Below are 57,671 nucleotides of genomic sequence, written 5' to 3'. Positions count from 1 at the left end.
CTCCAGCACCGGCCATCTGATCCTCGCCGGCTCCCTGCTCGATTTCACCGGCGACACCGTCAAGGTGTTCGAAATCGCCATCCAGACGGGCGCCATGATCGCGGTGGTGTGGGAGTACCGCCAACGCCTGAAAGACACCTTCTCGGGCCTCACCACCAACCCGGTCTCCAAGCGATTCGCGATCAATGTGGTCGTGGCTTTCATTCCAGCAGCGATTGCCGGGCTCCTGTTCAACAAGGCGATCAAGGCGCATCTGTTTCACCCGGTGCCGGTGGCCGTGGCGTTCATCGTGGGCGGGCTGATCATCCTGTGGGTGGAGCGCAGGCATCGCCGCCTGTACGGGGACCGTGACCTCGAAGGCGGTCGGCGTGCGCGCGTCGAAACGGTCGACGACATGACGCCGCTCGATGCGCTGAAGGTCGGCCTGCTGCAGTGCCTGGCGCTGATCCCGGGCACCAGCCGTTCGGGCGCCACCATCATCGGCTCGCTGATGCTCGGCTTCTCGCGCAAGGCCGCGACCGAGTTCAGCTTTTTCCTTGGTATCCCCACGCTCACGGCCGCGGGTGCCTACTCGGTGTGGAAGTCGCGCGACCTGCTTCAGTGGCAGGACTTGCCGGTGTTCCTGATCGGCACGGTGTTCGCGTTCGCCAGTGCCTTGCTGTGCATCCGCTGGCTGATCCGCTACGTGTCGACGCACGACTTCACCATGTTCGCCTGGTACCGCATCGCCTTTGGCCTGATCGTTCTAGGCACCGCGTACAGCGGGCTGGTCACGTGGTCGGCTTGATGGCGACCACCCGCCGCGGCGTACCGCGGTGAGCCCCCGAGGGGTTGAGATCAGCGCTTGGTGAACACCAGATCCCACACCCCGTGGCCGAGTTTGAGGCCACGGTTCTCGAACTTGGTGAGCGGGCGGTAGTCGGGCTTCGGCGCGTAGCCTTCGGCGGTGTTGCGCAGGCCCGGCTCGGCTGAGAGCACCTCCAGCATCTGCTCGGCGTAGGGCTGCCAATCGGTGGCGCAATGCAGGTAGCCGCCGGGTTGGATGCGCGTGATCAGACTGGCCACGAAAGGGGCCTGGATCAGTCGTCGCTTGTTGTGCTTCTTCTTGTGCCAGGGGTCAGGGAAGAAGATGTGCACGCCGGCCAGCGAGTCGGGCGCGATCATGTGCTCGAGCACTTCCACCGCGTCGTGCTGCACGATGCGGATGTTGCCGATGTCTTTCTCACCGATGTGCTTGAGCAGGGCGCCCACGCCCGGCGTATGCACTTCGACGCCGAGGAAGTTGATGTGCGGCAGCGTCTGCGCGATCTGCGCCGTGGCGTCGCCCATGCCGAAACCGATCTCCAGCACGAGGGGTGCGGCGCGGCCGAATGCCGTGGCGGCGTCGAGCGTTTGCGCGGCATAGGGCAGCACGAAGCGAGGCCCCAGTGTTTCGATCGCGCGCACCTGGCCCGTGCCCATGCGCCCGGCGCGCACCACGAAGCTGCGGATGCTGCGATGGTGCTTCGGGGCAGCGGGGTCGGGGGCGGTGGAAGCGGGGGCTTGCTCGTCGGTCATGGCGGGGGCCGCATGAGGCGGGCCGGTATTGTGCCGCGGCCGCACGGTGTGCGATCAGACCCAACGAGAAGGGGCCCCGAAGGGCCCCTGCGTTCACGTGCGAGTTCAGGCGTTCAGCGGCCACCCTCCCACAACTTCAGGTCGGGCGCGTAGTTGCCGGCCGCGTAGGCTGAGCAGAACGCGGCGTTGTTGCCGCGGTATGTAGGGTCCAGCGCCACCACGGCCGGGCGGATCGCCTGCCAGAAGCGGCCCGGCTCCTCACCCGATTGGCCGCCGGAGCCCTTCACCACGATCACCATGTCGAGCCCGCGGTGGACGATGATGTACTGGCCGCCCAGGCCCGCAGCGAAGAAGACGCCTACGTCATGCTGCTGCGTCGGGCAGCCACCGGGTCGGCCGCAGCTGGGGGCGCCGGAGACCGGGCCGTGCGGGTAGCTGCGGTACTGCGCCTTCGGGGCGCAGGTGTCGGCCTCGTCGAGCCAGGTCAGGTAGCCGTAGCGGGTGTTGGCGTCCTCGAACGAGGTGTGCGACAGGTTGTAGAGGTAGTTCAGGTCGACCAGGCGCTGGCCTCCCCAGACGCCGCCGTTGTTCATCAGAAGGCCCAGGCGTGCCATGTCGCGCACGGTGGTCTGCCAGCTCGTCGCGAAATTCTTGCTGCTCGACGAGTTGCCCCAAGTGGAGTTCTCGAAGCCAAGTGGCTGCGCGAGGTAGCGCGTCCAGAATGCACCGATGTTGCTGCCCAGGCGGCTGCTGTCTTGTGCGACCACCGTGTTGATGACGTCGCTCAGGCGGTTGATCGCATCGCTGCCGACCGTGTCGTACACGAACTCGCGGTTCGGGTAGTTGAGGTTGGACGAGGCCTCGCTCACCATGCCGAGCACGTGCGCCGTGGTCGCGTCGCGGTGGAAGGTGAAGCTGTCGAGCCAATGATCGACGCGTTGGAACTCGCCCAGCGGGCCGCGTTTGCGGGTGCTGGTGGGGGCGATGTTGCGCGTCTGGTGAATCAAGGCGCCGACCGTGAGGGCGCCCATGGTCTTGGTGGTGGAGTAGACCTGGCTGGCGGAGTCGCGACCGCTCGGGTAGTACTCATGGCACAGCTTGCCGTAGCGCACGATTGCGTACGACAGGCCCAGCGTGCGGTTGGCCTGTTGCAGCGCGCTCGGATCGAGCTTGCACTCGTTGGCCACGTTCGAGGCGGAGACGAGCGTCCACGGGCCGGTGCCCGGGTCGGTCACGGCACCGGTGGGCGGCGGATTGCCGGTGCGCGTGCCTTCCACGCGCGCGTGCGTGACGGTGTACGACTCGGCGCTGCTGTTGGCGTTGACGCGAAAGCGGATGTAGAGCGTGCCTTGGCCTGCCGCCGTGCTGGGCAGGGCGAATGTCGTCGTGCCAGAGGCCGAGTTGCTCGACTCGAGCACGGTGTAGCTGCTGCCGTTGGTCGAGAACTCGACGATGCCCGCCTCGCCACTGTCCAGGCCGGTCGAGCTGCGCCCGAAGTTCAGCGTGATGTTGGTGAAGCCCGACGTGTTGATGGCGGCCGAGCGGATATTGCCGTCGGTGCTCAGCAAGGCCGCGGTCATGCGCGCACCGTAGCTGCCCGTGCTGACGCTGCCACCGGAGCTGAAGGCTCCGAGGCCGGCGCTGAAGGTCTGGTCGAGCAGCACGTCGGCCTGCGCGCTGGCGGCCGCGGACAAGGCGGCCGCGGCCAGCGCAGCCCGCGCCAATCGGCGCCGGACGGGGGAGGAAGAATGGTGAAGCCTGATCATGGGTTGTCTCCTGTTGTGTGCCTCTCGGGAGGCCTCTGTGGGAAGGACGAACCAGTCATCGGAGGGCGATGCTGGTCCGCACCCGAAATAGTGAACGATCATGCAATTTGGGCGATTGCCGATTCCCCTGAAGACAGGAGTTCAGTTTCGGTTTAGGGGGCGCGCACAGACCAGGCCCGATTCGATGCCGGCGAACCCGTCGGTGGGTGACACGGTTGCAGTGAGCGGCGTGGGTGCCGGTGGATGGAAGCTGGCGCAGAACGCAGGCCAATCCATCCGCACAACAGGCCTGAGTGGCTCGCCAGTGGTCGGCACATTCGCCCCGACCGCCGCATCCCAGCAGGACTGGTGGTCCCTTTCCACCTCGTCGGACGGGCGCAAGATCGTCGCAGGCATCAACGGCGCGACGAATGGCTTCGGTACTCGTACCTGGATTTCGATGGACTTCGGCGCCACGTGGTCCGACGTGTCCCCGACCCACGATTTCAGTGAGTCCTACGTCGCGATGTCTTCCGACGGCACTCATCTCGTGAATGCCGTGCGCAACGGCCAGGTCTGGACCTCTTCGGACAGCGGCGCGAACTGGAGCCATTACGCGTTGTCGAGCGGATGGACTGCGGCCGCGATATCGGGCAACGGCGATGTCGTGCTCGCGGCGGATGCCTCGGGCGGCGTCTACCTGAGCCCAGACGCGGGTCTCAATTGGGGCTTGTCGACCACGCTCCCGCAAGGCGCGACCGGCGCCGCGGTCTCGAGCGACGGCAGCACGCTCGCCGTGACCCACCGCCGGTGGCAACATCTGGGTGTCGACGAATGGCGGCACGAACTGGTCCGCGCAGGCGAGCGCACAGTGGTGGTCGTCTCTGGCCATGTCGAGCGACGGCAGCCACCTTGCCGCGACACTCAGCGGCGGCCAGATCTACACCTCTTCGGACAGCGGCAGCACGTGGACGCTGCAGGCCGGCAGCCCGACGACAACCTGGATGGGCATCGCATCCTCGGCATCCGGCGCACGCCTGGCGGCGGGCAATGGCGCTCACGTGTTCGAGTCGACCGACTGGGGCGTGACGTGGGCGCAGGTGGGCAGCACCAACGCCAAGAGCGTTGCACTGTCGGCAAATGGCCAGCGTGCCTACACGTCGACGTACAACGGGCTCATCTGGTCGGCCGCGGCGAACCAGACGACGATAGGCACCGGCGGATCGCTCAGCGGTTCGCAGGGCGATGCGGTCACCCTTCAGTACATGGGAGGCGGCGTCTTCATCGTGCTGAGCGCCACCAACAACTCGGGCACGTTCACCGTCGAGTGACGCCAGCGGCAAGACCGAGGCTGCCGCCGCACAGGCGCCACGCTAGAATCCGCACACCATCGCGGGTGTAGTTCAATGGTAGAACGGCAGCTTCCCAAGCTTCATACAGGGGTTCGATTCCCCTCACCCGCTCCAACAACGTTCCGGGCCGCGCATGCGGCCCTTGTTGTAAGCGCAGCAAGCGTGTTCAAGGGGGATGCATGAGCGACAGGCTGTTGCGCGTTGTCTGGGTCGATGTACCCGAATCGTCCCCCCTCGAGTTGCCCGAACGCTCCGCCTGGGGCCCGTTCACGAGCAGCCGGGTGAGCGGTCTCGACGCGCTGACGTCTGGCCATGCCCCCATGGCCTGTGACGTGGTGATCCTCGGGTTGCCTGGCGGTGCGCAGGCGGCGCCGATCCCATGGGGCGCGTTGTCTACCTTGTGCCCGGAAGCGGCCGTGCTGGTACTCACCGATTCGATGGACGCTGCCACCCAGCAGCGCCTGCTCGGCACCGGCATTCAAGACGTGGTGCTGAAGGCCGATGCCGAGTCGCTCGCCCAGCGCGTGCGCCTGGCAGCGCAGCGGCGCTTGTTGCTGTCTGAAGAACGCCGTTCATTTGCCACCGATCTGGGCACCGGCCTGCCCAACCGCCAGCAACTCATCGAGCACATGAGCCAGATCCTGGCGCTGCGTGAACGCGAGCCCAAGCCGGTGAGCGTGCTGGTGTTCCGGGTGGATGGTTTGCAGGGCGCCGAGGCGGCGCACGGCCATGAGTCGGCCAATGTGGTGCGGCGCAAGGTGGCGGTCAGGCTGCGCGCCGGCGTGCGTTCGAGTGATGTGGTGGCCTCGCTCGGCTCCGACGTCTTTGCCGTGCTGCTGCCTTCGACCGAGGCATCGACCGACGCGCAACGCGTGATCGTGAAACTGATGCACGCGCTGCGCGAGCCCTTCATGATCGCCGGTACCACGGTGCCGATCTCGGCCCATGTGGGTCTTGCCCAGTTCCCGCAGGACGGCAAGCAACCCGACGAGCTGCTGCGCCACGCGTCATCGAACGCGCTGCTCGGCGCCTACGGCATGCAGGGCTCGGCGAACGAGTGAGCTGAGACCGCAAGTCGCCTCACTCCTGCCCGCGAAGGGCGTCGCCCGGCTTGGGACGGCCCGGCGCCCGGCACGTCGCTACTTGGTGATGTCGCCCAGGCAGAGGTACTTGATCTCCAGGTAGTCCTCGATGCCGTGGCGCGAGCCTTCGCGGCCCAGGCCCGACTGCTTGACCCCGCCGAACGGCACCTCGGCCGTCGAGATCAGCCCGGTGTTCACGCCCACCATGCCCGATTCCAGGCCTTCACCCACGCGGAAGATGCGGCCGACATCGCGGCTGTAGAAGTAGGCGGCCAGGCCGAACTCGGTGGCGTTGGCCATCTCGATGGCCTCGGCCTCGGTCTTGAAGCGGAACACCGGCGCCACCGGGCCAAAGGTTTCTTCGCGGGCGCACAGCATGTCGCTGGTGGTGTCGGTGAGCACGGTCGGCTCGAAGAAGCGGTCGCCGACGCGCTTGCCGCCGGTCAGCACCTTGGCGCCCTTGCTCACCGCGTCGGCCACGTGGCGCTCGATCTTGGCGATGGCGTTGTCGTCGATCATCGGCCCTTGCGTCACACCGGCCTCGAAGCCGTTGCCCACCTGGATCGCCTTGGCCTTGGCGGCGAGCTTCTGCACGAACTCGTCGTAGATGCTGTCTTGCGCGTAGAGGCGGTTGGCGCACACGCAGGTCTGGCCCGCGTTGCGGTACTTGCTGGCGAGCGCACCCTCGACGGCGGAGTCGATGTCGGCATCGTCGAACACGATGAAGGGGGCGTTGCCGCCGAGTTCGAGCGAGAGCTTCTTGATGGTCGGCGCACACTGGGCGGCCAGCAGGCGGCCGACCTCGGTGGAGCCGGTGAACGACAGGTGGCGGATCACGTCGCTCTCGCACAGCAGCTTGCCGATCTCGGCCGACTTCTCGGCCGTGATGATGTTCAGCACGCCCGCCGGCAGGCCGGCCCGCTGGCCCAGCTCGGCAATCGCCAGGGCGGACAGCGGCGTCTGCCCCGCGGGCTTGACGATCACCGGGCAGCCTGCGGCCAGCGCCGGGCCCACCTTGCGAGTGATCATCGCAATCGGGAAGTTCCACGGCGTGATGGCCGCGCACACGCCCATCGGCTGCTTGATGACGAGATAGCGCTTGTTGTTGTCGGTGGTCGGGATGGTCTCGCCGTAGACGCGGCGGCCTTCCTCGGCAAACCACTCGATGAAGCTCGCGCCGTAGGCCACCTCGCCCTTGGCTTCGGCCAGCGGCTTGCCCTGCTCGGCAGTCATGATGCGCGCCAGGTCGTCGGCGTGCTGCTGCATGAGGTGGAACCACTTCATCAGGATCGCACCGCGCTCCTTGGCCGTCTTGCTGCGCCATGCCGGCCACGCCTTGTGGGCGGCCTCCAGCGCGGCGCGGGTCTCGATCACACCCAGGTCGGCCACGTCGCACAGCTTCTGGCTGGTGGCCGGGTCGATCACGTCGAAGCGGCCGCTGCCGCCCACCCATTCGCCGTTGATAAGGGCGTTGGTCTTGAGCAGGCTGGCGTCGTTGAGCGAGGCAAGGGGTGATGCAAGGGGCGTGGCAAGGGGCGTGGCGCGTGGGTCCATGGCGGTGTCTCCGGGTGTGCCGAAGATCATAAGTCGCGGGTTTCACGCATGTGAGCGTGCGGGCTTGGAACTGGGGTCGACACCTATAATCAAAAGCTTCGATAAATCAAGCAGTTAGCCTCGCATGAAAGCTTCTGAAATCCGCTCGCAGTTCTTGAAGTTCTTCGAGGCCAAGGGCCACACGATCGTGGCATCGAGCCCCGTCGTGCCTGGCGACGACCCGACGCTGCTGTTCACCAACGCGGGCATGAATCAGTTCAAGGATGTGTTCCTTGGCTTCGACAAGCGCCCCTACACCCGCGCCACCACTGCGCAGAAGTGCATCCGCGCCGGCGGCAAGCACAACGACCTCGAGAACGTGGGCTACACCGCGCGCCACCACACCTTCTTCGAGATGCTGGGCAACTTCTCGTTCGGCGACTACTTCAAGACCGACGCGATCAAGTACGCCTGGGAGCTGCTGACCGAGGTCTACAAGTTGCCCAAAGAGAAGCTCTGGGTCACGGTGTATGCCGAAGACGATGAGGCCTATGAGATCTGGAACAAGACGGTCGGCGTGCAGGCCGAGCGCATCGTGCGCATCGGCGACAACAAGGGCGCGCGCTACGCCTCCGACAACTTCTGGATGATGGGCGACACCGGCCCGTGCGGCCCGTGCACCGAGATCTTCTACGACCACGGCCCCGAGATCCCCGGCGGCCCGCCCGGCTCGCCCGACGAAGACGGCGACCGCTACATCGAGATCTGGAACAACGTGTTCATGCAGTTCAATCGCGACGAAGCGGGCGTGATGCACAAGCTCCCGAAGCCGAGCGTGGACACCGGCATGGGCCTGGAGCGGCTCACTGCCGTGCTGCAGCACGTGCACAGCAACTACGAGATCGACACCTTCGTCAATCTGCTTGCCGCAGCAAAGAAGGCGGTGGACCTTGCGGGTGGCGGTGACTGCGACAAGGAATCGCCCTCGCTCAAGGTGATCGCCGACCACATCCGTGCCTGCACCTTCACGGTGGTCGACGGCGTGATCCCGAGCAACGCCGGCCGCGGCTACGTGCTGCGCCGCATCGCCCGCCGCGCCATCCGCCACGGCTACAAGCTGGGCGCGCGCAAGCCGTTCTTCTACACGCTGGTCGATGCGCTTGCCGCCGAGATGGGCGACGCGTACCCCGAGTTGCGCAAGAGCCAGCAGCGAGTGACCGAGGTGTTGAAGCAGGAAGAAGAGGGATTCTTCCGCACCATCGCCAACGGCATGGAGATCCTCGAGGCGGCCCTGGTCGGTGGCGCCAAGACCATCGACGGCGACCTCGCTTTCAAGCTGCACGACACCTACGGCTTTCCGCTCGACCTCACGGCCGACGTGTGCCGCGAGCGCGGTGTGACGGTGGACGAAGCCGGCTTCAACGCCGCCATGAACCGCCAGCGCGAGCAGGCCCGTGCGGCCGGCAAGTTCAAGATGGCGCAGGGCCTGGAGTACACCGGCGCCGACACCGCCTTCCACGGCTACGAGCACCTCACGCACGAAGGCGCCAAGGTCACGGCGATCTACATCGACGGATCGCCGGCCACCAGCGCGAAGGCGGGTGACGACGCCGTGCTCGTGCTCGATCAGACGCCGTTCTACGCCGAGAGCGGCGGCCAGGTGGGCGACACCGGCGAGCTGCGCAACGCGACCTCACGCTTCCTGGTCGAAGACACGATCAAGGTGCAGGCGGCGGTGTTCGGCCACCACGGTCGCGTCGTCGAGGGTGAGGTGAAGGTGGGCGACGTGCTCAATGCCCGTGTCGACACCGAGCGCCGCGCCAAGACCGTGCGCAACCACTCGGCCACCCACCTGATGCACAAGGCACTGCGCGAAGTGCTGGGCGGCCACGTGCAGCAGAAGGGCTCGCTGGTCAACGCCGATCGCACGCGCTTCGACTTTGCGCACAACCAGCCGATGACGGACGCCGAGATCGCCAAGGTCGAAGCACTCGTCAACGCCGAGATCCTCGCCAACGCCGCCACGCAGGCCCGCGTGCTGCCGATCGAAGAGGCCCAGAAGACGGGCGCCATGATGCTGTTCGGCGAGAAGTACGGCGACGAAGTGCGTGTGCTTGACATCGGCAGCAGCCGCGAGCTGTGCGGCGGCACGCACGTTGCGCGCACGGGCGACATCGGCCTCTTCAAGATCGTCTCTGAGTCGGGCATTCAGGCCGGCGTGCGACGTGTGGAGGCTGTCACCGGCGACAACGCGCTGAGCTATCTGCAGTCGCTCGAAGCCACGGTGCATCAGCTGGCCAGCACGCTGAAGGCTGCACCGGCCGAGGTGCCCGGCCGCCTGAGCCAGGTACTGGAGCAGGTGCGCGCACTTGAGAAGGAACTCGCTGCCGTGAAGGGCAAGCTGGCTTCGTCGCAGGGCGATGAGTTGCTCGCGCAGGCCATCGACGTGAAGGGCCTCAAGGTGCTGGCGGCCGTGCTCGACGGCGCTGACGCCAAGGGCCTGCGCGAGACCATGGACAAGCTGAAGGACAAGCTGAAGACGGCGGCCATCGTGCTGGCAGCGGTCGACGGCGGCAAGGTTCAGCTGGCCGCTGGCGTGACCCACGACAGCATCTCCAAGGTGAAGGCGGGCGAGCTCGTCAACTTCGTCGCCCAGCAAGTGGGCGGCAAAGGCGGCGGCAAGCCCGACATGGCCATGGCCGGCGGGACTGACGCCACGAACCTCAGCGCCGCCCTGGCGTCGGTTCAGGCCTGGGTAGCCGAGCGGGTCTGACCCGCCGGTGCCCTAACCCAGCGCCACGGCAGCCTGCCTGAGCGCCCCCGAGGCGGCGATCAGGCGGGCCACGTCCAGCAGGATCAGCATCTGCCGGTTCGCACCCTGGCCACGCAGCAGGCGTTCGCCGTCGCTGGCGCCGTGCTGAACCACTTGCAGCTCGCTCTCCGGCACGTCGAAGACGGGGCCCAGCGCATCCACGCGCAGTGCGAATCGCTGGCCGTTGGGGCCTTGCGCGACGATCGTCGGCGCATCGATGTCGGCCGATGCGCGCCCGCTGCGCAGCCTCGCGAGGTCGATCACCGGGATCATCTGCCCCTCGAACATGGTCATGCCCAGCACGTGGGCGGGTGCATTGGCGATGGTGGCCAGACGGGGGCGTTGCAGTGCCTGCAGTGCGGCGCTGCCCGGGATGCCGAGCCACTGACCGGCGCACGCGAAGCTCGCCACCGAGACGACGCCCGTGGCCGCCCCGCGCGTGGCGGCCCTGGCGGGTTCGAAGGCCGGCAGCGCGGGGGCGGGCGCTTCCATGTGCTGGCCCAGGCGCAACAGCACGACGCCGGCCACATCGTTCGCGGATTGTTCTGGCACGCTGCCGTACTCGCGGTAGCCGCCGGCCATGGCATACCCCGCCACGTAGGCCGTGTTGCCGATGTCGACGACGGCGGTGGTGGCCTCTCCCCGCGCCAGGGTTTGCAGGCCGGGGAGTGCGGGGGCAGCATCGCCGGCTGACCAGCGCGGGTCGCTGCTCGAGACCACCTGCCCGCTGCGGGTGACGAGCAGGCCGGCCGCGGCCCCAGCGGCTTGCGCTTGGTGGCCCTGTGGCAAGGAGTCCGTCAGCATGGCTTCGAACTGCGGCGCACCGTCGAACACGATGGCGATGCCGCCGACCACGCGCTCTTGCGGGTCGGGGCTGCGCACGGAGGCGGCGAACACGTAGGTCGCGCGATCGCCATAGAGCGGCGTGGCGCCGTGGGCCGAGCGCGCAAAGCTTTGCGCGTCTCGCAGGTTGAGCGTTTCGCGCACCCAGGGGGCATCGAGCGTGCGGCCCACCCATTCGCTCGCGGCAGGGTCGGAGACGGCCACCACCTCGCCCTGCATGTCGAAGAGCACCAGCAGCGCGTACACGGTGTACAGGCCGTTGATGCGCGCCAGCACGCCGGCGGCCGCACGCGCGTCGCGCTGTGCACGCGGCTGCGCGAGCACCTGGCGCAGCACGCCGTCGAGCGCCCACCAGCGGCAATCGTTGGCGCGCTCGTAGAGGTTGCGGTCCATGATGTCGATCGCCAGCCGCGCATGGTGCCGCGCTTGTTCGAACACGGCCGACAAGGTGGACTCGTGCAATTGATGTGTGGCCTGATCGAACACCTGCCGGATGCGCTCGCCCGTGAGCCCCACTTCACGCAGCAAGGTCGCAGCAAAGGCGGACGACGAACCGTCGGCCGCAGGTTGCAGCTTGCCGTTCCACAGCACGCGTGAGAGGTCGCGCTGGATGCGCAAGGCCTCGGGCGGGATGCTGCGCAGCTCTTCACTGAAAATGCCTTCGGTGTCGACCCGCTCGAGCACGTCTTGCGTGGCGCTGCCTGAGTCGTGCGCCTCGTTGCGCAGCTCGAACGCCTGGTCGATCGGCACCATCACACGCACCGACCAGCCCGGGCCGTGGTAGCCCTCGTACGGGTTGGCCGTGGCAGCCACGGACAGGTACTCGCGCCCGGCAAAGCGCACATGCTCGTGGCCCGTGCGGGATTGGCTCGCTCCAAGCTGTGCGCCCGGCGACACCTGCCACCGGTCTGACGATGCGAGCACGACGCCGTGGTGATCGACGAGCGTGATCACCGCCGGGTCGTCCGGCGGCAGCAGTGCTTCGAAGATGCCGCGCATCTCGTCGGTGATCCGGAAGGACAGGCACATCACGCCCAAGGTGGTCGCGCCCTGGTGGATGGCTGCCGCGTAGAGCAGGGCAGGGCGCCCGCCCATGGTGGACGAGTGGCCGTAGTGCTCGACGTAGGGCGCGCCTGCGAGCGCCTCGGCGAGCCAGGGTTCATCGCAGCGCGTGGCGTCGATGCGGCGGTCCAGGCGAGCGCGTACGCGGCCGTCTGGCGAGAGCAGCACGATGTCGTCGTAGACGCTGTACTTGGCCACGTAGTCGGCAAAGCGGGCTTCGAGCTGCCGGCGCTGGGCATCGCCGGACGAGTCGCCTGATGCGTCGCCTTGCATGAACTCCCGTACGGCCGTGTCGGTGGACAGGAAGCCGATGTCGGCGGTGCGCTCGAAGAGGTTGCGCACCAGGATGTCGATCGCGACCTGGCCCTGGTTGCGCATGCCCTGCACCACGTTCGACAGCAGGCAGCGGCCCAGGTTGTCGAGCAGGGTTTCGGTGAGCGCCTGGAAGGCGCTGCGGGTGGCGGCGATGTCGGGGAGCGCACCGCTCATCTGGCCCAGCATCGACAGGCTGTCCCACACGCCCTGCAGGCGCAGCAGCGATTCGCGGTACTCGTCGACCGTGGGCATGCGTGACACCAACGGCGCCACTTCGGGCGAGAACGGAATCCCCCGGCGTGTGATCTTTTTCGCGCTCATCTTGTTGTTCACCTCGAAGTTGCTCGGCGTTCTGTCACCCACGATCGGGCAAGTTAGCCTACGAGCGATGGCCCGCCGAGCTCCGCGAGAAAAATGGGTGGATCGGCCCGCAATTCGACAGAGCACTGGTGCAGCGGCCCCCGCACCCGACCTCGCGCTGACGGCGCACAGGGCCGCCGCCATAATCGCGCCCTGGCCTCCCGCGGGCTCCACCCATGCAAATCGGCTTTTCCATCAACGAGATCCTGTGTCTGCTGACGCTTGCCAGCGGCGCATGCTGGTGGGTGCTGCGGCGGCGTCACCGCAGCGAGCCGCAGTCGGACCGCCGGCAGGCCGGGCTCGGCGTGGCGGCCAACCTGTTCGCCGTGATCGGCCTGATGTTCACCTGCCGCGTGGCACTGGCCGACTGGCCGAAGGTGCCCACCAGCTCGATGGAGCCCACGCTGAGGGCGGGCGACTACCTGCTCGTGAACCACCTGGCCTACGGGCCACGCCTGCCTTTCACCAACACGGCCATTGCGCTGGGCGAGCCGCAGCGCGGCGATGTGGTGGTGTTCCGCCACCCATTGAACGTGTCGCGCTTCTACGTCAAGCGATTGATCGGGCTGCCCGGTGACGTGGTCCGTTTCGAAGAAGGCGTGGCGCGTGTGAACAGCGAAGCTGCCGCCGGCAGCCCCGTGGCGGCCAGCGCCGCGGACAGCGGCTCGTGGCTGGTGCGTGAGAGCTTCGGCCAGCGTAGCCACACGATCAAGCTCAACCCTTTCGTGCGCGGCAGCTTGCCGCTCAATGGCGACCAGCCCGCGCTGGCCGCTCAGTGCGAGACCGAGGCGCCGGGGCGCTGGCTTTGCCGCGTGCCGGCGGGGCACTACCTCATGCTCGGCGACAACCGCGACGACTCTGATGACTCGCGCACCTGGGGCTTCTTGCCGCAGGAACAGGTGTACGGCAAGGCGGTGCGCGTGCTTGTCAACTTCTCCGATCTGTCGCGCAGCTGGACTGCGCTCTAACCCACGGCATTGAACCCATGACCGAACGACTCGATTTGCAAGGGCGACACATCGTTCTCGGCCTCAGCGGCGGCATCGCCTGCTACAAGTCTGCCGAGCTGGTGCGCGGGCTGGTGAAGGCGGGTGCCACGGTTCAGGTGGTGATGAGCGAGGCGGCCGAGCAGTTCATCACCGCGGTGACGATGCAGGCGCTGTCCAACCGAAGCGTCTACACGAGCCAGTGGGATGCGCGCGAACCCAACGCCATGGCGCACATCAACCTCACCCGCGAGGCCGATGCCGTGTTGATCGCGCCTGCGAGCGCCGACCTGTTGGCCAAGTTGGCGCAAGGCCGCGCCGATGACCTGTTGAGCCTGATGTGCCTGGCGCGCCCGGCCGAGCGCTGCCCGCTGCTCGTGGCGCCCGCGATGAACCGCGAGATGTGGGCGCACCCGGCCACGCAGCGCAACCTCGCACTGCTGCGCCAGGACGGCACGCTGATCCTCGGGCCCGGCAACGGCGACCAGGCCTGCGGCGAAATCGGCGATGGGCGCATGCTCGAACCCGACGAGGTGCTGCAAGACCTCGTCGCGGCACTCACGCCCAAGCTGCTCGCAGGGCAGCGCATGCTCGTGACGGCGGGCCCGACCTTCGAGCCCATCGACCCGGTGCGCGGCATCACCAACCACAGCAGCGGCAAGATGGGCTTCGCCATAGCGCGTGCCGCCCAGGAGGCCGGTGCCGATGTGACGCTGGTGACGGGGCCTGTGCACCTGCCCACGCCACGCGGGGTGAAGCGAATCGACGTGCAGACCGCCCAGCAGATGTACGACACCGTGGTGCCGAGCGCGCCTCAGTTCTCCGTTTTCGTGGCAACTGCGGCCGTGGCCGACTGGCGGCCGGCCACACTCTCGGAGCACAAGATCAAGAAGAACGGCAACAAGGTGGCGCCCACCTTCGAGCTGAGCGAGAACCCCGACATCCTGGCCGCCGTGGCCAAGCTGCCCCAGAGGCCGTACTGCGTGGGCTTCGCGGCCGAGAGCCACGACCTGCTCAAGCACGCGCGCGAAAAGCTCGCCCGCAAGAATGTCCCGCTCATCGTGGGCAACCTGGGGCCCGCCACCTTCGGGCGCGACGACAACTCTCTGGTGCTCGTCGACGCCCAAGGCCACCGCGAGATCGCACAGGCCGACAAGCTCACGCTCGCGCGTGCGCTGGTGGCGGAGATCGCACAACGTCTCACTTCCAACCCGACCACATGACCCCGATCGATCTGAAAGTGCTCGACCCGCGCATGGCCGAACAGCTACCCGCCTACGCAACCCCCGGAAGCGCCGGCCTCGACCTGCGTGCCTGCCTCGATGCGCCACTGGTGCTGGAGCCCGGGCAGACGCAGCTCATTCCGACCGGCCTCGCCATCCACGTGGCCGACCCCAGCCTGGCCGCGTTGATCCTGCCGCGCTCGGGTCTTGGCCACAAGCACGGCATCGTGCTCGGGAACCTCGTCGGCCTGATTGACTCCGACTATCAAGGCCAGCTCATGGTGAGCTGCTGGAACCGCGGGCAGGCGAGCTTCACTGTGCAGCCGATGGAGCGCATCGCGCAGCTCGTCATCGTGCCGGTGGTTCAGGCGCAGTTTCGCTTGGTCGACGAATTCGGAGCCTCAGACCGGGGTGCTAGCGGCTTTGGCTCCACAGGCAAGCACTGAGTAAAGAAGCGTGAAGGAGGGCGCCCTTGTGCCCTCTTGCACCGACTCATGCAGTGCGCGATGGCATGCTCGCGAGAGAGCCATGAGTGAGAACTGGATGAACAAGAAGTCGGTGCGTTGGTGGGCTGTGGTTGCAGCGGCCGTGGGTGTGGGTGTTGCCTTGGGAGGCTGCGGCAAGACAGCCGGCAAGGGTGAGCCGGTGGCGGCCGCGCCGGTCAGCGTGAGCCTGGTGCAGGCGGTGCAGCGCGATGTGGAGGTCACGCTCGAAGCCACGGGCACCGTGAGTGCCCTCAATAGCGTCGAGGTGCGCCCGCAGGTGGCGAGCACCGTCACCCAGGTGCACATTCGCGAAGGACAGTTCGTGAAGGCCGGCGCGCTCTTGTTCACGCTCGATGGGCGTGCCGATCAGGTCAAGGTCACACAGGCCCGGGCTCAACTCGCCAAGGACATGGCAACGCTGGCCGATGCCAAGCGGCAGTTCGAACGCAGCCGCGAGCTCTTCGAGCAGAACTTCATCTCGCAGGGTGCCGTCGATACCAACCGTACCCTGGTCGAATCGGCCAACGCTGTCGTGGCGTCCGATCGCGCGGCCGTCGAGGCGGCGCTGGTGAGCCTGGGCTTCAGCCGGATCGTGGCCACCACAGCCGGGCGAGCCGGCGCGATCAACGTGTTTGCTGGCAGCTACGTGCAGCCGGGCGGTGCGCCCCTTGTCACCATCACCCAGATCGACCCCATGGCCGTGAGCTTCAGTCTGCCGCAACGCAACCTCGACGATGCCTTGCAGACCCTGCGTGCCGGTGGTGGCCGCGTGACCGCGCTGCTGCCCGAAGGCCGCGGCTCGCTTGTAGGAAAGCTGCAGTTCGTCGACAACCTGGTCGATGCGGGCTCAGGGACGGTCAAAGTGAAAGCCGTTTTCGACAACCGCGACGAGAAACTCTGGCCCGGCGCGTACGTCAATGTCTCGATGGCGGTGCGCACGCTCAAGGGGGCGATCACCGTACCTCAGGCAGCCATCATTCAGGGCTCGCGTGGCAAGACGGTCTATGTGGTGGGTGGAGACAGCAAAGCCGCGACGCGCGCGGTCGAGGTGCTGGAGACCGTGGGCAATGACGTCGTGGTCACCGGGCTGCGGGCGGGCGAGCGCATCGTGCTCGACGGCCGCGAAAACGTGCGCCCGGGTGGCAATGTCATTGAACGTGGCGCTCCGTCTGCTTCGGTCGCGGCATCGGTGGCCTCGCGATGAATCTCTCCGAGCTGTTCATTCGCCGCCCGGTGATGACCGTGCTGCTCAACGCCGCCATCGTGGTGGCCGGGGTGATCGCCTACAGCCGCATCCCGGTGGCAGCGCTTCCCAGCTACAACACGCCGGTGATCAACGTCTCGGCCAGCCTGCCCGGGGCCAGCCCCGACACCATGGCGACCTCGGTGGCGTTGCCGCTGGAGAAGCAGTTCTCCACCATCCCCGGCCTCAAGGTCATCAGCTCCAGCAGCACGCTTGGCTCGACCTCGCTGACGCTCGAGTTCGACGAAGCGCGCGACATCGACGTGGCCGCCGTCGATGTGCAGGCCGCCTTGCTGCGCGCCACGCGTGCGCTGCCGCAGGACATGACTTCGCCGCCCTCGTATCGCAAGGTCAACCCGGCCGATGCGCCTGTTCTGCTGATGTCGCTGACCTCGCCGTCGCTGGGCCTGTCAGACCTCAACGATTTCGCCGAGCACCTGATCTCGCCCAGCCTCTCCACGCTCGAAGGCGTGGCCCAGGTCAACATCTATGGCCAGAAGCGCTACGCCGTGCGCGTGCAGGTGCGGCCCGAGTCGCTCGCCGCGCGCAATATCAGCCTCGACGAGCTGACCAGTGCCTTGAGCGCGGCCAACGCCAACACGCCGGTCGGCACGCTGGAAGGCGCGCGCCAGACGCTCACGCTCCAGGCCAACCGGCAGCTGCGCAACGCGGCCGAGTTTGCCGACCTGATCGTCAGCAACAGAGGCGGCAACCCGGTGCGGCTGCGGGATGTGGCGCAGGTCGAGGACAGCTTCGAGACCGTCAAGACATCGGCCAACTTCAACGGCGAGAGCTCGATCACGCTGGCCGTGCAGCGCCAGCCCGACGCCAATACCGTGAAGGTGGTCGATGCGGTGCGCAACGCATTGCCGGGGTTTCAGTCTCAGCTGCCGCAGTCGGTCAAGGTGTCGCTGCTTAACGACCGCTCGTCGTCCATTCGCGAGGCCCTGCACGACGTGAACCTCACGCTGATGGGCACGATCGTGCTGGTGGTGCTGGTGATCTTTCTGTTCTTGCGGCGCTTTGTGGCGACGGTGATTCCCACTTTGTCGTTGCCGGTGTCGCTGATCGGCGCGGTGGCCTTGCTGTGGGGCTTCGGCTACACCATCGACAACATCTCGCTGCTCGGCCTCACGCTGGCAGTGGGGCTGGTGGTCGACGACGCGATCGTGATGCTGGAGAACATCATGCGCCACGTCGAAGACGGCATGCCGCCCTTCCAGGCCGCCCTGCGCGGCTCGCGCGAGGTGGGCTTCACCATCATCTCGATCTCGACTTCGCTGGTGGCGGTGTTCATACCGATCTTCTTCATGCCGGGCGTGATCGGCCTGCTGTTCCATGAGTTTGCGGTGATCGTGTCGCTGGCCATCGTGGTCTCGGCCTTCGTCTCCCTGACCTTGGTGCCGATGCTGGCCAGCCGCTTCTTGACCGACGACGCCCACAAGAAGCCGCCCGGCGCACTGGTGCGGTCCTTCGAGCGCGGCTTCGACGCCGTGCTGCGCGGCTACACACGCTCACTCGACGTGGCGCTGCGCCATCGCTTCGCGGTGCTGATGGTGGCCCTGCTCACCTTCGTGGCCACGGCCGTGCTGTTCGTGGCCATCCCCAAGGGGTTTTTCCCTGAAGAAGACATCGGGCAGTTGCGCGTGACGACCGAGGCCGCCGAAGACACCTCGTTCCCGGCGATGGTGAAGCTGCAGGATCGCGTGGCCGCCATCGTGCTCGCCGACCCCAATGTGGCTACGGTCAACTCCATCAACGGCGGCAGCGGCGCGCAGAACACCGGGCGCATGTTCGTCAACCTGAAACCCCGCGGCGAGCGCGCGCCGATGAAGCAGGTGGTCGAAGGGCTGCGCAAGAAGATGCGCGAGGTGCCGGGCATCACGGTCTTCTTGAGCCCCGTGCAGAACTTGCAGCTGGGCGGGCGGCCGAGCAAGAGCCAGTACCAATACATCTTGCAAAGCGTGAAGGCCGACGAGCTGAGCGACTGGGCCGCCAAGGTGCAAGAGAAGCTGCGCGTCGACCCCTTGTTCCGCGATGTGACCAGCGATTCGCAACTGCGCGGATTGCAGGCCAGCCTCAAGATCGACCGCGACCGCGCCAACACGCTGGGCGTGTCGATCGAAGCCGTACGCTCCGCCTTGTTCAGCGCCTTCGGAGAGCGGCAGGTCTCGACCATCTACACGCCGGTCGACAGCTACCAGGTGATCATGGAAGTCGCGCCCGAGGCCAAGCAGGACGAGCGCGCCTTCGGCAGCATCTACGTGCGATCGAATACGGGTGCGCTGGTGCCGCTCATCAGCTTCGCGACCGTCGAGCGCAGCGTCGGGCCGACATCGGTGAACCATGTGGGTCAACTGCAGGCGGTGACGGTGTCGTTCAACCTCGCACCTGGCGCTGCGTTGGGTGACGCCACGGCTCGCATCGAGAAGGTGCGTGAAGAGATCAGCCTGCCCAGCTCGGTGATCACCACGTACGGCGGCGATGCAGCCGTCTTCAAAAGCTCACAGGGCAGCCAAGTGGTGTTGATCATCGCCGCGCTGCTGGTGATCTACGTGCTGCTGGGCGTGCTCTACGAGAGCTACATCCACCCGATCACCATTCTGGCGGGTTTGCCTTCGGCGGCGGTGGGCGCCTTGCTGATGCTCAAGCTCTTCAACCAGGATCTCACGCTGATCGCCACCATCGGCATCTTGCTTCTGATCGGCATCGTGAAGAAGAACGCGATCATGATGATCGACTTTGCGCTCGACACCCAGCGCAGCCACGGCACCGCGCCTGCAGAGGCCATTCGCGAGGCCTGCGTGCTGCGCTTCCGGCCCATCATGATGACCACGCTGGCCGCGCTGATGGGTGCGCTGCCGATCGCGCTAGGTTTGGGTGCCGGCGCCGAGTTGCGCCAGCCGCTGGGCCTGGCGGTGGTGGGCGGCCTGCTGTTCTCGCAGGCCATCACGCTCTACATCACGCCGGTGATCTACCTCTACCTCGACCGCTTCAGTGGCAAGGGGCCGGTGACAACGCCAGAAACGCTGCGCCCGGCTCAGTGAAGTTGTGAGCTGCCGGGGGCAGTGCTCATCACGCTGATGCCGGCGTCGCTCACGCTGCCGGCTTCGATCTCGGCCTCGGTGGCTTCGCGCACATCGCGCACCTTCACGTCGAGCCGCAACGCGATGCCGGCCAGCGGATGGTTGCCATCGAGTACCACGTGCTCGGGGTAGACCTCGGTGACGGTATAGATCACGTCGGGAGAAAGGCCGGTGGTGGTGGCGCCGTCAGGCGGGCCATCGAACTGCATGCCCGGTTCCACCTGTTCGCCGAAGATGGATCGCGCCTCGAAGAAGACCATGGCGGGGTCGTACTCCCCGAAGGCGTGCTCGGGTTCCAGGTGCAGCTTGGTTTCGAAGCCGGCTTCTTGCCCGTCGAGCGCCTCTTCGACCTTGGCGAGCAGGTCGTTCCCACCAAAGAAAAACTCGACGGGTGCGTCGAGTTCGTCGATGAGTTCGCCTTGGGCGTCTTCGAGTCGCCAGGTGAGGCTGACGACGCAGGGAGATGAAATCAACATCGAACAATGATCGCACAATCACCCCATGACGATCACTTCGCCGACACCGCTGCTGGGTGGCTTGAGCCCACAGCAATTCATGCGCCGTCATTGGCAAAAGCGACCTCTGCTGATCCGCCAGGCGCTGCCTGTTGCCGCGCCACTGGCGAGCCGTGCCCAGTTGTTCGAGCTCGCTTCGCGCGAAGAAGTCGAGTCGCGTCTCGTGGTGCGACAGAACAAGACCTGGACACTGCGCCAAGGCCCGCTCGCCCGGCGAGCGTTGCCACCCGTGGCACAACGCAATTGGACCTTGCTGGTGCAGGGGCTCGACACGCACCTCGATGCCGCGCACGAGTTGTTGTCGCGGTTTCGCTTCGTGCCAGACGCCAGGCTCGATGACCTGATGGTCTCGTGGGCCAGCGATGGCGGCGGCGTCGGCCCGCACGTCGACTCTTACGACGTCTTCTTGCTGCAGTTGCAGGGCAAGCGGCGTTGGCGCATCGCGGCACCCGGCGACACCGAGTTCTTGCCCGGTGTCCCGCTGAAGATCTTGCGGCACTTCGAGCCCGAGCAGGAGTGGCTTCTCGAACCCGGCGACATGCTGTACTTGCCGCCGGGCTGGGCGCACGACGGGGTGGCTGAGGGCGAATGCATGACGGCGTCGATCGGCTTTCGTGCGGCGGGGCGCGGCGAGATGCGCAATGAGGTGCTGCAGCGCATGCTCGACGCAACCGATCTGCCTGACCCGGACCCCTTGTACCGCGATCCGAAGCAGGATGCGACCGAAGAGCCCGGCCGCATCCCCGATGCGCTTCACGCTTTCGTCAGCAAAGAGGTGGCGCGTTGGATGGCCGAGCCGGACGCGCTGGCCTGCGCGCTCGGCGAGGCGCTCAGCGACCCCAAGCCGCAGGTCTGGTTCGATGCTGGCCAATCGCTCGTTGTCGGGCAAGGTGTGCGCCTGGACCGGCGCACCCGCATGCTCTACGACGACCGGCATGTGTTCATCAACGGCGAGTCCTTTCGGGCCGCAGGCCGCGATGCGCGATTGATGAGGCACCTTGCCGACGAGCGCGCGATGACCGCGGCGCAGTTTGCCAAGGTCAGTCAAGGTGCTCGAGAATTAATCGATCAATGGGCGCAAGCCGGCTGGCTCCACGCCTGTGATCCATGAGCTGACGGAGCGAGCCCATGAGCAGTGAGTTTCCCGAGCCTCGCATCATCACTTCGCGCAGCGAGTTTCAGGATGCAGTGCGCGAGGCCTTTGCGCGCATCACGGAGTGGGGTTGTCGCGAGGTTTTCATTGCCGATCCGAGCTTTGCTGATTGGCCTCTGGGTGAGCGTGCCGTGATCGAGAACCTGTCGACCTGGGCGTATGCGCATCGCAAGCTGGTGGTGCTGGCGCAAGGCTTCGAAGAGTTCCCGCGGCTCCATGTGCGCTGGGTCGAGTGGCGTCGCCATTGGGCCCATGTCGTGGAGTGCCGCGCGCTCGCTGATGACGACGCAGGCAAACTGAGAGGCATGTTTCTTGTGCCAGAGCGCATGAGTTTGCGCGTGCTCGATGCGGAGCATTTCCGTGCCACGCTCTCCTACGACCCTGCCGATGCGATCAGGATTCGCGACGATATCGACGCCCTGTTGCAACGCTCGGAAGAATCCTTCCCGGTGACCACCTTGGGGCTCTAGGGAGTACCCTAGGCCTCTGGCTATAATCGCGGGCTAGGCGCAGGAGATGCTCGAGCTCTCCGCGTCTTGAATCGATGGGGATCTGCCAGGACGGAGGGTTCCCACAATTGCCGGTAATTGTCTGAACCTTTCACTGAGGAAAAATATGAACAAGTCGCTTCTGTTGGCATCCCTGGTCGCTACCGTTGCTCTGGCCGCTTGCGGCAAGAAGCCGGAAGAGGCTGCTCCTGCTCCTGCACCCACCGCTGCAGTTGAAGCCGCTGCTGCTTCGGCCGTCGCTCCGGTTGCTGATGCCGCTGCCTCGGCCACCGCAGCTGCCGCTTCGGGCGCTGAAGCTGCTGCTTCGGCTGTGGACGCTGCTGCTTCGGCCGTTGCCGCTGCTGCTTCCAAGTAATCGGATTCACTCCGATTCGAAAAGCCGCCTTCGGGCGGTTTTTTCATGGGCGCATCTCAGGTGCGTCGTGGTCCCGAGCTAGCGAACGTCCAGCCAGCCGAAGCCCACGCGCGGATCGGCCACCAGTACATCGTCTGAACCGCAGCCCATGGCGCCTGCAAGTGCGGCCTGCGCCAGGTGCGGACGGTTGTTCGATTCGCTGAGGTGGGCGGCGACCAGATGCCTGAGCCCGCCGTGCCGGCATGCGGCAAGGATCTCGGCTGCAGTGTCGTTGGCCAGGTGGCCAAGCCGACCACCGATGCGCGCCTTCAGCGACGCCGGGTAGGACGATGTCGCGAGCATTTGCCGATCATGGTTGCACTCCAGCAGCAGGGCGTCGCAAGCTTGCAGGTGCGCCAGCAGGTGAGGCGTGATCGAGCCGGCGTCGGTGAGTACGCCCAGGCGGGAGGCGCCGTCAGCGACGCACAGCTGCAAAGGCTCGTTGGCATCGTGTGGCACCGTATAGGGCATCAGGGTGACGTCGCCGACCGTGATCTCCTCCACGTCGCGCGCAAAGTGAAGCACGCCTTCGGGCAGATCGGGCTCGCCGATGGCCCGCCACGTGCCGCGGCTGGTCCACAGCCTGACGTGGTGGCGTCGGGCCAGCGTGAGGGCACACCCGACGTGATCGCCATGCTCGTGGGTCACGAACAGGGCATCGATGTCGGTGCATGCCAATCCGATGCGCGCCAGCCGGCGATCGAGTTCCCGCAAGGAAAAGCCGCAGTCGACGAGCACGCGGGTGACTGTGCTGTCGCTGCGCGCCTCGATGAGCGTGGCGTTGCCCGTGCTGCCACTGCCCAGGCTACAGAAGCGCATCATGGGGTGATGCGCTCCGACGTCATTTCAGATCGTCAACGAGGATCTGGACGATGCGCTTGCCGGCGTCACCGTTCTCGGGGTTGCCCTGGGCATCGTAGACAGACGCCGTGCTGGCGTTGCCGTCACCCTTGACCGCCACACGGTACTTGATCGGGCCGGCGAGCTTCTTGCCGGAGCCGAACGTGCGGCTCCAGAACCCGGGCTCTTCCTTGCCCGCCTCGGCCGGGTCGACGTAGCGCACGTAGTACAGGCCCTGTGCGCGGTCGCGGTCTTCGACGGTGAACCCGCTGCGGTCGAGCGCGAGGCCGATGCGGCGCCAGGCGCGATCGAAGCTTTCGTCGAGCTGGAGCGTGGCCGCGGCCTGGCCCTGGACGACGCGCGCTCTGGCCGGTGCGATGGTGGCTGCCGTGGTTCCCGGGGCAGCCGTGGTAGATGCGGCCACTGCCGCGCGCGCGGCTTCATCCTTGACGCCGAGCTTGATCATCAGGCGCGCGAGCATTTCGCCTTCGAGCGACGGGTCGCTCGGGCGTGCCTTCCAGGTGGTGTTGTCCTTGAGTTGGCTCGTGTAGACCTCTTCGAGGCCGCGGTGCGCGATATAGATGTCGGTCCCGCGGTCGCTGCGTTCGACGCGGGTGCGGTACTTGTCGCGCTCGCCAGTCGAGTAGAGGGAATCGAAGACCTTGCCCAACGTGCGGCGGATGACGTCTTCAGGCAGCTTGACGCGGTTCTCGGCCCATTCCGTTTCCATGACGCCCAGCTCTGGCTGATCCACGGAGAGCGTCAGCCCGCGTTCCTTCCAGAACGCTTCGAGTTGCGGCCACAGTTGTTCGGCGCTGAGCGGCGTGCTGAGGTAGCGCAGACCGCCTTGCGAAACGATGCGCACTTCGCCCACGGACGTAGGTGCGACGGAGCTCGAGCTCGTCGGCGAAGCGGCGACTGTGGTCGGCGCTATCGGGGCGACGGCGGCCGTGGCGGTGGGCGCGGCCACGGGTGCCGCGCCTGCGCTGGGTACACCGGAGGCCTGAAGCGCTGCGGCGCTGATGACACCGGCTTGCGGTGCGTAGCGCGGGTCCACGGCCAGCTGCGACAGGTCAGGCGGAACGTCCAGCGGCGTGGGCTTGGTCTTGGCGGCGCGGTAATCGACCTTGCCACCAGAGGCGATATCGTCGACTGTCGAGCAGGCGACTAGCGATGCCAGCGCGATGACGGCCGCGCTCGCGTTGAGGGTGAACCGAAGAGGGGGGCGAGTCACGTTTGAAAGTCTCCGTAGGGGGCAGCCCCGAGAGGCTGCCTGGCGGGCGGGGTGCAGAGGGGAGGCACCAGGCCAATGCGGGCCGGCGCCACTGACTCACAGCAGACCCGACTCCCGCAGCGCTTGTTCCACGACCTGCTGGCCGGAAGAGGTGAGAGGGAGGATCGGCAGGCGCACGGTGGCGCCGCACAGACTCAGGCGCGACATCGCCCATTTGGTGGGCGTGGGGCTGGATTCGACGAACAGGTTCTTGTGCAGGGGCAGCAGCTTCAGGTGGATCTCGGCGGCTTCCTTCGATTTGCCTGCGATTGCCGCCTTGCACAGCTGGTGCATGGCGCGCGGCGCGACGTTCGCGGTGACGCTCACGTTGCCGTGCCCGCCAAGCAGCATCAGGGCCACGGCGGTCGGGTCGTCTCCCGAATAGATCGAGAAGCCCTTGGGGGCGTTCTTGATCAGCGTGCATGCGCGCTCGATGTTGCCCGTGGCTTCCTTGACACCGATCACACCCGGGACGCTGGCCAGTCGCAGGGTGGTCTCGGGCAGCATGTCGGCCACGGTACGGCCGGGCACGTTGTACAGGACCATCGGCACGTCGACGGCCTCGGCGATCGCCTTGAAGTGCGCGTAGATGCCTTCTTGCGACGGCTTGTTGTAGTACGGCACGACCGACAGCGTGCAATCGGCGCCGACCTTCTTGGCGTAGGCCGAGAGTTCGATGGCTTCGCGGGTCGAGTTGCCGCCCGTGCCGGCCATGATGGGCACGCGGCCGGCGGCCTGCTCGACGGCAATGCGAATGATCTCGCAGTGCTCTTCGACCGACACTGTGGGCGACTCGCCCGTCGTGCCGACCACGCCGATGCAGTCGGTGCCCTCGGCGATGTGCCAGTCGATCAGGCGGCGCAGCGCGTCATAGTCGACGCTGCCGTCTTCGTGCATCGGCGTGATCAGCGCAACGATGCTGCCAACAATGGGTTTCATGCGGGTTCCTCGGAATCGGCGGATTTTAGCCGCCCCGATGGGCCTGACCTCGGGGCCAGCGCGTGTCTAGGCGCGGAAGTCTCTGCCCCTTTCGGACGGACCGCCACGAGGCGCTGGACGAAGCGTTCCGGGGCGTCCAGAAAACCGTCCTCATAGGCCACGACCCTCAGTCCGTCGGCCAGGTGCAACAGTTCCCCGTTTTGGAGCAAAAAGTCGGGATTCGAGGGCTTGCCGACAGTCTGGTTGCCGCTGGCAAAGGTTTCGTAGACCAGCACGCCGCCGTCGTTCAGGCTGGCAAGCAGGTTCGGGAAGAGGGCGCGCCAAAGATAGTTGGTCACGATGACCGCATCGAAGCGCCGGCCGGCAAGCGGCCAGGGGCCGCCCTCGATGTCGGCCAGGATGATCTCGGCCGTGCCGTGCAGAGGCTCGGTGGCTGCTGCGTCACGGTCGACGCCCGTGACGCGGTGCCCGCGCCCTGCGAACCATCGCACGTGTCGACCCGACCCACAGGCGACGTCGAGCACCGAGCCGCCTTCGGGCACGAGATGCGACCAGCGCCGAACCCACTCCGATGCCGGCAGGCTCATTGCGGTCGGGCGTGCTGGTTGAGGGCCTTGAGTGCCAGCTTGTCGACCAGCCCCGGCGCGATCAGCTTGATCCAGCGGCCGAGCTTGCCCTGCGCCGTCATGACGATGTCCCGCCTTCGGGCCTCGGTGCCGTCGATGATGAGACGCGCACAGGTTTCGACACTCATGGCCCCTCGCTCGTCGAGGCCGCTGCGCCCGGCTGCTTGGCCTTGTGCGTTGTAGCCACGGTAGCGAATGTCGGTGGCCACCACGCCAGGGTAGGCCAGGGTGACGCTCACGCCGGCCGATGCGAGCTCCACCCGCAAGGCCTCGAAAAAGCCCGTCATGGCGAACTTGGTGCCGCTGTAGGCCGTGCGGCCCGGCACGCCCACCAGCCCAGCCAGGCTGCTGACGCCCACGAGGCGCCCGCGCGATGCCTTCAGGTGAGGCAGCGCGGCATGGGTGCACCACACGCTGCCCCAGTGGTTGATTCGCATCAGGGTCTCGTACCAGGCGAGGTCGGACACTTCGCTGAACAACGCTTGCGCCGACATGCCCGCGTTGTTGACGAGTGTGTCGATGCGGCCGAACGCTTCAACGGCGGCGCCGATCAGCGCGATGCAATCGGCCTGCACGCCCACGTCGCATCGCTGAACCAGGACCTGGCTGCCAAACGCGCGGCATTCCGTCGCGACGGCTTCGAGCCGCTCCACGTTGCGTGCTGCAAGGACCAGCGCCGTGCCAGCCTTGCCGCGTGCCGCCCACTGGCGAGCCATCTCCGCGCCGATGCCTTCCGAGGCGCCGGTGATCACGATCGAATTCATCTCAGAAGCAGTTCCAGAGCTGGTTGGCGAGGGTGAAGGCCAGGTCGGGCCTCAGGTACGCGGCGAATACTGCCAGCAACACTGCTGTGCAGGCCACCCAGGCAAACACCCGCCGGCGCATGGTTCAGGCCGCCTGGGTGCCTGGCCGCACGATGGCGGCCTCGCGTACAGGCAGGTTGACGATGGCGGCGAACACCCCCAGCGCCACGGCGATCCACCAGACGACGTCGTAGCTGCCGGTGGCGTCATACAACTTGCCGCCGAGCCACACGCCCAGGAAGGACCCGACCTGGTGGCTCAGGAACACGAAGCCGCCGAGCATCGACATGTAGCGCACACCGAAGATCTGTGCGATCACCGCGTTGGTGGGTGGCACGGTCGAGAGCCAGAGAAAGCCCATGACCGACGCGAAGATATAGACGCTCCATGGCGTGAGCGGCACGCTGAGAAAGACCACGATCGCCACGGATCGCAGCGCGTAGATGGTCGACAGGATGTAGCGCTTGGGCATGCGCTCGCCTAATGTGCCGGCCACGTAGGTGCCGAACACGTTGAACAGCCCGATGAGCGCCAGCGCGGTGGTGGCCGCGTTCGGCGTGAGCCCGTGGTCCTTCAGGTAGCTGGGCATGTGAACGCCGATGAACACGACCTGAAAACCGCACACGAAGTAGCCGGCCATCAGCAACTGGAAGCTCGGGTAGCCGAAGGCTTCGCGCAGGGCGCTGCCGATGCTCTGCTGCGCGGCGCTCGTTGATTGGTTCGCGCTGGGCTCCTTCATGCCCCACGCGAGCGGCGCGATGGCAAGGGCCAGGCAGCCCAGCAGGAAGAGGGCGTTCTGCCATCCAAAGCTGCCGATGAGCCAGTTCTCCACCGGCACCATCAGGAACTGGCCGAACGAGCCGGCGGCCGCCGCCACGCCCATCGCCCAGCTTCGCTTCTCGGCAGGCACGTTGCGGCCGATGACGCCGTAGACGATGGCGTAGGTGGTTCCCGATTGCGCCAGACCCAGCACCAGCCCGGCGCTGCCGGTGAACGCGAGGCCCGAGGTCGACAGCGCCATCAGCACCAGCCCGCCGGCGTAGAGCAGGCTGCCGACCACGAGTACGCGGAAGGCGCCGAAGCGATCGGCCAGCATGCCGGCGAAGGGCCCGGCCAGACCCCAGGCAAGGTTTTGCACCGCGAGCGCAAACGCAAAGGTCTCGCGCGACCAGCCGCGGTCCATGGTGATCGGTTGCAACCACAGGCCGAAGCCGTGGCGGATGCCCATCGACAGCGTAACGATCATGGCGCCGCACAACAGCACCTGTTTCATCGAAAGGGGGGCGTGGGCGGGCGCGGCGTTCATCGCGCGCAATCTAGCGGATCGCCCCGCGCCGTGCTCAGTCAGGGGCATGTGGCATGCCTGGAGACTTGTGCACTGGTGTCTTATCTCGCCGAGGGGTGTGAAGGATGTCACGAGAGGTGATGTGCCTAGAATTCCCCGCCTATGGCCACCAAACCCAGCAACTCCTACGGCGAGTCGTCGATCCGCGTTCTCAAGGGGCTCGAGCCCGTGAAACAACGGCCGGGCATGTACACCCGCACCGACAACCCGCTGCACATTATTCAGGAAGTCATCGACAACGCGGCCGACGAGGCGCTGGCGGGTCACGGCAAGCGAATCGACGTCACCCTGCACAACGACGGCTCGGTGAGCGTTCAGGACGATGGTCGAGGCATCCCGTTCGGCCTGCACCCGGAAGAGAAGGTGCCGGTGATCGAGATCGTCTACACGCGGCTGCACGCGGGAGGCAAGTTCGACAAGGGTTCGGGCGGTGCCTACAGCTTCTCGGGCGGGCTTCACGGCGTGGGCGTGAGCGTGACCAACGCGCTGGCCAAGCGCCTCGAAGTGACGGTGTGGCGCGAGGGCCAGGTGGCCGCCATCGTGTTCTCGGGCGGCGACGTGATCGAGCCCTTGAAGGTGCGCAAGGCGACGAACGCCGATCGCAAGTCGGGCACCTCGGTACGCGCTTGGCCCGATGCCAAGTACTTCGAGAGCGCCGATTTCCCCAAGGCCGAGCTGGTTCATCTGCTACGAAGCAAGGCGGTGCTGATGCCCGGGGTGAGTGTCACGCTCACGACCGAGAAGAACGGCGAAGTCCTGAGCTGGGTCTACAAGGGGGGCCTGCGCGACTACCTCATGCAGACCATCACGGCCGACCCCGTGATCCCGCTCTTCGAGGGCGAGCACTACGCCGATGGCGCGGAGACCGAGAACTTCGCCGAGGGCGAGGGTGCCGCTTGGTGCGTGGCGTTTACCGAGGAAGGCTCGCCGATGCGCGAGAGCTACGTGAACCTGATACCCACCGTGAACGGCGGCACGCACGAGTCGGGCCTGAAGGACGGGCTATTCGGTGCAGTCAAGGGCTTCATCGAGTTGCACAGCCTGTTGCCCAAGGGCGTGAAGCTGATGCCAGAAGACGTGTTCTCGCGGGCGAGCTTCGTGCTGAGTGCCAAGGTGCTCGACCCACAGTTCCAGGGCCAGATCAAGGAGCGGTTGAACAGCCGCGATGCGTTGCGCCTGGTCTCGACCTACGTGAAGCCCTCGCTCGAACTCTGGCTGAACCAGCATGTCGACCTCGGCAAGAAGCTGGCCGAGCTGGTGATCAAGCAGGCGCAGACGCGTCAACGTGCGAGCCAGAAGGTCGAGAAGCGCAAGGGCTCGGGCGTGGCCGTGCTGCCTGGCAAGCTGACCGACTGCGAGAGCCGCGACCTCGGGTTGAATGAATTGTTTCTCGTCGAGGGTGACTCGGCAGGCGGCAGCGCCAAGATGGGGCGCAACAAGGAGACCCAGGCCATCCTGCCGCTGCGCGGCAAGGTGCTCAACGCCTGGGAGGTCGAACGCGACCGGCTCTTCGCCAACAACGAAATCCACGACATCTCGGTGGCGATCGGCGTCGATCCGCACGGCCCGAACGATGAGGTCGACCTCACGGGCTTGCGCTACGGCAAGATCTGCATCCTGTCGGATGCCGACGTCGACGGTTCGCACATCCAGGTGCTGTTGCTGACGCTCTTCTTCCGGCACTTCCCGAAACTGGTGGAGCGCGGAAACATCTACATCGCCAAGCCGCCCCTGTTCCGCGTGGACGCGCCAGCGCGCGGCAAGAAGCCCGCCGCCAAGATCTACGCGCTGGACGAAGGCGAGCTTGCCGCCACGCTCGACAAGTTGAGCAAGGAAGGCGCGCGCGACAACTCGTGGTCCATCAGCCGATTCAAGGGGCTGGGCGAGATGAACGCCGAGCAGCTGTGGGACACCACGCTCAACCCTGACACGCGCCGTCTGCTGCAGGTCGCGTTCGGCCTGCTCGACTTCGGTGCGACGACCGACTCGCTCACCAAGCTGATGGGCAAGGGCGAAGCCCAGGCGCGCCGCGATCTGATGGAGCTGCACGGCAACGACATCGAGGTCGACGTGTGAGGGCTCGCGCGGCGCAGACCCTCGCGTGGGTTCTTCGGCTGGCACTCCTTGCAGCCCCTGTGGCCGCACATGCGGAACTCTGGGGCTACGTGGATGGCAGCGGAGTGGCCCACGTGGCCCAGAGACAGCTCGATTCGCGCTACCGCCTGGTGCTGGGCAGCGCGAGTGGTGAGGCACGGGTGCCGGGCAAGACCGATGGTGCAAGAGGCCTGCTGACCTGGCTGGAGTTCGCGCCCGAGGTCAAGTCGCTGCAGGCTGTCCTGCGCGACGCGGCTCGGCAGCACGGTGTCGACATCGAGTTGCTCAAGGCCATCATCGCGGTCGAATCGGGCTTCGTGCCGGGTGCCGTGTCGCCCCGCGGAGCGGTCGGTTTGATGCAGATCATGCCGCTGGGCGACACACGCGAAGCGCGTGCCGAGCACGCCCGGCGCTTGCATGACCCGCGCACGAACATCCTGACGGGCGCACGGATGCTCTCGCAGCTGATCCGGCGCTTCGGCCGCACCGATGTGGCGCTGGCCGCCTGGAATGCGGGTGCGGGCACGGTGATGAAGCACGGCGGGGGCATGCCGCCCATCGCCGAGACTCAGGCGCACGTGCAACTCGTGCTCGAGTTGTATTGGGCCCAGATGCAGAACAACCTGGCCCAGGGCGCCAAACAGCTGCAGATGCATGGCGCCGTGGACGCGGCGCTCACGCCTTGAATAGATTGAATCCTTGAATGACGATGACCACTGAGACTGAAGACAGCGGCGACGCGATCACCCTCGCGCACTATGCCGAGCGCGCGTACCTGGAGTACGCGCTGAGCGTGGTGAAGGGCCGCGCCTTGCCCGATGTGTGCGACGGCCAGAAGCCGGTGCAGCGGCGGATCCTGTTTGCAATGGAGCGGCTGGGTCTGAGCTTCACCGGCGCGTCGGGCGCCAAGCCCATGAAGAGCGCGCGAGTCGTCGGTGACGTGCTGGGGCGCTTTCACCCCCACAGCGACCAGGCCGCCTATGACGCCCTGGTGCGCATGGCGCAAGACTTCTCGCAGCGCTACCCCCTCATCGACGGGCAGGGCAACTTCGGCTCGCGTGACGGCGATGGCGCAGCAGCCATGCGCTACACCGAGGCGCGCCTCGCACCGATCTCCCGATTGCTGCTCGACGAGCTCGATGAAGGCACGGTCGACTTCGTCCCCAACTACGACGGTTCGACCGAAGAGCCACGGCAACTGCCGGCACGGTTGCCCTTCGTCCTGCTCAATGGCGCAAGCGGCATTGCCGTGGGCCTGGCGACGGAGGTGCCCTCGCACAACTTGCGCGAGGTGGCGGCCGCGGCCGTTGCCTTGATCCGCAACGACAAGCTCACCGACGATGAACTGCTCACGCTCATCCCCGGCCCGGACTTCGCGGGCGGTGGGCAGATCATCAGCGACGCAGCCGACATCCGCTCTGCCTATGCAACCGGCCGCGGAAGCCTGAAGCTGCGCGCCCGCTGGAAGATCGAAGACCTCGCGCGCGGCCAGTGGCAGTTGGTGGTGAACGAGCTCCCGCCCGGCACGAGCGCGCAGAAAGTGCTCGAAGAGATCGAGGAGCTGACCAACCCGAAGGTCAAGGCTGGCAAGAAGGCCCTCGCTGCCGAGCAGGTGCAGCTCAAGAACACCGTTCTTTCCGTGCTCGATGCGGTACGGGACGAATCGAGCAAGGACGCGCCCGTGCGGCTCGTCTTCGAGCCCAAGACCAGCCGCATCGAGCAGCAGGAACTCATCACCACGCTGCTTGCGCACACGAGCCTCGAAAACTCGGTGTCGATCAACCTGACCATGATCGGAGCCGACGGCCGGCCGACGCAAAAGAGCCTGCGCCAGATGCTCACCGAGTGGGTGGCCTTCCGCGCCGAGACGGTTCAGCGCCGTTCGCAATACCGTCTCGACAAGGTGCTGGCGCGCATCCACATCCTCGAGGGGCGGCAACTGGTGCTGCTCAACATCGATGAGGTGATCCGCATCATCCGGCACTCGGACGAGCCGAAGCAGGCGCTGATCGACCGCTTCAAGCTCACGAACATCCAGGCCGAAGACATCCTCGAGATCCGCCTGCGCCAACTGGCGCGGCTGGAGGCGATCAAGATCGAGCAGGAGTTGTCGAACCTTCGCGACGAACAGGCCAAGCTGGAGGACATTCTCAACAGCCCCGCCACGCTGCGCCGCACGATCATCAAGGAGATCGAAGCCGATGCGAAGCAGCACGGTGACGACCGCCGCACGCTCATCCAGGCCGAGAAGAAAGCGGTTGCCGAGATCAAGGTCGTCGACGAACCCGTCACTGTGGTGGTGAGCCTGAAAGGTTGGGTGAGGGCGCTCAAGGGCCACGAGATCGAAGCGGGCGCGCTGGCATTCAAGGCAGGCGATGGCCTCTACGGTGTGTTCCCTTGTCGCACGGTCGATGCCCTGCTCGTGTTCGGCACCAACGGCCGGGTTTACTCGACCACCGTGGCGCAACTGCCGGGCGGGCGTGGCGATGGTCAGCCCATCACTACACTCATTGATCTTGAAAGCGGCACGCAACCGCTCCACTACTTTGCAGCCGCCGCCGCGACACCGCTGCTGCTGGCCAACACCGGCGGCTTCGGGCTGCTGGCCCAGGTGGGCGACATGATCAGCCGCCAAAAGGGGGGCAAGAGCTTCCTCACGCTGGAGTCGACCGACAAGGTGCTGCCGCCCACACCGATCGCCCCGACGCATGGACAGGTGGCGTGCCTCTCGCTGAGCGGGCGTCTGCTGGTGTTCAAGCTCGACGAACTAAAGCTGCAGCCCAAGGGCGGGCGAGGCCTCACCTTGATGGACGTGGACGAGAAAGATCCGCTGGTGTCGGTCACCCCCTGCGCGCAGGCGATCAAGGTGCTCGGCACCGGCCGCGCTGGCAAGCCGAAGGAAGAAGACCTCAAGGGCGCTGCGCTGGCGGTCTACGCCGGCAAGCGCGCGCGCAAGGGCAAGCTGGTCGATCTGGGCATGAAGCCGCAACGGGTTTTGGCGGCGGGGTAGGCTTTCGAATCAATCCGCTCCGGCTGAGGTACCGAACCCTTGCACGGCCGGAGCGGGCCGTCGATACGTCCGGCCGAGTGGCCAGCGGCACTCGAGTGGCATCGAAGAACGGAGACAAGCGTGTGACCGGCACATCATCCACGGCCAGCCCAGCCCCTCTGCAATCGCCGTGGGCGCCGCTGCGCCAGCCGGTGTTCCGCATGCTTTGGGGCTGCTGGCTCACGGCGAACATCTGCATGTGGATGAACGACGTGGCGGCGGCCTGGATGATGACCTCGCTGACCACCTCTCCGGTGATGGTGGCGCTGGTGCAGTCAGCCTCGACGCTGCCGGTGTTCTTTCTCGGTGTGCCGAGCGGTGCGCTGGCCGACATCCTCGACCGCCGCAAGTACTTCATCTTCACGCAGTTCTGGGTGGCCACGGTCGGCGTGCTGATGTGCCTGGTCACGCTCAGCGGGCAGATGGTCGCGCCCTTGCTGCTGTTGCTCACGTTCGCCAACGGCATCGGCTTTGCGATGCGTTGGCCGGTGTTCTCGGCGGTGATCCCGGAGTTGATCCCGAAGCCGCAGCTGCCGTTGGCGCTGGCGCTGAACGGGATTGCGATGAACACGTCGCGCATCTTCGGGCCCATCCTCGCCGGTGCGCTGATCGCAGGGCTGGGCAGCGCCTATGTGTTCGCGCTGAACGCGGTGCTGTCAGTGATCTGCGGCTTCGTCATCATGCGCTGGAAGACCGAACCCAGAACGAGCGCCTTGCCAGCCGAGCGGTTTTTCGGTGCGATTCGGGTCGGCCTCACCTATGTGCGTCAGTCGCAGGCCATGCATGCCGTGTTGTCGCGCATCACTGCGTTCTTCTTGCAGGCCATTGCGCTCACCTCGCTGCTGCCCCTGGTCGCCAAGAACATGGTGGGCGGGGGCGCGGGCACCTTCACGCTGCTGCTCGCCTCGATGGGTTTTGGCGCCGTGGCGGCGGCCTTGATGATGCCGCGCATCCAGCGGCGCATGCACGGCGATGCACTGGTGCGCAACGGCACGCTGCTGCAGGCCGCCTCGATGCTGGTGGTGGCCTTCGCGCCAAATGTGTATGTGGCCTCTCCGGCGCTCATGCTCAACGGTGTAGCGGTCATCTCGGTGGCCAACTCGCTGTCGGTGTCTGCGCAGTTGGCGCTGCCCAATTGGGTGCGTGCTCGAGGCATGTCGGTCTACCAGATGGCCTTGATGGGCGGTGGTGGCATTGGCGCGGCGCTCTGGGGCCAGGTGGCCACGCTCAGCAGCGTGCGCACGAGCCTGGTCGTCGCGGCGATCGGTGGGCTGGTGCTGATGTTGCTGGTCTTTCGCTACAGCCCGCGGCGTGCGCTGGACGACGAAGATCTCAGCCCGTCGAGCGCGTGGAAGGCCCCCGAGATGCCCGCGAGCGTGGTGGGGCACGATGGCCCGGTGCTGACGATGATCGAGTACTTCATCGACCCGGCGCGTGCCGATGAGTTCATGGCCGTGATGCGTGAGACGCGAAGCAGCCGCCTGCGCCAGGGAGCGCTCTCGTGCGAGGTGTTCCGCGACGCCGCCGTGCCCGGCCGTTACGTGGAACACATGCTCGACGAATCGTGGATCGAGCACCTGCGGCGTTTCGATCGCGTGACGGCCTACGACGTGGCGCTGCGAGAGCGACGTCTCGCTCTTCACGTGGGCAGCGAGGCGCCCAAGATCACGCGCTCGCTCGCCCAGAACTTCGACTGAGTCGTCGCCGGAAAAACAATTCACCGCGAGGCGAAGCAAGAATGCTCCGCGCGAGCGCGGCGTGTTCAGCGCCGCCCTCGCTCAGCGCTTGCGCGCCTGAGTGGTACTTCGTTTCGGTGCGGCCGAGGGGCGTTTGCGCGGTACGGCCACTTTGGCGGGCGCGGCCGTTTCGGTCGGCTTGGCCAAGGGTTCTATGCCCACGGCTGCGGCCGGATCGGCCTCGGGCGTGACCCAGCCCGGGTCGGTCCAACTGGTCACGAGCGGTACGGTGGGAAGCAGCATGCTCCACCACGAATGGAAGGTGGACAAAGCCGCCTCCCAGCTGCGCATCTGCAGTGCCATCACTTGCTCGGCACTCCAGGGCGAGCGCCACAGGTGGGGATCGTCGATCGCGGGTGGGTCACCGGGCGCGGGCGCCCAGAGAGAGTTCCAGTGCCACATCATGGTGCGTACTCCTTGCAAGGCCAGACCGTTCTCGCGAGCTTAGCCCGCTGAGACGCATATTGGTCGATAACCCGAGCGATGTGGTGCACACCTGTGCTGACAGGCGCGCGAGCGCGCGCCGGGGTAGCTCAGCCGCGCGCCCCGCGGCTGACGATCGCGGCAGAGGCGAGACCGATCACCATGAACAGCGCCAGGCTGTAGAAGTCGTATGGCACGCCGAACAGGTTCACGGCTGCGTCCGCGCAGCTCGCCCGAGGCAGGAAGACATCTGGCCAAAGGCTGTCGAGCTTGAGCGCAGACACGATGTTGTCGGCTACCGTCATGGCGCACGACGACGAGGCGGCCGCCTTGAAGTGCTGCCAGAGGGCCGCCGCCACGCCGCACAAGGACAGCAGCAGCACCAGCCCGGCGGCTGCCCGCCTGGAGGCGAGGCCGACCAGGCAGGCCAGTGCGATCACGATGAAGATCAGCCGTTGCAGGATGCACCACGGGCACGGGTCCATGCCGTAGACGTGCTGCGATACCAGTGCAGCGCCGACGGCGGCGAGGCTGAGCGCGGCGATGCCGGCCAGCATGAGGCCGGGGCGTTGAAGCAGGGCTTTCATTCGATTTCGGCGATCAGGTCGATCTCGACACAGGCACCCAGCGGGATCTGCGCCACGCCGAAAGCGGCGCGTGCGTGCTTTCCCTTGTCGCCAAACACCTCACCGAACAGCTCGGAGCAGCCGTTGGTCACGAGGTGGTGTTCGGTGTAGTCGGGTGCGCTGTTGACCAGGCTCGTCAGCTTGACGATGCGCGTGACCTTGTCGAGGTTGCCGACTGCCGCGTGCAAGGTGCCCAACAGATCGATGGCGACGGCGCGCGCGGCCAGCTTACCGGTGGCGGTGTCGGTGTCGCGCCCGAGCTGGCCGACCCAGGGCTTGCCATCGCGCTTGGCGATGTGGCCGGACAGGAAGACGAGCTTGCCCGTCTGGACGAAAGGCACATAGGCGGCGACCGGTATCGACAGCGGGGGCAGCTCGATACCCAGGGACTTCAAACGCTCGTATACGGACATGCCGGCACCCATCGGTCAGAGAGGCGCAAATCCTACACTGCACCCATGGGAGGAAAGGAACCTGGTTGGCGCTTGGCCGGCATGGGTTTGGCGTGGCTTGCCGGCGTGGCGCTTCAGTTGCAGGAGCGCGATCTGCTGCCGTTGTGGGCCTATCAGCTGAGCCTGTTGATGGGCTGCGCCTGTGCCGCGCTGGCGTGGTGGCGGCCGCGGCTGTGGCCGCTCGCGATGGCGGCCGCGCTGGCCATTGGCGCGGGCGCTGCGGGCTGGCGTGCCAGTGAGCGCGTGGCCCAGTCCGTGCCGGCCTCGCTGGAGGGCGAAGACCTCGTTCTGGTCGGTGTGGTGGCTGGACTGCCGCAGGCGTCGGAGAGAGGCCTGCGTTTTCCCTTCGAGATCGAGGGGGCGACGCACGGCGGTGCAGCGGTTGACGTACCCGCGCGGGTCTCGATGGCGTGGTACGTGGGCTGGAATGAGCCGGGCGAGCTCAGCCAGGCACAGCAAAGTCTGCGTGCGGGACAGCGCTGGCGCTTCGTCGCGCGATTGCGGCAACCCCACGGCAATCTGAACCCGCATGGCTTCGACTACGAGCTCTACCTGTTCGAACAGGGCTTGCGTGCCACCGGCTCGGTGCGCGACAAGGACGATATCCAACCCGAACTGCTGGACGCCACCGCAGGGCGGCCGGTCGACCGCTTGCGCCAGCGCGTGCGCGACGCCATCGACAAGACCGTGCCTGACCGGTGCGCCGCGGGTGTGCTGGCAGCGCTGGCCGCGGGCGACCAGTCGGCCATCGAGCGCCAGGATTGGGAGCTGTTCCGTGACACCGGGGTGGCCCACCTCATGAGCATCAGTGGCCTGCACGTGACGATGTTCGCGTGGCTGGCCGGCTGCGTGGTGGTGGCGCTGTGGCGGCGCAGCGCGTGGGCCGCGCTGCTGGTGCCGGCGCATGTGGCGGGGCGCTGGGGCGGGTTGTTGGCCGCGGCGGGGTACGCCGTGTTCTCGGGCTGGGGCGTGCCTGCACAGCGCACGGTCTGGATGCTCGCGACAGTGACGGCGTTGCAGCTTCTGGGCCGACGCTGGCCGTGGCAGCTGATCTTGCTCGCTGCAGCATTCGTCGTGAGCGCGCTCGACCCGTGGGCGCTGCTCCAGCCGGGGTTCTGGTTGTCGTTCGTGGCCGTGGGCTTGCTGATGGCGTCCGAGCCCGCACACCGAGGGTCTGAGCGTGTCGATAGCTCGCTGAAGGGGTGGTGGCGTGGCGCTTTTTCATCAGTGAAAGGCGGCTTGCGCACGCAGGTGGTGGCCACCTTCGGGCTGGCACCCCTGACGTTGGTGTTCTTTCAGCAGATTTCGGTCGTGGGGTTTGCGGCCAACCTCGTGGCGATCCCGGTGGTCACGCTCTGCCTCACGCCCCTGGCGTTGCTGGGCGTGCTGTGGGCGCCTATCTGGTGGCTGGGGGCGTGGGTCGAACAGTGTCTGGCGGCGGGGCTCGGCTGGCTGGCGCAATGGCCGGGCGCGGTGTGGCTGGCTCCCGTGGCGCCCGCCTGGGCGCAGATCGCCGGGCTGATCGCAGGGCTGTTGATGGTGATGCCGCTGCCGTGGCGTCTGCGTTTGCTCTCGATACCCTTGCTGATGCCTTTGCTGTTGCCGGTGCGCGAGCTGCCGGCGCAGGGTGCCTTCGAGATGGTGGCGGCCGATGTAGGGCAGGGCACTGCCGTGCTGGTGCGAACGGCCAGGCATCTTCTCTTGTACGACACCGGCCCGCAGTACGGGGCCGACAGCGATGCCGGCCAGCGTGTGTTGGTCCCTTGGTTGCAGGCGCGCGGTGAGACCCGCATCGACCGCCTGCTGATCAGCCACCGCGACCTCGACCACGTGGGCGGCGCGCAGGCCGTGATGAAACGGCTGCCGGTGTCGGAGCTGATCAGCTCGCTCGAAGACGCCCATCCGGTTCGCGCGCTGGTGGCGAACGCCGCGCGCTGCGAGGCGGGGCAGGCGTGGGAGTGGGATGGCGTTCGCTTCGAACTGCTGCACCCGCAGCCTGTCGATTACGACCGCAGCCTCAAGTCGAACGCCATGTCGTGCGTGCTGCGGGTGAGCGGGCCGCAGGGCGTGGCCTTGCTCCCCGGTGACATCGAGCGCGCCCAGGAGGCCGCCCTCGTGGCCGCCCAGCCCGAGGCCCTGCGCGCCGATCTGCTGCTGGTCGCGCATCACGGGAGCCGTACGTCATCGACCACAGCCTTTGTGGATGCCGTGCAGCCCTCCGTGGCCGTGATCCAGGCCGGCTATCGCAATCGCTTCGGCCACCCGGTGGCCGAGGTGCTCCGGCGCCTTGAAGTTGCCGGCGCCGATGTGCGCACGAGCCCTGCCTGTGGCGCGTGGACGTGGCCTGCAGGGCAACCGGTGGCGGCGGGCTTTTGCGAGCGCGACCAGCGATTGCGCTATTGGCACCACTGGGTCGGAGTACCCTGAGCACGGCTCAACGTCGAGTGGGCGGGCGGTCAAGCAAAGACCGCGTCTGCTCCACGATAGTGCATGAGTGGCCTGGTTTTTGCTATGTTGCGTTCAAGGAGACTTGCAGATGAAGGCGCCATTGAAGACCAGCTTCGACGAGATGCAGGCCACCAGCACCACCGTTCGGGACCACTACCGGGTCTACGACCGCTGGCTCGCACAGCAGCCCCGTGATGTGATGCACTCCCGCCGCGAAGAGGCGGAGATGATCTTTCGCCGCGTGGGCATCACCTTCGCCGTGTACGGCGCCAAGGATGAAGACGGCTCGGGCACCGAGCGCCTCATTCCTTTCGACCTGATTCCGCGCGTGATCCCCGCGGCCGAATGGAAGGAGATGGAGAAGGGCCTGGTTCAGCGTGTGACGGCGCTCAACCGCTTCATCCACGACGTCTATCACGAGCAGGAGATCATCCGTGCCGGCATCGTGCCGGCGGACCAGATCTTCAAGAACGCGCAGTTCCGGCCCGAGATGATGGGGGTCGACGTGCCCGGCGGCGTGTACTCGCACATCAGCGGGATCGACATCGTGCGCGCCGCCAACCCCGACGGCAGCGGCTCGTATTACGTGCTCGAAGACAACCTGCGCGTGCCCAGCGGCGTGAGCTACATGCTCGAGAACCGCAAGATGATGATGCGGCTCTTCCCGGAGCTATTCAGCCAGCACCGCGTGGCGCCTGTCGCGCACTACCCCGACCTGCTGCTCGACATGCTGCGCGGCGTGGCGCCTGCGTCCGTCAACGAGCCCACGGTGGTCGTGCTCACGCCCGGCATGTACAACAGCGCCTACTTCGAGCATGCGTTTCTCGCGCAGCAGATGGGGGTGGAACTGGTCGAGGGGCAAGACCTCTTCGTCAAGGACAACTTCGTCTACATGCGCACCACGCAAGGCCCGAAGCGGGTGGACGTGATCTACCGGCGCGTGGACGACGACTTCCTCGACCCGCTGGCCTTCCGCCCCGATTCCACCCTGGGCTGCGCGGGCCTGCTGAGCGTGTACCGCGCCGGCAACGTGACGCTCTCCAACGCCATCGGCACCGGCGTGGCGGACGACAAGTCGATCTACCCCTACGTGCCCAAGATGATCGAGTTCTACCTGGGCGAGAAGCCGATCCTCAACAACGTGCCCACCTACCTGTGCCGCGAGGCCGACGACTACAAATACGTGCTCGACCACCTGCCCGAATTGGTGGTGAAAGAAGTGCACGGTGCCGGCGGCTACGGCATGCTCGTCGGCCCGGCGGCCACCAAGGACGAGATCGCCGACTTCCGCAAGGCGCTCGAAGCCAATCCCGCCGGCTACATCGCCCAGCCCACGCTCAGCCTGTCGACCTGCCCGACCTTCGTCGAGAGCGGCATCGCGCCTCGCCACATCGACCTGCGGCCCTTCGTGCTGTCTGGCAAGGATGTGCAGATGGTGCCCGGCGGGCTGACGCGCGTGGCGCTGAAGGAAGGCTCGCTCGTCGTGAATTCGTCGCAGGGTGGAGGTACAAAGGACACGTGGGTTTTGGAGGCGTAATGAAAGCTGTACGCATTCCAACGACCGCTCACCCTGAGGTATCGAAGGGCCGTGCAGGTGCTGACATGGAGCGGGGCTTCGATACCTCAGCCCGAACGGTTTGTGCTGCAAAACAAGAAGGAGTTAGCGATGCTGTCTAGAACCGCCGACCACCTTTTCTGGATGGCCCGCTACATGGAGCGTGCAGAAAACACCGCGCGCATGCTCGACGTCAACTACCAGACAGCGCTGCTGCCCCAATCGGCCGATGCGGCCGAAACCGGCTGGCGGGGCCTGCTGAGCATCTCGGAGCTGACGCACGACTACAACGAGCGCTACGGTGAAGTCACTGCCCAGCGAGTGATGGACTACATGGTGAGCGACGAGCGCAACCCGTCGAGCATCTACAGCTGCCTGATGGCTGCTCGCGAGAACGCCCGCGCCGTGCGAGGCACCCTCACCACCGAAGTGTGGGAAACGCAGAACCAGACCTGGCTGGAGTTTCAGCGCATGCTGCGCAGCAAGGCCTTCATGAAGGACCCGGGCGAGGCGTTCGAGTGGGTCAAGTTCCGCTCGCATCTCTCGCGCGGCGTCACGGTGGGGACCATGTTGCAGGACGAGGCCTTTCACTTCCTGCGCATCGGCAGCTTCCTGGAGCGGGCCGACAACACGGCGCGCATGCTCGATGTCAAGTTCCATGCCGTCGCCAACGAGTTCTTTGGCACCGGTGCGGCCAACGGCAATGCCGGCAAGGACCAGGAGTTCGACTTCTATCACTGGTCGGCGATCCTGCGCTCGGTGTCCGGCTTCGAGGTCTACCGCAAGGTGTACCGCAACGTCATTCGCCCCGAGAAGGTGGCCGAGTTGCTGATCCTGCGCACCGACATGCCGCGCTCGTTGGCCTGCTGCATGGACGAAGTGGTCTCGAACCTGCAGCGCGTGTCCAACGAGCAGTCGCACGACACGCTGCGCCGGGCAGGGCGCCTGCAGGCTGATCTACGCTTCGGGCGCATCGACGAGATTCTTGCCACTGGGCTGCATGCTTTCCTGAGCCAGTTCCTGGAGCGGGTGGGCACGCTGGGTGTGGGCATCAGCCGCGACTTTCTGGTTCCGGTCGCTGCGTAAATGGTCCGGCTTGGATGAAGCTCACCATCCAGCACGTGACCCACTACGACTACAGCGCGCCTCTGAAGTACGCGCTGCAGTCGCTGTGCCTGACGCCCCAGGGCAACGCCCACCAGACGGTGCACCAGTGGTCCGTGACCGCGCCCGCGCGCCTGTTCGAGCAGCGCGACGGCTTCGGCAATACCGCGCACATCTGGAGCGCAGTGTCGCGCAGCTGGGGGAGCGCCATCCGCGCGGCGGGCACGGTGGAGACGCATGCCTCTCCGCTGCTCGCGGACACGGTCGTGCCGGCCCAGGTCTACCTGCGCTCGACGGACCTCACGAATTTCGACGCGGACCTGCGCGCCCTCGGCAGACGGCACCTGGGCGACGGCCTGAACGAAGCCTCGTGCATGGCGCTGGCCCAGGCCGTGCTGAGCCATGTGCGCTACAAGGCAGGCGTCACGACGGTGGGCACCACGGCGCAGGAGGCCTGGGCGCTGGGCCACGGCGTCTGCCAGGATCACAGCCATGTGTTCATCGCCGCCTGCCGCGCCAACGGCATGCCGGCACGCTACGTGAGCGGCTATTTCTATGCACCCGGCGCACCCCACCTGGCGAGCCACGCCTGGGTGGATGTGTGCCTCGACCCCGCTGCCGGCCGCTGGCTGAGCATCGACATCACCCACGGTTGCCTGATGGACGACCGCCACGTGCGCCTAGCTGTCGGTCTCGACTACGCCACCTGCTCGCCGATCCGCGGCGTGCGCGAGGGCGGCGGCGACGAATGCATGCGCGTGTGCATCGACATCCGTGAAGACCGATCCGTACCTGTTTGCTGAATTCCCCTGGAGTCCTGAATGTCCATCCATGTTGCGCTGAACCACGTCACGCACTACCACTATGACAGGCCGATCAACCTCGGGCCGCAGGTGGTGCGGCTGCGCCCGGCGCCGCATTCGCGCACGCGCATCCTGAGCTACTCGATGCACGTGGAGCCTGCCACCCACTTCATCAACTGGCAGCAGGACCCGCAAAGCAACTACCTGGCGCGGCTCGTCTTCCCCGACAAGACCACCTCGTTTCGCATCGAGATCGATCTTGTGGCCGAGATGTCGGTGCTCAATCCGTTCGACTTTTTTCTGGAGCCCTCTGCCGAGCACTTTCCGTTCAGCTACGAGCCCGAGCTCGCGACGGAACTCGCGCCCTACCTGCAAAAGGGTGAGCTGACGCCGGCCTTTGCCGACTATCTGGCGAAGATCCCGCGGGAAAAGGTGGCCACCAACAACTTCCTGGTTGCGCTCAACCAGCAATTGCAGCGCGACATCGGCTACCTCGTGCGCATGGAGCCCGGCGTGCAAACGCCTGAAGAGACGCTGGTCAAGGCCAGCGGGTCGTGCCGCGACACCGGCTGGCTGCTGGTGCAACTGCTGCGCCACCTGGGATTGGCGGCGCGCTTCGTCTCGGGCTACCTGATCCAGCTCAAGAGCGATGTGAAGTCACTCGACGGCCCGAGCGGCACCGAAGTCGATTTCACCGATCTGCACGCCTGGTGCGAGGTCTTCCTGCCCGGCGCAGGCTGGATCGGTCTCGACCCCACGTCCGGGCTGCTGGCCGGCGAAGGCCACATCCCGCTCGCGTGCTCACCCGACCCCCGCTCGGCTGCGCCGGTGAGTGGTGCGCTCGATGAATGCGAGACCACTTTCGAGCACTCGATGTCGGTCACCCGCGTGTGGGAGGCCCCGCGCGTCACCTTGCCCTACACCGAGGCGCAATGGGACGCGATCGACGCGCTCGGCCACCAGGTCGATGCCGACCTGCGCCGCAACGACGTGCGGCTGACCCAGGGCGGCGAGCCCACCTTCGTGTCGGTGGACGACCGCGAGGGCGCCGAGTGGAACACCGAGGCCATGGGGCCCACCAAGCGCCTGCTCAGCGCCGACCTGATGGACAAGCTGCGCGCCAAGTACGGCGACGGCGGCCTGCTGCATTACGGGCAGGGCAAGTGGTACCCCGGTGAACAGCTGCCGCGCTGGTCGCTCAACCTCTTCTGGCGCAAGGACAAGGAACCCATCTGGACACACCCCGAGCTCTTCGCGAGTGAGCACGAGGACTACGGCGTGACCGATGTGCACGCCCAGCGCTTTCTCAGCGGCGTGGCCAAGCGCCTCGGGCTGGACGCGAAGTACGTGTTCCCCGCCTACGAGGACACCTGGTACTACCTGTGGCGCGAGCGCAAGCTGCCGACCAACGTCGACCCCTTCGACGCCCGGTTGGCCGACCCGCTGGAGCGCGACCGCATCCGCAAGGTGTTCACGCAAGGCCTCGACAAGGTGGTGGGCCATGTGTTCCCGGTCGCACGTAACCCGGGTGCCGGCCCACGCTGGCAGACGGGCCCGTGGTTCCTGCGGGCCGAGCGTTGCTACCTGATCCCCGGTGATTCGGCGATGGGCTACCGCCTTCCGCTCGATTCACAGCCGTGGGCCAAGGACACCGATCTGCCCTGGGTCTACCCGCCCGACCAGACCCAGCCCTTCGCGCCGTTGCCGCCTTACCGCCGCCTGCGCTTCGCCAAGGCAGACAACGAAGGCGCGGCCGGTGCCGCAGCGGCCACCGCTGCAGGTGACGCACGTGCTTCGGTGAGCTTTGCCGAACGCTCGCGCGCCGCGCTGAACGGGGATCACCGTGCGCCGAGCGCAAGCGCGACGCCGGCCGTGCCCGCACCGGGCCGTTTCGAATCGGCAGCCTGGGTGACACGCACCGCCATGAGTGCCGAGCCGCGCAATGGCCGGCTCTACATCTTCATGCCACCGGCCACGTCGCTCGAGGATTACCTGGAACTGGTGTGCGCCGTCGAAGACACGGCGCTCGAACTCAAGCTGCCGGTGATCCTCGAAGGCTACGAGCCGCCGAAGGACCCGCGCCTGGCGCTGCTGCGCGTCACGCCCGACCCGGGCGTCATCGAGGTCAACATCCACCCCGCCCACAGCTGGGGCGAGCTGGTCGACCAGGCCACGCACCTCTACCAGTCGGCGCACGAGACGCGGCTGTCGACCGAGAAGTTCATGCTCGACGGCCGCCACACCGGCACCGGCGGCGGCAACCACTTCGTGCTGGGTGGCGCCACGGTGGCCGACTCCCCCTTCCTGCGCCGGCCCGACCTGCTCGCGAGCATGGTGGCCTACTGGCACAACCACCCGGCGCTGAGCTACTTGTTCTCGGGCCTTTTCGTCGGCCCCACCAGCCAGGCGCCGCGTGTGGACGAAGCACGCAACGACTCGGTCTACGAGATCGAGATCGCCTTTGCCGAGCTGCGGCGCATCACCAGCGAGAACGGGCACGTGCCGCCGTGGCTGGTCGACCGGTTGATGCGCAACCTGCTGATCGACGTCTCGGGCAATACCCACCGCGCCGAGTTCTGCATCGACAAGCTCTACTCGCCCGATGGCCCCACCGGCCGGCTGGGCCTGCTGGAGATGCGTGCCTTCGAGATGCCGCCTCATGCCCGCATGAGCCTCACCCAGCAGCTGCTGATGCGCGCCCTGGTGTCGCGCTTCTGGCAGGCGCCGTACCAGCCGGAGCGGCTGAAGCGCTGGGGCACCGAGCTGCACGACCGCTTCATGCTGCCGCACTTCATCTGGCAAGACCTGGGTGATGTGGTCGAAGAGTTGCAGGCCGCCGGCTACCCCATACAGCTCGACTGGTTTGCACCGCACATGAACTTCCGCTTCCCGCGCTTGGGAGACTTCGCAGCCATGGGCGTGGAAGTGGAGTTGCGCCTGGCGCTCGAGCCCTGGCACGTGATGGGCGAGGAGGGTGCCGTTGGCGGCACGACGCGCTTCGTTGATTCGTCGGTCGAGCGCATCCAGTTGCACGTCACCGGCCTCGTTGGCGACCGCCATGTGCTCACCTGCAACGGGCGGGTGATTCCATTGCAGCCCACCGGCAAGGTCGGCGAGTTCGTCGGCGCCGTGCGCTACCGCGCATGGAACCCGCCCTCGGCCTTGCACCCGAGCATCGGGGTGCATGCGCCGCTGACATTCGATCTGGTCGACACCTGGATGAACCGTTCGATGGGCGGCTGCCAGTACCACGTGGCCCACCCTGGCGGGCGCAGCTACGACACCTTCCCGATCAACGCCTACGAAGCCGAGGCACGGCGCCTGGCGCGCTTCTTCCGCACCGGGCACACTCCGGGCCCGATGACGGTGCCCAGGGAAGAGCGCAACCCGAACTTCCCGTTCACGCTCGATTTGCGCAGGGCACCTGCGACCTGAGTGCGTGAAGGTGCTTGCGCCCTGAGGTGTTGAGGGCGCAAGCGCGGGGGATCAGGCCAGGCAGCGCGGGCCCTGGGGCCGTTGCCACGCCGGCCGATCCCGGCCGGGCGAGCATGGCAGACTCTGCCGATGCTCCCATCGCCCCTGCGTGTGCTCTCCGTCATCCCGCCGATGACGCAGCTCAACACGCCCTACCCATCCACCGCCTACCTCACGGGCTTCTTGCGTTCGCGCGGGGTCGACGCCGTGCAAGAGGACCTGGCCCTGGCGCTCGTGCTGCGTCTGCTGTCGGCACCCGGGCTGGCGCAGGTGCGTGAGCAGATCGAGGCCGAGCCGGCATCGAAGCAAACCGCGAGGGTTCACGCCTTTCTGGCGCAGTTCGATCGCTACGCCGCGACCATCGGGCCGACGATTGCCTTTTTGCAGGGCCGCGATCCCACCCTGGGCCACCGCATTGCCGGGCGGGGCTACCTGCCCGAGGGCCATCGCTTCGAGTCGCTCGATGTCTACATCGACGACGAAGGCGGCGACCCGCTGGCCTGGGCGTTCGGTGCGCTCGGCATGCAGGACCGCGCCAGGCACATCGCCACGCTGTACCTCAATGACCTGGCCGACGTGCTGCGCGACGCCATCGACCCGCGCTTCGAGTTCGTGCGCTACGCCGAGTCGCTGGCGCAGAGTCAGCCCACCTTCGAGCCCTTGGCCGAGGCGTTGGCGGCGCCGCTCAACCTGGTCGATCGCACGCTCGTTGCACTGACGCTCGATGCCGTCCAGCGCCACCGACCGAACGTGGTCCTGATCTCGGTGCCGTTCCCGGGCTCGGTGTACGCGGCCTTCCGCATCGCCCAGGCCGTGAAGGCGCACGACCCGGCCGTCGTGACGGTGCTGGGTGGCGGCTTCGTGAACACCGAGCTTCGCGAGCTGCGCGAGCCGCGCGTGTTCGACCACTTCGACCACGTGACGCTCGACGCCGGCGAGCGCCCGCTGCTCGCATTGCTCGAACACCTGCAAGGAAAGCGCTCGCGCCAACGCCTGGTTCGGACCTACCTGCGTGACGAAGACGGCGCCGTGCGCTATGTGAACTGGATCGAGCAGGACGTGCCCTTCGAGGACGTCGGCACGCCCACCTGGGACGGCCTGCCGCTCGGCAGCTATCTCTCGCTGCTCGACATGCTCAACCCGATGCACCGCCTATGGAGCGATGGCCGCTGGAACAAGCTCACCGTGGCCCATGGGTGCTACTGGAAGAAGTGCAGTTTCTGCGACGTGAGCCTCGACTACATCTCGCGCTACGAAGGCGCATCGGCGGCCACGCTCGCCGACCGCATGCAGGCGATCGTCGACGAGACCGGGCAGACCGGTTTCCACTTCGTGGATGAAGCGGCGCCGCCCAAGGCGCTCAAGGCCTTGTCGGCCGAGCTGATCCAGCGGCAGATGTCGGTCTCGTGGTGGGGGAACATCCGCTTCGAGAAGTCGTTCAGCCCCGAGCTGTGCCAGCAGATGGCCGACAGTGGCTGCATCGCCATCTCGGGCGGGCTGGAGGTGGCGTCCGACCGGCTGCTCAACCTGATGAAGAAGGGCGTGTCGGTCGAGCAGGTGGCACGCGTGACCAAGGCGTTTTCCGATGCCGGCATCCTGGTGCATGCGTACCTGATGTATGGCTTCCCGACCCAGACGGCGCAAGACACGGTGGACGCCCTGGAATACGTGCGCCAATTGTTCGAGAACGGCTGCATCCAGTCGGGCTTCTTTCACCGCTTTGCCTGCACGGTGCATTCGCCAGTGGGCCAGAACCCGTCGGACTACGGTGTCACGCTGCAGCCCTTGCCGCCGGTGTCGTTCGCCAAGAACGACATCGGTTTCGTCGATCCGACCGGCACCGACCACGACGGCCTGGGCGTGGGCCTGAAGAAGGCGCTCTACAACTACATGCACGGCGTCGGGCTGGCCGAAGACGTGCGCCGCTGGTTCGACTTTCACGTGCCCAAGACCAAGGTGCCGCGGCACTTCATCGCGCGTGCGCTCGCGGAGCGCGAGCCCGCGGGCAGGGCGGTTCACAGGCGCTGACAAAGCGTTGATGACGCGCTGACGAGGCGCCGCTGGCGTGCTGCACAGCAACACGCACCGCCGAGAAGCCTCGGCCGGGTATTGTTTTTGCACATCTGCGGGGGTTCCTCCCCCCGGGCAGGCTCACTCCATCCACGAGAATTGGCGGTCCCCGTGCATTTGCCCTCGTACATGCAGAGAAAGCTGCTCTCCGGCTACGCCGCCCTGGAAGACCGTTACGACGAGCTTCTCTGCGCCCCTGGCGAACCGCGCCCGCATTGGGATGCCTTTTTGCGCACGCTGGCCGAGCGCGAGGGCCCGGGCGTGAGCGAGAGCCTGTCGCTGATGGAGCGGCAGATCCGCGAGAACGGCATTACCTACAACGTCTACGCCGACCCCAAGGGCGCCGACCGCCCGTGGGGCGTCGACCCGTTGCCGCTCCTGATCTCGCCGCGCGAGTGGGAAGAGATCGAATCAGGCATTGCGCAGCGCGCGGAGCTGCTCAACCAGGTGCTGGCCGACATCTACGGCGAGCAGTCGCTGCTCAAGAGTGGTGCCATCCCGCCTTCGGTGGTCTTCGGTCACAGCGGTTTCCTGCACCAGGTGCAGGGAATCCGCCCACCCAATGGCGTGCACCTCTTCAACTACGCCGCCGATCTGGCGCGCTCGCCCGATGGCCGCTGGTGGGTGGTCAGCGACCGCACGCAGGCGCCCTCTGGCTCGGGCTACGCGCTCGAGAACCGGCTCGTGGTGTCGCGCGTGTTCCCGCAGCTCTTTCGCGATCTGCATGTGCAGCACCTGGCCTCCTACTTCTCGCAGGTGCGCGATTCGTTGCTGCGCTGGGCACCCAAGGGCGATGGCCCACCACTGATCGCGCTGCTCACACCCGGCCCGTACAACGAAACCTACTTCGAGCATGCCCTGCTCGCGCGCTACATGGGCTTCGCGCTCGTGGAGGGCAGTGATCTCACCGTCCGCGATGGCCGCGTGTGGATGAAGACCGTCGAGGGCCTCAAGCGGGTGCACGGCATCCTGCGCCGCCAGGACGACGACTACTGCGATCCGCTGGAGCTGCGCTCCAACTCCGCGCTCGGCGTAGCCGGCCTGACCGACTGCGCCCGCCGCGGCACGGTGATGGTGGCCAACGCGCTGGGCTCCGGTGTGCTGGAGTCGGGCGCGCTGCTGGGCTACCTGCCCAAGCTGAGCGAGCAGCTGCTGGGTGAGAAGCTGCGCCTGCCCTCGGTGGCGACCTGGTGGCTGGGCGAGCCCGCCGCGTTCGAAGACGCCTGGAAGCGGCTGGACAAGATCATCATCAAGCCGCTCGACCGCTCCGCACGCGAGCCTGCGGTCTTCGGCGCTGATCTGTCAGACGACGAGCGCTTGATGCTGCATGCCAGAGTGGCATCGCGCCCGCAGCGCTACGTGGCGCAGGAGTGGGTGCACGTCTCGCAGGCTCCCGTGCTCGAACGCGGGCCGGATGCACGCGCCGACCAGTTGAGCGCCCGCACGGTGGGTCTGCGCGTCTTCGCCGTGGCCACGCCCAACGGCTACCGGGTGATGCCCGGCGGGCTCACGCGGGTCGCGGGCGATGGCGACTCGCGCGTCATCGCCATGCAGCGTGGTGGCAGTTCCAAGGACACCTGGGTGCTGTCCGACGGGCCCGTCAACGCATCGTTCTCGCTGCTGTCGAGCACCGTCACGGCGGCCGATCTCGTCACCTCGCGCGGCAACCTGCCGTCGCGCGCGGCCGAGAACCTGTTCTGGTTCGGTCGCTACGGCGAGCGCTGTGACGGCTCGGCCCGCCTGCTGCGCGTGGCGATCGCTACCGTGCTGGGCCACGCCGATGCGAACGTGGACGATCTCTCCGATGGCCTCGTGCCGGTGCTCGCGCTTGCGCAGCGCCTGGGCCTGATCGATACGGCCGACAACCCCGGCACCGAACTGCTGCGCGCCGCGACGCACCCCGATGAGAGCCTCAGTTCGCAGCTGCGCCAACTCTCGCGCGTGGCCTTCACCCTGCGCGACCGCATGTCGGTCGACAACTGGCGCACGCTCAATGGCCTGATCGCCGACCCGGTGTTCCAGCGAGGCAGTTCGCTGCCGCTGGCGCTGGGCTGGCTCGACCGTGCGGTCACGTCGATGATGACGCTCTCGGGCTACGCGCTCGATGGCATGACGCGCGGCTCGGGCTGGCGCTTCCTGTCGATCGGGCGGCGCCTGGAGCGCCTGTCGCACATGTGCCTGGCCTTGCAGACGGCCATCGAAGAGGGGCGCGCCGGTGGGCTCGAATGGTTGCTCGACCTGGCCGACTCCACCATGACCTACCGCTCGCGGTACATCGTGACGCCCGAGTGGCTGCCCGTGCTTGACCTGCTGGTGCGCGACGACACCAACCCGCGGTCGGTTGCCTTCCAGGTCAAGGGGCTGGTGGAGTACGTCGACAAGCTAGAGGCCTCGCACGGCCGCTTTGCGGGTGATGTGCTGGCGCCGGCCTACACCGCACTGCAGTCGCTTCAACCGAGTGACCTGCACCCCGAGAGCGATGCGCTCGCCGAGCTGCTGCGGCAGTTGGAGCGCGCGGCCCACGTGGTTTCGGACGAACTCACACTCAAGTTCTTCTCGCATGCCGATTCGCGCAGCGTGCTTTCCCTGGTGGCCTGAGGTGATGCTGTCCACAGATCTCTTCGCTCCTGTCTACCGAGGCGGCGCATTGACTGTGGGGGCCGCCCTGCGGAGAACCGATCGCCGGATGGTGTCGCCATGAACGAGCGCTACACCGTCGAGCACGAGACACGCTACGTCTACACCGCGCCGGTGTCTCAGTCGTGGCAGCTCGCGCGCCTCACGCCGCGCAGCCTGCCGTGGCAGCGGCTGCTTTCGTGCGCGATCCAGATCGACCCCCCACCCGACGAGCGCCACGACGCCCCGGACAGCTTCGGCAACAGCATCACCCACTTTGGCCTGCATGGGGCGCACCGCATGCTGCGCGTTCGCATGCAGTGCCACGTCGAGGTGGCCGACCGGCCTGTCGCCGAGGCCACGCCCTTCGTGCCCTGGGAGCAGGTGCGCGAAGAGGTGCATGCAGACCCGCATCTCGACGACCTGATGCCGGCGCGCATGTGCGAGCCCACCTTGCTGGTGCCGCTCTCCGAGGGCGCTCGGTTGTATGCGCTGGAGTCACTGACGCCGGGGCGCGACTGGCTGGAGGCGGTAACGGACCTGATGCGCCGCATCCACGCCCACTTCGAGTTCGAACCTGGTGCCACGACGGTGAGCACGTCGGTCGACGAGGTTCTCCACCAGCGGCGCGGCGTCTGCCAGGATTTCGCGCATCTCATGCTCGCCTGCCTGCGCGGCCACGGCCTGCCGGCGCGCTACGTCTCGGGCTACCTGCTCACCGACCCACCCGAGGGCCAGCCGCGCTTGATGGGTGTGGATGCGTCACACGCCTGGGTGGCGGCCTACTCGCCTGCGTGCGGCTGGGTGGAGTTCGACCCCACCAACAACCAGCTCGCCGACCGCCGATACATCACGCTCGCGTGGGGGGCCGACTTTGCCGACGTGGTGCCATTGCGTGGCGTGATCCTGGGTGGCGGCACACAAGACATGGATGTGGCCGTAAGCGTGATCCCGCTTTAAGCACAGGCGCACGAAAGGGCGACCCGGCAAAGCGCCACAAAGTCACGCACCCGATCGCGGAGCCCTCGACCTGCGGGGTTCGCGTGCCGCGACGGGCTCGCTATCTTTCGTTCACGGGTGGGATGAGATCGCGAACACGGCAGGCGCACACCGCATGCGCTGCCGAAAAGAGAGCGATCGTTGGCAACGGTGGAGTTGGAATGAAGCCAAATGATGTCCCCGAAGCGCGCCGCAAGCCGGCGCAGCCGGCCGAGTGGTCGGGCGCGGGCTGGATCGATTCGAGCTGGGAGCTCGCTCACGGGCTGCAGGTGGTCGAGGAGCCACTTCTGGACACATGGCCGCCCGAGGAGCTGCCGCCCGCCGCTCAGCCGCCCAAGCAGGCGTCGTGATTCACGCGCCATGTGTACGGCTCACTGCGACGCAGGCGGCTCCACCGCGCGCGGTGCCGCAGCCGCGTCTGCAGTGTGCTGGCGGATCAAACCCACCGACTCGCCCAGATCGATGACGGCCATCGCGTAATAGCTCGACCAGTTGTAGCGCGTGATGGCATAGAAGTTGGCCGTGCCCGCCACGTAGCTGGGGGGCGCGTTATCGCCGTTCTGCAGTTCGATCAATGCCAGTTGGCCGGGGTACTCGCGCCCGGCGGCCGGGAGCCCCGCGCCTTTCTCGGCGAACTGGCGGGCGGTGAAGCTCGGCAGGATGTCAGGCCCCAGCAGGAAGGCGCGGTCGGTCGCGTCCACGGGGGCGGCCACGTCGAAGCGCGTGGGCACGCCGCGCTGCCAGCCGAACTCGGCGAAGTAGTGCGCCACGCTGCCGATCACATCGGCCGGGCTGTTGTGCATGTCGATGCGGCCGTCGCCATCGAAGTCGACGGCGTATTTGTTCCAGCTGCCGGGCATGAACTGGCCCATGCCCATCGCCCCGGCGTAGCTACCCTTGAGCGACATCGGATCGATGCGCTCGCTGTGGCACAGCACGAACAACTGCTCCAGCTCGTCGCGGAAGAAAGGCGTGCGGTCCTTGCGGCCGGTGGGGAAATCGAAGGACAAGGTGGCCAGCGCGTCGATCACGCGGAAGCTGCCCATGTGGCGGCCGTAAATCGTCTCCACGCCGATGACACCCACGACGATCTCGGGCGGCACGCCGTACATCTCTTCGGCGCGCTGCAGCCACTTCTCGTTCTCGCGCCAAAACGCAACCCCCGCCCGAATGCGCGTGGGTTCGACGAAACGCGAGCGATACGCCGCCCAGTTCTTGGCCGTGCCCGAGGGCGGCGGCATGATGAACTTGGCAACGCTCGGGATGTAGCGCGCCTCGGCCAGGCGGGCCTGCACCCAGGCCGGGTCGAGGCCGCGGCGCTGCGCGAGCTCGGCGCCGAAGCGCATTACGTCTTCGCGTTGGCCGTAGGTAAAGGATTCGGGCGCGCTGTCGTCACGCGGCTGAACCTGCGGGCGTTTGGTCTGCGCGCTGGCATCAGGAGCGAACGCGGCGGTGCAAAGCAGGGTGGCGATGGACGCCAGGGTGAGAAAGCGGATGTGGGTGGCGAGCATCGCCGGATTATCGAGGCACACACCTCGATACGCGGCTTCAACCCCGCGCTGCGCGCAGGCTCCGCGTGGCACTGCGCACCTCGCGCCACCAGGTGGGCGAGGGCCGCGTGATGGCGCTTCGGCTGTAGCGTTGCCGGTCCAGTGTCTCCAGCAACGTGGCCAGGGCTTCTCCGCGCTCGCCAAAGCGCTGTCGGACCTGCGTGGCGAGTTCGCGCGGAGGTGCGTGCGATGCGGCATCGAGGCCCAGGGCGCGCAGGGTCTTGCGCAGCTCGCGTGCCTGCCGCTCCCACGGGTTCTGCCGATGCCGATCCCACCAGGCCCACACGGCGCCCACCAGTGCCAGCCCGCTGAAGATGCCGATCAGCATCAGCGCGAGGTCGGTCCAGTCGGGTGAGTCGATGCCCAGGTGCTTCAGCAGGTCGAGCTGCTGGCCGCGCGAGTAGCTCAGCACCCATTGGTTCCAGCGGTTGTTGAGCGTCTCCCAGGTGTTGCGCAGCTGGGCCAGGAACCGGGCGTTGACGTTTGCGAAGGCGCCCGCCACCAGGCCCGGCGCGGGCTGGAGGCTGCGGCTGCGAAGGATGCGATCGGGCGCGACCGCGGAGGTCGGGTCGGCTCGCAGCCAGCCGCGGCCTTCCTGCCAGTACTCGGCCCAGGCATGGGCGTAGCTCTGACGCACGATGTAGTAGCCATCGACCGGGAGCGGGTCAGCACCCTGGTAGCCGGTGACCACGCGCGCGGGCACGCCAAGCGCACGCATGATCACCACGAATGCGGCTGCGTAGTGCTCGCAGAAGCCCATCTTGCGATCGAGCCAGAACTCGTCGATGGCTGTTCGCGGGTCGGTCTCTCCGTACAAGCCCGGAGCCAGGGTGTAGCTGTACCCGCCGGTGCGGATGTGCGCCATCACCGCGCGCGCGAGCTGCGTGGCATCCGCATTGACGTAGCGCGCATCGTTGCCGAGCTGCTCAGCCCAGGCCAGCGTGCGTGGGTTGTATCCCGTCGGCAGCTGAACGTTTTCGCGCAGGGAGTAGTCGCGCTGCAGCGGCCCGTGGCCGAAGTCCGTATGCGCGGTGGCTTCAAGACGGACGCGCTCGAACTGCGGGCGCGAGAGCAGCCAGATCATGTCTTCGCTGCGCGTTGGCCGCATCTCGGGCACACCGTCGACCTTGGTGGTCGCCTCCAGCAAGGGCAGGAGCCGAAGGCGCAGCGGCTCCAGCGTCATCTCGTACTGAATGGCCGGGCCGCGCAGGCGCAGGTCGCTACGCGCCGGGCTGTAGGTGGTGTAGCTGGCGTTCCAGGTCTGACCATCGAAGCGTGACAGCACCGGGCCACGGAAGTAGAGCGTTTCGGGCGCCGGCGCGGCGCCGAAGAACCGAATGCGCATGGCGATGCTGTCGTCGGCGGCAATCTCGGCCACGCTGCCCATGCTCATGGTGTTTGACAAGCCCGTCTTGCCGACGCCGTCCTGCGGCACACCCCACAGCGGGCCGATGCGAGGGAACAGCACGAACAGCAGCACCATGATGGGCGCGCCGAGCAAGGCGGTGCGCAGGGCCAGGCCCCCGGCCTTGCGCAAGCTGGGCTGGCCGACCGGCATGTGCGCCAGCACCACGGCGGTCAGCAAGCCCCAAACCGACACCAGCATCGCACCGGCCACCAGCAGCGACTGCGAGAAGAGAAAGTGCGTCAGCACCAGGAAGAAGCCGAGGAAGAACACCACGAACGCATCGCGGCGTGCCCGCAGCTCCAGCGTTTTCAGCGCCATCAGCACGACGGCCATCGTCACGCCCGGCTCTTTGCCGAGGAGCGTCTTGTACGACCAGAGCGTGAGCAGCGCTGCCGCCGCCAAAACCCCCACCAGCAACCAGCGCCCGGGCAGCGGCCCGTTGGTCAGCGCGAGCTGCCCGCGCCACAGCAGCACGATCGCGGTGAGCAGGCCGCACCACACGGGCACGTTGGCCAGGTGCGGCAGCACCGTCCAGGTAATGACGCCGAGCAGGAACAGCGTGTCGCGCGATTCACGCGGCAAGTGTCGCCAGCCGGACCAGGTCACTCCCATGTCAGCCCCATAGCGCCAGTGTCTCCAGGCAGCGCTGGCGGTGTGATTCACCGTGGCCGGGCGGGATCTCGCTTGCGGCCAGGCGCAAGCCGTAGTCGACCTCGGCGCGATCGGCGGCGAGCACCCATGCGGCCAGGCGAGACAGGCGGTCGTCGGGGGCCAGGCCCGCGGCGTGCGCCCAGTCGAGCCAGAGCTCGTGATGGACGGCGGTGCTGGTGTCGCGGCTCACGAGGTCGCCGCCGGCTTCCAGGCTGCGCGCGGCTTTCTTCCAGAACACGAGCTTGAGCGGGTCGCCGCGGCGGTAGCCGCGCACGCCTTCGAACTCGCCGCCATCGCGGCTGCGTCGTGCCGCCGGCCCGCCCGGTGCGGCATGCGCGGGCGGCAGCGGCGCGGCCGGGTGCTCCGGCTTGGGGTAGGCGATCACCTGCGCCGCCGGCCGCCAGATCGACCAGGCGCGGAACAAGCCAAGCGGAAAGCGCGTCTCGACACTCAGTGCGGGCACCTCGTGCCGCCCGCGAACCGCGGGCACGAAGCTCACCTGGGCGATCGCCTGCCCGTCTTCCGGCACATCGGTCCAGCTCAGGCTGCTGGAGCGCATCGATTCCATGCGCAAGCCGATGCCGAATCGCGCCTTGCCTGCGCTGGTGAGCGTGATGTCCAGCAACGCCGGCGAACCCGCGAACACCGCCGCGGGCGGGCGCAGGTGCAGGGTCAGCCCGCGCAGCGTGTTGTGGGTGACGTGCATCGACACCAACCCGCTGCCCGCCAGCAGGAAGGTGAGCACGTAGCCGAGGTTCAGCTGGTAGTTGATCGACGCGACCAGGAGTACCAGCAGCGTCAAACCGAACATGAGCCCTGCTCGCGTGGGCAGGATGTAGACGTTGCGCTGTGTCAGCAGCAGCGTGTCGGTGCGCGGCAACCGGGCCTGCCACCAGGCTTTCCACCGCTTGCGCAGGGGAGCGGCGGGGCTGCTGAGGCGGAACGCATCGGTGGGCATGGGGGGATCGTAGCCGCCTCGCTTCGACCGGGCGTGTGTCGGGTCACGAAGCGACCTAACATCCGACTCCACCAAGGAGCGGGGTGCACGTGGAAGACATCAAACTCATCGAACTGTTGTTGTTGTGCGTACTGCTCGTGTTGCCACGCGCGTTGCAGCGGTTTCGCTTGCCTGCGCCCCTCACGTGCCTGGTGATTGGCGTCGCGGCCTCCCAGTTGCTCGAGGCCGAGCTGGGCGCTGATGTCGGGCCGGTGCACCTGCTGGCGGTCCTGGGCATATCGTCACTGTTCCTGCACGCCGGGCTGGAGGTGGACTTCGCGCAGTTGCGCAGCCAGGCCGGCCCGATCGCGATCTTCACCGCCGTCCGCATGTTGTCACTGGCGGCGGCGGCGTGGTGCGCGCACCGGTTTCTGTCCCTGGGCTGGCCCGCGGCGGTGCTTCTCGCGCTCGCGCTGCTGACGTCGTCCACCGGTTTCATCCTCGATTCCCTGGATCGCTTTCGGCTCGACGAGGGCGAGCGCAGGGAGATCGCCAACGAAGCCATCGTCGGCGAGGTGCTCGCCCTGGCGCTGATGTTCGTAGCACTGCAATCCGGCACGCCGGGCGCGCTGTCGCGTTCGACCGCAATCCTGGTGGCGCTGGTGGTGGTGCTACCGCTGACCTACATTGCGCTTGCGCGGTGGGTCGTGCCGCACGCGCCGGGGTCCGGGTTCTCGTTGCTGGTGATGGTCGCGATCGCAGCGGCGTTCGTCACGCACGGGCTGGAAGCCGAGCACATGCTGGGCGCATTCATAGCGGGCGTGATTGCCACGCAATTGAGTCGCCGTGCCGGGTCTGTGCTGACGCCCGACACCATGCACGCCGTGAAGCTCTTCTCGAGCTTCTTCATGCCGTTCTACTTTTTCTACAACGGCATGCATGTGCCGTTGCAGGCGCTGGGGTTGGAGGCTGCGGGCGTAGGCATGGCACTGTGCCTGTTGATCCCCTTGCGCTACCTCGCCTCCTGGGCGCGCCACAAGCTGCTCGGCGGCAGCCGCGGCGCGTCCATGCGCATCGGCGTGTCGCTCTTGCCCACACTCATCTTCACCCTGGTGCTGGCGCAACTGCTGCACAAGCACTTCCACATCCCGGACGCGCTCTACGGCGGGCTGCTGGTGTATGCGTTTCTCAATACGCTGCTGCCTTCCTTGCTGCTGCGGGTGGGCGTGGGCGAGACACAGGCCGAGCAACACGCCGCCAAAGTGCACGAGCCAGTGCAAGCGGGCCCGAGCGCCTGAGCGTCGGTGCTCAACGCCACCCGCATGGCGATCAGCGCGGGGTGGACGGAAGCGGCAGCTTCAGCAGGGCATCGCACGCCAACGAGACGCCCGAGGGCTCGCCCGACAGCCTGGCCGCCACGCGCTCGCACTGCGTGCGCAGTGCGGTGTCGGCGGTGAGTTCGCCCAGCACGCGCGCCACGGCGTGTGGGCGGTAGCGGCGCGGCATGAGCTGTCGCGCCACGCCCAGGCGCACCGCACGGCTGGCGTTGTCGAACTGGTCAAACGCCATGGGGCGGATGAGCTGCGGCACGCCAG

43 protein-coding genes and 1 tRNA gene (2 of these 44 running past the window's edge) are annotated in these 57,671 nt (G+C 66.9%); 26 read left to right on the top strand and 18 right to left on the bottom strand.

All coding sequences use genetic code 11. The annotated features are described in order from the left end of the window. Positions 1-787, top strand: partial view of an undecaprenyl-diphosphate phosphatase gene (locus AC1KAR_RS17465; RefSeq protein ID WP_480319994.1) — the 3' portion only. Its footprint begins 71 nt before the window's first position; the window shows 787 of its 858 coding nt (coding positions 72-858); its start codon lies beyond the left edge, outside the window; its stop codon occupies positions 785-787. A gap of 50 nt (positions 788-837) precedes the next feature. On the opposite strand, the gene trmB is transcribed toward AC1KAR_RS17465, so the two are convergent. Next, entirely contained in the window at positions 838-1,557 is a 720-nt protein-coding gene (trmB, locus tag AC1KAR_RS17460; RefSeq protein ID WP_480319993.1) for a tRNA (guanosine(46)-N7)-methyltransferase TrmB, read from the bottom strand. Positions 1,558-1,670: 113 nt separating this feature from the next. Beyond that, positions 1,671-3,323, bottom strand: a complete 1,653-nt coding sequence (locus AC1KAR_RS17455) for a serine hydrolase domain-containing protein (RefSeq protein WP_480319991.1) — start codon at positions 3,321-3,323, stop codon at positions 1,671-1,673. A gap of 803 nt (positions 3,324-4,126) precedes the next feature. Here AC1KAR_RS17455 and AC1KAR_RS17450 point away from each other — a divergent pair. The 3 genes from AC1KAR_RS17450 to AC1KAR_RS17440 all read left to right on the top strand — a co-directional run bounded on the left by AC1KAR_RS17450 (position 4,127) and on the right by AC1KAR_RS17440 (position 5,715). Then, positions 4,127-4,633, top strand: coding sequence for a WD40/YVTN/BNR-like repeat-containing protein (locus AC1KAR_RS17450; RefSeq protein ID WP_480319989.1), 507 nt, complete (start codon positions 4,127-4,129; stop codon positions 4,631-4,633). A 61-nt stretch (positions 4,634-4,694) separates the two neighbouring features. Next, positions 4,695-4,768: transfer RNA gene (locus AC1KAR_RS17445), tRNA-Gly, on the top strand. A gap of 65 nt (positions 4,769-4,833) precedes the next feature. Continuing rightward, on the top strand, positions 4,834-5,715 hold the full coding sequence (locus AC1KAR_RS17440; protein WP_480319987.1) for a GGDEF domain-containing protein: 882 nt from the start codon (positions 4,834-4,836) through the stop codon (positions 5,713-5,715). A gap of 78 nt (positions 5,716-5,793) precedes the next feature. Here AC1KAR_RS17440 and AC1KAR_RS17435 read toward each other — a convergent pair whose 3' ends face one another. Further along, a complete protein-coding gene (locus AC1KAR_RS17435; RefSeq protein ID WP_480319985.1) occupies positions 5,794-7,290 on the bottom strand; it encodes an NAD-dependent succinate-semialdehyde dehydrogenase in 1,497 nt (498 codons plus the stop codon). A gap of 124 nt (positions 7,291-7,414) precedes the next feature. Here AC1KAR_RS17435 and alaS point away from each other — a divergent pair, with 124 nt between their 5' ends. Next, positions 7,415-10,042 carry an alanine--tRNA ligase gene (gene alaS / locus AC1KAR_RS17430; protein ID WP_480319984.1) on the top strand — a complete coding sequence of 876 codons (2,628 nt, stop codon included), beginning with the start codon at positions 7,415-7,417 and terminating at the stop codon, positions 10,040-10,042. Positions 10,043-10,054: 12 nt separating this feature from the next. Here alaS and AC1KAR_RS17425 read toward each other — a convergent pair whose 3' ends face one another. Beyond that, positions 10,055-12,622 carry a chemotaxis protein CheW gene (locus AC1KAR_RS17425; protein WP_480319982.1) on the bottom strand — a complete coding sequence of 856 codons (2,568 nt, stop codon included), beginning with the start codon at positions 12,620-12,622 and terminating at the stop codon, positions 10,055-10,057. Positions 12,623-12,837: 215 nt separating this feature from the next. Here AC1KAR_RS17425 and lepB point away from each other — a divergent pair, with 215 nt between their 5' ends. From lepB to AC1KAR_RS17400, 5 genes are all read left to right on the top strand, one after another. Continuing rightward, the gene (gene lepB / locus AC1KAR_RS17420) at positions 12,838-13,629 is read left to right on the top strand and encodes a signal peptidase I (RefSeq protein ID WP_480319980.1); all 792 of its coding nucleotides are present in this window, start codon (positions 12,838-12,840) and stop codon (positions 13,627-13,629) included. Positions 13,630-13,646: 17 nt separating this feature from the next. Then, positions 13,647-14,870, top strand: coding sequence for a bifunctional phosphopantothenoylcysteine decarboxylase/phosphopantothenate--cysteine ligase CoaBC (gene coaBC, locus AC1KAR_RS17415; RefSeq protein ID WP_480319978.1), 1,224 nt, complete (start codon positions 13,647-13,649; stop codon positions 14,868-14,870). After that, entirely contained in the window at positions 14,867-15,316 is a 450-nt protein-coding gene (dut, locus tag AC1KAR_RS17410) for a dUTP diphosphatase (protein WP_480319976.1), read from the top strand. The genes coaBC and dut overlap by 4 nt, the downstream gene beginning before the upstream one ends. An 82-nt stretch (positions 15,317-15,398) precedes the next feature. Next, the gene (locus AC1KAR_RS17405; RefSeq protein ID WP_480319974.1) at positions 15,399-16,559 is read left to right on the top strand and encodes an efflux RND transporter periplasmic adaptor subunit; all 1,161 of its coding nucleotides are present in this window, start codon (positions 15,399-15,401) and stop codon (positions 16,557-16,559) included. Then, a complete protein-coding gene (locus AC1KAR_RS17400) occupies positions 16,556-19,645 on the top strand; it encodes an efflux RND transporter permease subunit (RefSeq protein WP_480319972.1) in 3,090 nt (1,029 codons plus the stop codon). The genes AC1KAR_RS17405 and AC1KAR_RS17400 overlap by 4 nt, the downstream gene beginning before the upstream one ends. On the opposite strand, the gene AC1KAR_RS17395 is transcribed toward AC1KAR_RS17400, so the two are convergent. Further along, positions 19,639-20,160, bottom strand: a complete 522-nt coding sequence (locus AC1KAR_RS17395; protein WP_480319970.1) for an FKBP-type peptidyl-prolyl cis-trans isomerase — start codon at positions 20,158-20,160, stop codon at positions 19,639-19,641. The genes AC1KAR_RS17400 and AC1KAR_RS17395 overlap by 7 nt on opposite strands. A gap of 25 nt (positions 20,161-20,185) precedes the next feature. On the opposite strand from AC1KAR_RS17395, the gene AC1KAR_RS17390 reads away from it, so the two are divergent. Next, positions 20,186-21,310: a JmjC domain-containing protein gene (locus AC1KAR_RS17390; RefSeq protein WP_480319968.1), complete on the top strand. Its 1,125-nt coding sequence runs from the start codon at positions 20,186-20,188 to the stop codon at positions 21,308-21,310. 77 nt (positions 21,311-21,387) lie between these two features. Further along, complete coding sequence (locus AC1KAR_RS17385; protein ID WP_480319966.1) at positions 21,388-21,822, top strand: hypothetical protein; 435 nt, start codon at positions 21,388-21,390, stop codon at positions 21,820-21,822. 472 nt (positions 21,823-22,294) lie between these two features. Here the strand turns inward: AC1KAR_RS17385 and AC1KAR_RS17380 are convergent, their stop codons facing one another. The 6 genes from AC1KAR_RS17380 to AC1KAR_RS17355 form a co-directional block, all read right to left on the bottom strand. After that, positions 22,295-23,074, bottom strand: a complete 780-nt coding sequence (locus AC1KAR_RS17380) for an MBL fold metallo-hydrolase (RefSeq protein WP_480320766.1) — start codon at positions 23,072-23,074, stop codon at positions 22,295-22,297. 22 nt (positions 23,075-23,096) lie between these two features. Then, positions 23,097-24,329, bottom strand: coding sequence for an outer membrane protein assembly factor BamC (bamC, locus tag AC1KAR_RS17375; RefSeq protein ID WP_480319964.1), 1,233 nt, complete (start codon positions 24,327-24,329; stop codon positions 23,097-23,099). Between the two features lie 96 nt (positions 24,330-24,425). Continuing rightward, complete coding sequence (dapA, locus tag AC1KAR_RS17370; protein ID WP_480319962.1) at positions 24,426-25,307, bottom strand: 4-hydroxy-tetrahydrodipicolinate synthase; 882 nt, start codon at positions 25,305-25,307, stop codon at positions 24,426-24,428. Next, positions 25,304-25,894: a class I SAM-dependent methyltransferase gene (locus AC1KAR_RS17365; RefSeq protein ID WP_480319960.1), complete on the bottom strand. Its 591-nt coding sequence runs from the start codon at positions 25,892-25,894 to the stop codon at positions 25,304-25,306. Before AC1KAR_RS17365 ends, dapA begins: the two co-directional genes overlap by 4 nt. Next, positions 25,891-26,697: an SDR family oxidoreductase gene (locus tag AC1KAR_RS17360; RefSeq protein ID WP_480319958.1), complete on the bottom strand. Its 807-nt coding sequence runs from the start codon at positions 26,695-26,697 to the stop codon at positions 25,891-25,893. The genes AC1KAR_RS17365 and AC1KAR_RS17360 overlap by 4 nt, the downstream gene beginning before the upstream one ends. Positions 26,698-26,821: 124 nt before the next feature. Beyond that, positions 26,822-28,009 (bottom strand): MFS transporter, encoded by a 1,188-nt coding sequence (locus AC1KAR_RS17355; RefSeq protein ID WP_480319956.1) that lies wholly within the window; start codon positions 28,007-28,009, stop codon positions 26,822-26,824. 174 nt (positions 28,010-28,183) lie between these two features. On the opposite strand from AC1KAR_RS17355, the gene AC1KAR_RS17350 reads away from it, so the two are divergent. The 4 genes from AC1KAR_RS17350 (at position 28,184) to AC1KAR_RS17335 (ending at position 34,921) form a co-directional block, all read left to right on the top strand. Then, positions 28,184-30,157, top strand: coding sequence for a DNA topoisomerase IV subunit B (locus AC1KAR_RS17350; RefSeq protein WP_480319954.1), 1,974 nt, complete (start codon positions 28,184-28,186; stop codon positions 30,155-30,157). 113 nt (positions 30,158-30,270) lie between these two features. After that, positions 30,271-30,861 carry a lytic transglycosylase domain-containing protein gene (locus AC1KAR_RS17345; RefSeq protein ID WP_480319952.1) on the top strand — a complete coding sequence of 197 codons (591 nt, stop codon included), beginning with the start codon at positions 30,271-30,273 and terminating at the stop codon, positions 30,859-30,861. A gap of 17 nt (positions 30,862-30,878) precedes the next feature. After that, positions 30,879-33,185: a DNA topoisomerase IV subunit A gene (gene parC / locus AC1KAR_RS17340; RefSeq protein ID WP_480319949.1), complete on the top strand. Its 2,307-nt coding sequence runs from the start codon at positions 30,879-30,881 to the stop codon at positions 33,183-33,185. A gap of 122 nt (positions 33,186-33,307) precedes the next feature. Beyond that, on the top strand, positions 33,308-34,921 hold the full coding sequence (locus tag AC1KAR_RS17335; RefSeq protein ID WP_480319948.1) for an MFS transporter: 1,614 nt from the start codon (positions 33,308-33,310) through the stop codon (positions 34,919-34,921). A gap of 81 nt (positions 34,922-35,002) precedes the next feature. Here the strand turns inward: AC1KAR_RS17335 and AC1KAR_RS17330 are convergent, their stop codons facing one another. The 3 genes from AC1KAR_RS17330 to AC1KAR_RS17320 form a co-directional block, all read right to left on the bottom strand. Further along, the gene (locus AC1KAR_RS17330; protein ID WP_480319946.1) at positions 35,003-35,365 is read right to left on the bottom strand and encodes a hypothetical protein; all 363 of its coding nucleotides are present in this window, start codon (positions 35,363-35,365) and stop codon (positions 35,003-35,005) included. A 128-nt stretch (positions 35,366-35,493) separates the two neighbouring features. Beyond that, complete coding sequence (locus AC1KAR_RS17325; protein WP_480319944.1) at positions 35,494-35,970, bottom strand: disulfide bond formation protein B; 477 nt, start codon at positions 35,968-35,970, stop codon at positions 35,494-35,496. Continuing rightward, positions 35,967-36,422 carry a RidA family protein gene (locus tag AC1KAR_RS17320; protein ID WP_480319942.1) on the bottom strand — a complete coding sequence of 152 codons (456 nt, stop codon included), beginning with the start codon at positions 36,420-36,422 and terminating at the stop codon, positions 35,967-35,969. Before AC1KAR_RS17320 ends, AC1KAR_RS17325 begins: the two co-directional genes overlap by 4 nt. Before the next feature lie 45 nt (positions 36,423-36,467). On the opposite strand from AC1KAR_RS17320, the gene AC1KAR_RS17315 reads away from it, so the two are divergent. The 9 genes from AC1KAR_RS17315 (at position 36,468) to AC1KAR_RS17275 (ending at position 51,880) form a co-directional block, all read left to right on the top strand. Then, entirely contained in the window at positions 36,468-38,888 is a 2,421-nt protein-coding gene (locus AC1KAR_RS17315) for a DNA internalization-related competence protein ComEC/Rec2 (RefSeq protein WP_480319940.1), read from the top strand. A 109-nt stretch (positions 38,889-38,997) separates the two neighbouring features. Continuing rightward, a complete protein-coding gene (locus tag AC1KAR_RS17310; RefSeq protein WP_480319938.1) occupies positions 38,998-40,446 on the top strand; it encodes a circularly permuted type 2 ATP-grasp protein in 1,449 nt (482 codons plus the stop codon). 129 nt (positions 40,447-40,575) lie between these two features. Further along, positions 40,576-41,550 (top strand): alpha-E domain-containing protein, encoded by a 975-nt coding sequence (locus tag AC1KAR_RS17305; RefSeq protein ID WP_480319937.1) that lies wholly within the window; start codon positions 40,576-40,578, stop codon positions 41,548-41,550. Between the two features lie 14 nt (positions 41,551-41,564). Then, complete coding sequence (locus AC1KAR_RS17300; RefSeq protein ID WP_480319935.1) at positions 41,565-42,371, top strand: transglutaminase family protein; 807 nt, start codon at positions 41,565-41,567, stop codon at positions 42,369-42,371. Between the two features lie 18 nt (positions 42,372-42,389). Next, positions 42,390-45,806 carry a transglutaminase family protein gene (locus AC1KAR_RS17295; RefSeq protein ID WP_480319934.1) on the top strand — a complete coding sequence of 1,139 codons (3,417 nt, stop codon included), beginning with the start codon at positions 42,390-42,392 and terminating at the stop codon, positions 45,804-45,806. Between the two features lie 129 nt (positions 45,807-45,935). Beyond that, on the top strand, positions 45,936-47,873 hold the full coding sequence (locus AC1KAR_RS17290) for a B12-binding domain-containing radical SAM protein (protein ID WP_480319933.1): 1,938 nt from the start codon (positions 45,936-45,938) through the stop codon (positions 47,871-47,873). Between the two features lie 171 nt (positions 47,874-48,044). After that, positions 48,045-50,513 (top strand): circularly permuted type 2 ATP-grasp protein, encoded by a 2,469-nt coding sequence (locus AC1KAR_RS17285; RefSeq protein ID WP_480319931.1) that lies wholly within the window; start codon positions 48,045-48,047, stop codon positions 50,511-50,513. A gap of 99 nt (positions 50,514-50,612) precedes the next feature. Next, a complete protein-coding gene (locus AC1KAR_RS17280; RefSeq protein ID WP_480319930.1) occupies positions 50,613-51,491 on the top strand; it encodes a transglutaminase family protein in 879 nt (292 codons plus the stop codon). Between the two features lie 200 nt (positions 51,492-51,691). After that, the gene (locus AC1KAR_RS17275) at positions 51,692-51,880 is read left to right on the top strand and encodes a hypothetical protein (protein ID WP_480319928.1); all 189 of its coding nucleotides are present in this window, start codon (positions 51,692-51,694) and stop codon (positions 51,878-51,880) included. Between the two features lie 21 nt (positions 51,881-51,901). On the opposite strand, the gene mltB is transcribed toward AC1KAR_RS17275, so the two are convergent. From mltB to AC1KAR_RS17260, 3 genes are read right to left on the bottom strand one after another with little or no spacing between them, the layout of a single operon-like run. Continuing rightward, the gene (gene mltB / locus AC1KAR_RS17270; protein WP_480319927.1) at positions 51,902-53,041 is read right to left on the bottom strand and encodes a lytic murein transglycosylase B; all 1,140 of its coding nucleotides are present in this window, start codon (positions 53,039-53,041) and stop codon (positions 51,902-51,904) included. 37 nt (positions 53,042-53,078) lie between these two features. After that, on the bottom strand, positions 53,079-55,100 hold the full coding sequence (locus AC1KAR_RS17265; RefSeq protein ID WP_480319926.1) for a transglutaminase TgpA family protein: 2,022 nt from the start codon (positions 55,098-55,100) through the stop codon (positions 53,079-53,081). A gap of 1 nt (position 55,101) precedes the next feature. Next, a complete protein-coding gene (locus AC1KAR_RS17260) occupies positions 55,102-56,097 on the bottom strand; it encodes a DUF58 domain-containing protein (RefSeq protein ID WP_480319924.1) in 996 nt (331 codons plus the stop codon). An 89-nt stretch (positions 56,098-56,186) separates the two neighbouring features. On the opposite strand from AC1KAR_RS17260, the gene AC1KAR_RS17255 reads away from it, so the two are divergent. Continuing rightward, entirely contained in the window at positions 56,187-57,374 is a 1,188-nt protein-coding gene (locus AC1KAR_RS17255; protein ID WP_480319923.1) for a cation:proton antiporter, read from the top strand. A 31-nt stretch (positions 57,375-57,405) separates the two neighbouring features. On the opposite strand, the gene AC1KAR_RS17250 is transcribed toward AC1KAR_RS17255, so the two are convergent. Further along, positions 57,406-57,671, bottom strand: the end of a protein-coding gene (locus AC1KAR_RS17250; RefSeq protein WP_480319921.1) for a glycosyltransferase. The gene runs 997 nt beyond the window's last position; 266 of the gene's 1,263 nt are visible here — the last part of the coding sequence; the start codon falls outside the window, past its right edge; it ends in the stop codon at positions 57,406-57,408.

The organism is Piscinibacter sp. PDB1-1, from assembly GCF_056675995.1.
The sequence above is the reverse complement of the archived record's forward strand: the minus strand, read 5'-3'. Positions and strand labels throughout refer to the sequence as shown.

Coding starts and splice junctions, on each gene's coding strand:
- AC1KAR_RS17310 (WP_480319938.1), top strand. CDS start 38,998: ATGAAGGCGCCATTGAAGACCAGCTTCGACGAGATGCAGGCCACCAGC.
- lepB (WP_480319980.1), top strand. CDS start 12,838: ATGCAAATCGGCTTTTCCATCAACGAGATCCTGTGTCTGCTGACGCTT.
- AC1KAR_RS17295 (WP_480319934.1), top strand. CDS start 42,390: ATGTCCATCCATGTTGCGCTGAACCACGTCACGCACTACCACTATGAC.
- AC1KAR_RS17305 (WP_480319937.1), top strand. CDS start 40,576: ATGCTGTCTAGAACCGCCGACCACCTTTTCTGGATGGCCCGCTACATG.
- AC1KAR_RS17330 (WP_480319946.1), bottom strand. CDS start 35,365: ATGATGTGGCACTGGAACTCTCTCTGGGCGCCCGCGCCCGGTGACCCA.
- AC1KAR_RS17360 (WP_480319958.1), bottom strand. CDS start 26,697: ATGAATTCGATCGTGATCACCGGCGCCTCGGAAGGCATCGGCGCGGAG.
- AC1KAR_RS17435 (WP_480319985.1), bottom strand. CDS start 7,290: ATGGACCCACGCGCCACGCCCCTTGCCACGCCCCTTGCATCACCCCTT.
- AC1KAR_RS17455 (WP_480319991.1), bottom strand. CDS start 3,323: ATGATCAGGCTTCACCATTCTTCCTCCCCCGTCCGGCGCCGATTGGCG.
- trmB (WP_480319993.1), bottom strand. CDS start 1,557: ATGACCGACGAGCAAGCCCCCGCTTCCACCGCCCCCGACCCCGCTGCC.
- AC1KAR_RS17355 (WP_480319956.1), bottom strand. CDS start 28,009: ATGAAACAGGTGCTGTTGTGCGGCGCCATGATCGTTACGCTGTCGATG.
- AC1KAR_RS17275 (WP_480319928.1), top strand. CDS start 51,692: ATGAAGCCAAATGATGTCCCCGAAGCGCGCCGCAAGCCGGCGCAGCCG.
- AC1KAR_RS17395 (WP_480319970.1), bottom strand. CDS start 20,160: ATGTTGATTTCATCTCCCTGCGTCGTCAGCCTCACCTGGCGACTCGAA.
- alaS (WP_480319984.1), top strand. CDS start 7,415: ATGAAAGCTTCTGAAATCCGCTCGCAGTTCTTGAAGTTCTTCGAGGCC.
- AC1KAR_RS17260 (WP_480319924.1), bottom strand. CDS start 56,097: ATGCCCACCGATGCGTTCCGCCTCAGCAGCCCCGCCGCTCCCCTGCGC.
- AC1KAR_RS17280 (WP_480319930.1), top strand. CDS start 50,613: ATGAACGAGCGCTACACCGTCGAGCACGAGACACGCTACGTCTACACC.
- AC1KAR_RS17320 (WP_480319942.1), bottom strand. CDS start 36,422: ATGTCCGTATACGAGCGTTTGAAGTCCCTGGGTATCGAGCTGCCCCCG.
- AC1KAR_RS17400 (WP_480319972.1), top strand. CDS start 16,556: ATGAATCTCTCCGAGCTGTTCATTCGCCGCCCGGTGATGACCGTGCTG.
- coaBC (WP_480319978.1), top strand. CDS start 13,647: ATGACCGAACGACTCGATTTGCAAGGGCGACACATCGTTCTCGGCCTC.
- AC1KAR_RS17325 (WP_480319944.1), bottom strand. CDS start 35,970: ATGAAAGCCCTGCTTCAACGCCCCGGCCTCATGCTGGCCGGCATCGCC.
- AC1KAR_RS17285 (WP_480319931.1), top strand. CDS start 48,045: ATGCAGAGAAAGCTGCTCTCCGGCTACGCCGCCCTGGAAGACCGTTAC.
- AC1KAR_RS17350 (WP_480319954.1), top strand. CDS start 28,184: ATGGCCACCAAACCCAGCAACTCCTACGGCGAGTCGTCGATCCGCGTT.
- AC1KAR_RS17290 (WP_480319933.1), top strand. CDS start 45,936: ATGCTCCCATCGCCCCTGCGTGTGCTCTCCGTCATCCCGCCGATGACG.
- AC1KAR_RS17405 (WP_480319974.1), top strand. CDS start 15,399: ATGAGTGAGAACTGGATGAACAAGAAGTCGGTGCGTTGGTGGGCTGTG.
- AC1KAR_RS17300 (WP_480319935.1), top strand. CDS start 41,565: ATGAAGCTCACCATCCAGCACGTGACCCACTACGACTACAGCGCGCCT.
- AC1KAR_RS17390 (WP_480319968.1), top strand. CDS start 20,186: ATGACGATCACTTCGCCGACACCGCTGCTGGGTGGCTTGAGCCCACAG.
- AC1KAR_RS17315 (WP_480319940.1), top strand. CDS start 36,468: ATGGGAGGAAAGGAACCTGGTTGGCGCTTGGCCGGCATGGGTTTGGCG.
- AC1KAR_RS17365 (WP_480319960.1), bottom strand. CDS start 25,894: ATGAGCCTGCCGGCATCGGAGTGGGTTCGGCGCTGGTCGCATCTCGTG.
- AC1KAR_RS17425 (WP_480319982.1), bottom strand. CDS start 12,622: ATGAGCGCGAAAAAGATCACACGCCGGGGGATTCCGTTCTCGCCCGAA.
- dapA (WP_480319962.1), bottom strand. CDS start 25,307: ATGAAACCCATTGTTGGCAGCATCGTTGCGCTGATCACGCCGATGCAC.
- AC1KAR_RS17265 (WP_480319926.1), bottom strand. CDS start 55,100: ATGGGAGTGACCTGGTCCGGCTGGCGACACTTGCCGCGTGAATCGCGC.
- AC1KAR_RS17380 (WP_480320766.1), bottom strand. CDS start 23,074: ATGCGCTTCTGTAGCCTGGGCAGTGGCAGCACGGGCAACGCCACGCTC.
- AC1KAR_RS17440 (WP_480319987.1), top strand. CDS start 4,834: ATGAGCGACAGGCTGTTGCGCGTTGTCTGGGTCGATGTACCCGAATCG.
- mltB (WP_480319927.1), bottom strand. CDS start 53,041: ATGCTCGCCACCCACATCCGCTTTCTCACCCTGGCGTCCATCGCCACC.
- parC (WP_480319949.1), top strand. CDS start 30,879: ATGACGATGACCACTGAGACTGAAGACAGCGGCGACGCGATCACCCTC.
- dut (WP_480319976.1), top strand. CDS start 14,867: ATGACCCCGATCGATCTGAAAGTGCTCGACCCGCGCATGGCCGAACAG.